The organism is Mycolicibacterium tusciae, from assembly GCF_002086795.1.
Classification (GTDB): Bacteria; Actinomycetota; Actinomycetes; order Mycobacteriales; family Mycobacteriaceae; genus Mycobacterium; species Mycobacterium tusciae.
In genome coordinates this window covers 1-50700 of sequence record NZ_MVIM01000024.1, presented here as the reverse complement: position 1 = coordinate 50700, position 50700 = coordinate 1, and the positions used below count along the sequence as shown (strand labels likewise).

Annotated in this window: 49 protein-coding genes; all 49 read right to left on the bottom strand. The window is 62.2% G+C overall.

Translation table 11 applies throughout. The annotated features are described in order from the left end of the window. Positions 1-87: 87 nt before the first annotated feature. Positions 88-939, bottom strand: coding sequence for a 3-(cis-5,6-dihydroxycyclohexa-1,3-dien-1-yl)propanoate dehydrogenase (gene hcaB, locus BST47_RS27970; protein WP_083129081.1), 852 nt, complete (start codon positions 937-939; stop codon positions 88-90). Between the two features lie 293 nt (positions 940-1232). Continuing rightward, the gene (phtC, locus tag BST47_RS27965; RefSeq protein WP_014211492.1) at positions 1233-2012 is read right to left on the bottom strand and encodes a 3,4-dihydroxyphthalate decarboxylase; all 780 of its coding nucleotides are present in this window, start codon (positions 2010-2012) and stop codon (positions 1233-1235) included. A gap of 335 nt (positions 2013-2347) precedes the next feature. Then, on the bottom strand, positions 2348-3304 hold the full coding sequence (locus tag BST47_RS27960; protein WP_083129080.1) for a DODA-type extradiol aromatic ring-opening family dioxygenase: 957 nt from the start codon (positions 3302-3304) through the stop codon (positions 2348-2350). Between the two features lie 19 nt (positions 3305-3323). Then, positions 3324-4553, bottom strand: a complete 1230-nt coding sequence (locus tag BST47_RS27955; RefSeq protein WP_083129079.1) for a Gfo/Idh/MocA family protein — start codon at positions 4551-4553, stop codon at positions 3324-3326. 31 nt (positions 4554-4584) lie between these two features. Beyond that, a complete protein-coding gene (locus BST47_RS27950; protein WP_083129078.1) occupies positions 4585-5097 on the bottom strand; it encodes an aromatic-ring-hydroxylating dioxygenase subunit beta in 513 nt (170 codons plus the stop codon). A 2-nt stretch (positions 5098-5099) separates the two neighbouring features. After that, positions 5100-6416, bottom strand: a complete 1317-nt coding sequence (locus tag BST47_RS27945; RefSeq protein WP_083129077.1) for an aromatic ring-hydroxylating oxygenase subunit alpha — start codon at positions 6414-6416, stop codon at positions 5100-5102. Continuing rightward, entirely contained in the window at positions 6416-7315 is a 900-nt protein-coding gene (locus BST47_RS27940) for an alpha/beta fold hydrolase (protein WP_083129076.1), read from the bottom strand. The genes BST47_RS27945 and BST47_RS27940 overlap by 1 nt, the downstream gene beginning before the upstream one ends. Before the next feature lie 501 nt (positions 7316-7816). Beyond that, on the bottom strand, positions 7817-8335 hold the full coding sequence (locus BST47_RS27935) for a MarR family winged helix-turn-helix transcriptional regulator (RefSeq protein ID WP_014211485.1): 519 nt from the start codon (positions 8333-8335) through the stop codon (positions 7817-7819). Between the two features lie 150 nt (positions 8336-8485). Further along, positions 8486-9379, bottom strand: a complete 894-nt coding sequence (locus BST47_RS27930; RefSeq protein WP_083129075.1) for an NAD(P)-dependent oxidoreductase — start codon at positions 9377-9379, stop codon at positions 8486-8488. Positions 9380-9465: 86 nt separating this feature from the next. After that, the gene (locus tag BST47_RS27925; protein ID WP_014211483.1) at positions 9466-9909 is read right to left on the bottom strand and encodes a cupin domain-containing protein; all 444 of its coding nucleotides are present in this window, start codon (positions 9907-9909) and stop codon (positions 9466-9468) included. A 100-nt stretch (positions 9910-10009) separates the two neighbouring features. Beyond that, positions 10010-10558 (bottom strand): 3-phenylpropionate/cinnamic acid dioxygenase subunit beta, encoded by a 549-nt coding sequence (locus BST47_RS27920; protein WP_083129074.1) that lies wholly within the window; start codon positions 10556-10558, stop codon positions 10010-10012. 5 nt (positions 10559-10563) lie between these two features. Beyond that, positions 10564-11979 (bottom strand): aromatic ring-hydroxylating oxygenase subunit alpha, encoded by a 1416-nt coding sequence (locus BST47_RS27915; protein WP_014211481.1) that lies wholly within the window; start codon positions 11977-11979, stop codon positions 10564-10566. 250 nt (positions 11980-12229) lie between these two features. After that, positions 12230-12427, bottom strand: a complete 198-nt coding sequence (locus BST47_RS27910) for a ferredoxin (RefSeq protein WP_083129073.1) — start codon at positions 12425-12427, stop codon at positions 12230-12232. Beyond that, positions 12424-13497 (bottom strand): FAS1-like dehydratase domain-containing protein, encoded by a 1074-nt coding sequence (locus BST47_RS27905; protein WP_083129072.1) that lies wholly within the window; start codon positions 13495-13497, stop codon positions 12424-12426. Before BST47_RS27905 ends, BST47_RS27910 begins: the two co-directional genes overlap by 4 nt. Beyond that, positions 13484-13933: a Zn-ribbon domain-containing OB-fold protein gene (locus tag BST47_RS31500; RefSeq protein ID WP_272937652.1), complete on the bottom strand. Its 450-nt coding sequence runs from the start codon at positions 13931-13933 to the stop codon at positions 13484-13486. Before BST47_RS31500 ends, BST47_RS27905 begins: the two co-directional genes overlap by 14 nt. A gap of 45 nt (positions 13934-13978) precedes the next feature. Further along, complete coding sequence (locus tag BST47_RS27895) at positions 13979-15145, bottom strand: thiolase C-terminal domain-containing protein (protein WP_083129070.1); 1167 nt, start codon at positions 15143-15145, stop codon at positions 13979-13981. After that, positions 15142-16395 (bottom strand): CaiB/BaiF CoA transferase family protein, encoded by a 1254-nt coding sequence (locus tag BST47_RS27890; RefSeq protein ID WP_014211476.1) that lies wholly within the window; start codon positions 16393-16395, stop codon positions 15142-15144. Before BST47_RS27890 ends, BST47_RS27895 begins: the two co-directional genes overlap by 4 nt. Before the next feature lie 51 nt (positions 16396-16446). Beyond that, positions 16447-17478, bottom strand: a complete 1032-nt coding sequence (locus BST47_RS27885) for a 2,3-butanediol dehydrogenase (RefSeq protein ID WP_083129069.1) — start codon at positions 17476-17478, stop codon at positions 16447-16449. Between the two features lie 109 nt (positions 17479-17587). Next, positions 17588-18130 carry an aromatic-ring-hydroxylating dioxygenase subunit beta gene (locus BST47_RS27880; RefSeq protein WP_083129068.1) on the bottom strand — a complete coding sequence of 181 codons (543 nt, stop codon included), beginning with the start codon at positions 18128-18130 and terminating at the stop codon, positions 17588-17590. Next, positions 18127-19509 carry a Rieske 2Fe-2S domain-containing protein gene (locus BST47_RS27875; RefSeq protein WP_083129084.1) on the bottom strand — a complete coding sequence of 461 codons (1383 nt, stop codon included), beginning with the start codon at positions 19507-19509 and terminating at the stop codon, positions 18127-18129. The genes BST47_RS27880 and BST47_RS27875 overlap by 4 nt, the downstream gene beginning before the upstream one ends. Before the next feature lie 268 nt (positions 19510-19777). Continuing rightward, positions 19778-20254: a MarR family winged helix-turn-helix transcriptional regulator gene (locus BST47_RS27870; RefSeq protein WP_083129067.1), complete on the bottom strand. Its 477-nt coding sequence runs from the start codon at positions 20252-20254 to the stop codon at positions 19778-19780. After that, on the bottom strand, positions 20244-21704 hold the full coding sequence (locus tag BST47_RS27865; RefSeq protein ID WP_083129066.1) for an MFS transporter: 1461 nt from the start codon (positions 21702-21704) through the stop codon (positions 20244-20246). The genes BST47_RS27870 and BST47_RS27865 overlap by 11 nt, the downstream gene beginning before the upstream one ends. Before the next feature lie 197 nt (positions 21705-21901). Further along, positions 21902-23335, bottom strand: coding sequence for an aldehyde dehydrogenase family protein (locus tag BST47_RS27860; RefSeq protein ID WP_083129083.1), 1434 nt, complete (start codon positions 23333-23335; stop codon positions 21902-21904). A 166-nt stretch (positions 23336-23501) separates the two neighbouring features. Beyond that, the gene (locus tag BST47_RS27855) at positions 23502-24626 is read right to left on the bottom strand and encodes an epoxide hydrolase family protein (RefSeq protein ID WP_165799856.1); all 1125 of its coding nucleotides are present in this window, start codon (positions 24624-24626) and stop codon (positions 23502-23504) included. Positions 24627-24717: 91 nt separating this feature from the next. Next, complete coding sequence (locus BST47_RS27850) at positions 24718-25185, bottom strand: Rv1363c family protein (protein WP_014211468.1); 468 nt, start codon at positions 25183-25185, stop codon at positions 24718-24720. Between the two features lie 182 nt (positions 25186-25367). Then, positions 25368-26015 (bottom strand): Rv1363c family protein, encoded by a 648-nt coding sequence (locus BST47_RS27845; protein WP_083129063.1) that lies wholly within the window; start codon positions 26013-26015, stop codon positions 25368-25370. Next, positions 26012-27472, bottom strand: coding sequence for an MCE family protein (locus BST47_RS27840; protein ID WP_083129062.1), 1461 nt, complete (start codon positions 27470-27472; stop codon positions 26012-26014). Before BST47_RS27840 ends, BST47_RS27845 begins: the two co-directional genes overlap by 4 nt. Next, the gene (locus BST47_RS27835) at positions 27472-28611 is read right to left on the bottom strand and encodes an MCE family protein (RefSeq protein ID WP_083129061.1); all 1140 of its coding nucleotides are present in this window, start codon (positions 28609-28611) and stop codon (positions 27472-27474) included. The genes BST47_RS27840 and BST47_RS27835 overlap by 1 nt, the downstream gene beginning before the upstream one ends. Next, positions 28608-29957: an MCE family protein gene (locus BST47_RS27830; RefSeq protein ID WP_083129060.1), complete on the bottom strand. Its 1350-nt coding sequence runs from the start codon at positions 29955-29957 to the stop codon at positions 28608-28610. The genes BST47_RS27835 and BST47_RS27830 overlap by 4 nt, the downstream gene beginning before the upstream one ends. Beyond that, positions 29954-31282, bottom strand: coding sequence for an MCE family protein (locus tag BST47_RS27825; protein ID WP_083129059.1), 1329 nt, complete (start codon positions 31280-31282; stop codon positions 29954-29956). Before BST47_RS27825 ends, BST47_RS27830 begins: the two co-directional genes overlap by 4 nt. Beyond that, entirely contained in the window at positions 31279-32307 is a 1029-nt protein-coding gene (locus tag BST47_RS27820) for an MCE family protein (protein WP_083129058.1), read from the bottom strand. The genes BST47_RS27825 and BST47_RS27820 overlap by 4 nt, the downstream gene beginning before the upstream one ends. Positions 32308-32365: 58 nt before the next feature. Then, entirely contained in the window at positions 32366-33709 is a 1344-nt protein-coding gene (locus BST47_RS27815; RefSeq protein WP_083129057.1) for an MCE family protein, read from the bottom strand. A gap of 5 nt (positions 33710-33714) precedes the next feature. After that, complete coding sequence (locus tag BST47_RS27810; protein WP_083129056.1) at positions 33715-34572, bottom strand: ABC transporter permease; 858 nt, start codon at positions 34570-34572, stop codon at positions 33715-33717. Then, the gene (locus tag BST47_RS27805) at positions 34569-35378 is read right to left on the bottom strand and encodes an MlaE family ABC transporter permease (RefSeq protein ID WP_083129055.1); all 810 of its coding nucleotides are present in this window, start codon (positions 35376-35378) and stop codon (positions 34569-34571) included. The genes BST47_RS27810 and BST47_RS27805 overlap by 4 nt, the downstream gene beginning before the upstream one ends. A gap of 133 nt (positions 35379-35511) precedes the next feature. After that, the gene (locus tag BST47_RS27800; RefSeq protein WP_232076033.1) at positions 35512-35961 is read right to left on the bottom strand and encodes a peptidase associated/transthyretin-like domain-containing protein; all 450 of its coding nucleotides are present in this window, start codon (positions 35959-35961) and stop codon (positions 35512-35514) included. Between the two features lie 71 nt (positions 35962-36032). Beyond that, positions 36033-36431, bottom strand: coding sequence for an SCP2 sterol-binding domain-containing protein (locus tag BST47_RS27795; protein WP_083129053.1), 399 nt, complete (start codon positions 36429-36431; stop codon positions 36033-36035). A 28-nt stretch (positions 36432-36459) separates the two neighbouring features. Continuing rightward, complete coding sequence (locus BST47_RS27790) at positions 36460-36957, bottom strand: aromatic-ring-hydroxylating dioxygenase subunit beta (protein WP_083129052.1); 498 nt, start codon at positions 36955-36957, stop codon at positions 36460-36462. Beyond that, the gene (locus BST47_RS27785) at positions 36951-38132 is read right to left on the bottom strand and encodes an aromatic ring-hydroxylating oxygenase subunit alpha (protein ID WP_083129051.1); all 1182 of its coding nucleotides are present in this window, start codon (positions 38130-38132) and stop codon (positions 36951-36953) included. Before BST47_RS27785 ends, BST47_RS27790 begins: the two co-directional genes overlap by 7 nt. Then, positions 38129-39232, bottom strand: a complete 1104-nt coding sequence (locus BST47_RS27780; RefSeq protein WP_234809897.1) for a WD40/YVTN/BNR-like repeat-containing protein — start codon at positions 39230-39232, stop codon at positions 38129-38131. The genes BST47_RS27785 and BST47_RS27780 overlap by 4 nt, the downstream gene beginning before the upstream one ends. Continuing rightward, complete coding sequence (locus BST47_RS27775) at positions 39229-40254, bottom strand: 2,3-butanediol dehydrogenase (RefSeq protein ID WP_083129049.1); 1026 nt, start codon at positions 40252-40254, stop codon at positions 39229-39231. The genes BST47_RS27780 and BST47_RS27775 overlap by 4 nt, the downstream gene beginning before the upstream one ends. Positions 40255-40311: 57 nt before the next feature. Beyond that, on the bottom strand, positions 40312-41094 hold the full coding sequence (locus BST47_RS27770; protein ID WP_179964942.1) for an SDR family NAD(P)-dependent oxidoreductase: 783 nt from the start codon (positions 41092-41094) through the stop codon (positions 40312-40314). Between the two features lie 64 nt (positions 41095-41158). Beyond that, a complete protein-coding gene (locus tag BST47_RS27765; protein WP_083129047.1) occupies positions 41159-42526 on the bottom strand; it encodes an aromatic ring-hydroxylating dioxygenase subunit alpha in 1368 nt (455 codons plus the stop codon). Positions 42527-42586: 60 nt separating this feature from the next. Further along, a complete protein-coding gene (locus BST47_RS27760) occupies positions 42587-43096 on the bottom strand; it encodes an aromatic-ring-hydroxylating dioxygenase subunit beta (protein ID WP_083129082.1) in 510 nt (169 codons plus the stop codon). Between the two features lie 555 nt (positions 43097-43651). Beyond that, complete coding sequence (locus tag BST47_RS27750; RefSeq protein WP_083129045.1) at positions 43652-45112, bottom strand: aldehyde dehydrogenase family protein; 1461 nt, start codon at positions 45110-45112, stop codon at positions 43652-43654. Positions 45113-45308: 196 nt separating this feature from the next. Beyond that, a complete protein-coding gene (locus BST47_RS27745) occupies positions 45309-45599 on the bottom strand; it encodes a 4Fe-4S dicluster domain-containing protein (RefSeq protein ID WP_083129044.1) in 291 nt (96 codons plus the stop codon). Then, the gene (locus BST47_RS27740; protein WP_083129043.1) at positions 45596-47371 is read right to left on the bottom strand and encodes an FAD-binding protein; all 1776 of its coding nucleotides are present in this window, start codon (positions 47369-47371) and stop codon (positions 45596-45598) included. The genes BST47_RS27745 and BST47_RS27740 overlap by 4 nt, the downstream gene beginning before the upstream one ends. A 122-nt stretch (positions 47372-47493) precedes the next feature. After that, positions 47494-48003, bottom strand: a complete 510-nt coding sequence (locus BST47_RS27735; protein ID WP_083129082.1) for an aromatic-ring-hydroxylating dioxygenase subunit beta — start codon at positions 48001-48003, stop codon at positions 47494-47496. A gap of 946 nt (positions 48004-48949) precedes the next feature. Further along, entirely contained in the window at positions 48950-50026 is a 1077-nt protein-coding gene (locus tag BST47_RS27730; protein ID WP_083129042.1) for a dihydrodipicolinate synthase family protein, read from the bottom strand. 166 nt (positions 50027-50192) lie between these two features. Then, positions 50193-50579, bottom strand: coding sequence for an SCP2 sterol-binding domain-containing protein (locus BST47_RS27725; protein ID WP_014211444.1), 387 nt, complete (start codon positions 50577-50579; stop codon positions 50193-50195). Positions 50580-50700: the final 121 nt, after the last annotated feature.

Sequence of the window (50700 nt, the reverse complement as noted above, 5' to 3'; positions counted from 1 at the left end):
TCCGGACCGAACTCCAACCACTCCTTCGCATCCGGAGACTCCACACCCACATAACCCAACGCCTTCACCAACATGTGTAAAACCTTTCTAAGGCGACCGAAGGTCATTGCGCATCGCGCCGGTGGCGAGTTCCAGCCCTCCCGACGGCTGGTTCAGACCCCGCACGCCCAAGCCGCCGTCACTGTTGATGACGACGCCCGTCACCGCTCGCGAGTTTTCTGCAGACGCGAGTAGCAAGTACAGGCCGGCATGATCGGCAGGCTGCTGGGCGTACTGCAGAGGGTTCGTGACACTCATCATGTCGGCGATGCCGGGCACCGATGACAACACGTTTCCACCCTGGCCGAGGTCTTCGATACCACGTAGGCCCGTTATCGTGCCGCCTGGAGCCACGCCATTCACCCGGATCTTCGGCGCCAACTCGTACGCCAGTTCACGCACTACGCCAACGACTGCGTGCTTGGAAGCGGTGTATAGCGGGCCGCCACTAGAGGCATAGAAACCAGAGTTGGAGACGGTGAAAATGATGCTAGGCCCATCGCTTTTGAGGAGTTCAGGAACGGCGGCCCTAGCACCAAGGAGGTACCCCTTGACATTGACCGCGAAGATCTCATCGAAGGCGCTGCTGAGGTCGGCGCCGTCGAAACCTATTAAGGGGGCGAAGTAGTCAAAGATCCCAGCGTTACCGACGAACACGTCGAGCTTTCCGAACGCATCGACCGTTTCGCGCACCGCCCTGACATTGTCGTCATACGCAGTAACGTCACCTGTTACCGCGATGAGCCTGCCGTCGGCGCTGCCAATGGTAGCCAGGTCGCCTTCCGAGCGATCCAAGACACCCACGCATGCACCCTCGGCCAAGAACCGCTCGACCACGGCCAAACCGATTCCGGCTGCCCCGCCGGTCACAAGTGCGACTTGTCCGGTCAACCAACTCAAACTATTGCCCTCCGGTGATGTCGCCGTTGCAGCAGCGCTTCATTTGCTGATTAGCTTCCTCGTCGCAGAATGGGGGGTCTATCCGCACAGCGCGGTCGAAGCTCCGATTCACGCGGGTCTCACGACCAGGGTTGGAAATTGCGAACGACTGCGTGCGGTCCGCACGCTGAGCAATGCTCGGGCGAGGACGGTGCAGGATGTGTACGCCAGCGATTCGACGGGATTGGAAGCGGCGTCCCAGACCGCCCGCGGGCGATGGCCGTGAGCTCGTGGCCGCATGGCCCGCCAGTGGCCTATGAGGATCGTTTTTTGGAAGTGTGACGCGACGAACGATGGGTTTGGAGGCGTGCCAACTCGTGACGCCACGCGATGGTCTCGTTAAACGCATTCCCTAGGTCAGGCAGCTCTGCTGCATCATCGTCGGGCAAATCAGCCAGAGTGCCACCAGCAGAAGCGATCTGAAGCGACAAACGCGATATCGTGTCGACGCTGATGGCCTGTAGTACGGCCCGCTCAACGGATTCCGCAGCACTAGTGAGGCCGTGGGCCCGCAGAACGACAACCGGCCGGTCCGCCATAGCAGCAACCATTTCCTGGGCGAGTTGCCGATTGCGCACCAAGACCCCTCGCCGATAGACCGGCACGCCATCCGCGGCGAGCCTAAAACCGGGGATGTCAAACGCTCCGACGATCGGCCGGACGCCTAGACCGGCGAGATCGGCGGCAACTACCGCCTCGGGGTGCGCATGGACCACGGCATTGACATCGCGGCGGGTGCGGAGCACTTCGCTGTGCAGTGGCAACTCGTTCGGCGGCTGGTAACCGTCGTCGAGTTCTCCTGGGGCGCCCTCTTCACCGTCCAACGTGACCAGCCGGATGTCTTTTGCACGGGTGAACGCGAGTCCTCGCTCGTGCGGACCACGACATCGGATCAGCAGTCGATCTTTATCGACGCGCAGGCTGATGTGGCCGAGGATGCCTGGCGCCAAGCCGCGCGCCGCCAGGACGCGACAGGCCAGCGCGATGGCGTGTCGTTCAGTGTCTAGCCCTTTTGCCGAAGGGGTGGAGCTCATCGCGAACCTCGGCTGTCGGTGTCGACGCCGCCCTTGGCGGCGATGCCCAAGTTCGCGGGCGCCTGGTACGAACTGCGATGGGCGCTGCTGGCAGTGCAAATGGCCATCCGTATCGCCTCCTTCTTATCGGTCTCTGTGTGATTGGCCTCTGGAGGCCCCAGGCTGAAGCTGCACCTCCGCCACGGGCCAATTACTTCCGTTCCGTGACTAGATTCGATTCATCGACCGATAGATCCACTGGAGGATAGAAATCTTTTCTGTAAGACAGAGAGTATGGTGGCGACGCAGTCGGGTCAACCGGCAAAACCGTGCGCCCGCGTGCCTGACGCGATGCCCTAATTAGGGATCTCGGGGTGCGTCCAAGCGACGGCCATTCCCATTAGCGCGCGGGGGATCGGCTCGTAGACGCTGGCCCATGGAGTGTTGCCGCCGACGGCACCGACAGCACATATCCAAGATCTCAGCTCGATGTTGCCAGAGTTGAGCAAGTCTTCACTGGTCAGCTTGCTCAGCTCGTAGCCGTTTCCGGCGGCGAGGACCTTCAGAGTGCGGCGATCGAACTCGTCGTCGATTGAGCCGTGGACACGCGGCCCGTGGTAGGCAGCCCACGGAAAGCCGGCCGTGAAGTGTGAGAGCCCACCGGACGCGTAGACACCTATCCTCTCGCCTGCGGGGCGCCGTGACCGCACGGCGTCGCCAATCGCACATCCGAGCGCGAAGCACCGCTTAGGCGACAACGACGGCACATGAACGGCATTGAGGAAGACCAACACCACTGGGACTTCGTGGTCTCCGAGAATGTTGGCCACAATCTCGCCATGGGCGTGTGAGTGCAAGGTTGTCTCACGGAAATCGACGACGGTGGCGACGTCGAACCCCGCCTCGACGGTGTGCTCACTCAAGTCCTTACTGAGCTCGGGCGAGCTTTTCCAGAACCGCGCGGCGGGCAAGAAGCGGTCGGACACTTCGAACCCCGCTCCTGTGTGGATGGCTATCTGGGGCAGTGCAGAACCGTCGAAGTTCTCGTTTTGGTCATCGCCGATGATGATCAGGCAATCGAGTCGGTCGCGTCTAATGCTGTCCCGCAGCCGTTGAAGCCCGTTTTCAATATGCGTGTAGCGCGCCGCGGCGGCGTCGAATGGTTCTTCGTCTGTCTTTGGCGGGCAAGGTGCGTTCTTACCGCGTCGCAATGTGTAGTTCTTCCTGTTCTTTGTGCGGAAGAGTTCCCACCTGCTCGGCGGGATGAAAGTGAAGGCATGGGACGACGCGTAGCCCGCTACAATCTCACCCACGATTCCTCCTCCTCTGGAGTCACAGCGCTACCTGGTGGGAGAGAACGACTTCACGTTCTTCGTAGGCCGATTGCAGGATGGCGAAACATACTTCGAGCGTGGCGCGCCCCCAGCGACCGTCGTGCTGAACAGGGCGGTCCTGAGTGATCGCACGATGTAGTTCAGCCAACTCCGCGGCCCTGCCCCGCATCGTGCGCGCGACCGGTATTTCCTGCAGTCCGTCTTGCCCGTACACCACCAGGCCGTCGGGCGACTGCCTGATCGCGCCGCGTTCGCAGGACACCACGGTCAGGCCGAAGTAGGGGTGGTGGACGATCTCTCCCGGGGCGGAGTAACCCCAAAGTTCCTGAGATTCTTCGGTCGTCGTCGCAGCACCGTAGCGGCCCTGTTCCTTTTGAGCTTCCAGTGCGACTTCGAGTCGGTCGGGGTCCTGACTGAGCTGAGCGAAGTTGCTGGCCACCAGCTGGTTCGCTTGGGGGCTGCGGCGGCCGCCGTCTTCTGCCACCCACGAGTGCAACTCCGCGACATCGAAGAAGGCTCGGCCGTCATAGACGAGCGTGGCCGAAGCTCCTGATTTGAATCCAAGGTGACAGGTGTATCCCCCGACGCATTCCCGGACGTCGTCCCATATTGTCGACGCGCGTACTGTTCTGGCCAGACCGCCGACTATTTGCCGCACGATATCGACCTGGTGGGGTCCCTGGTTGAGAACTGGCCCGCTGGTCGAGCGCAATTCCGAAGTCGGCCACGGTCGCCGGTTGAAGTCATTGAAGTTCCAGGTGTTGACCATGAGCAACTCGCCGAGATCGCCACTGCCTACGAGTTCGGCCATCGCTCGCACCGGCGCGTCAAAGCTGTGTGTGTGGCCGGCCATCAGCTGTACGCCCGCCGCGTGGGCCGCCTCAACCATTGCGGTGCAATCGTCGATCGACATGGCCAACGGCTTTTCGACGATCATGTGTTTTCTGTAATGTGCAGCCATTAGCGCATGCTCCCGGTGCAGCTCGGGAGGGGTAGCGATGTAGACGACGTCCACGCTTGGATCCGCGCACAGCTGCTCTGCGTTCGTGTAGGTCTGGCCCGAGAACTCGCTCGCGAAGCGGGCGAGCGAGTGTGGCCGGGTATCTGCTGCCGCCACAACCCGATACGGCAGTGTCGACATGTCCGGGTACTGCTGGAAAATTCTGGCGACAGCCTGACCGATTCCGAGAAATCCGAGGCCGAGTTCGCGTGAAGCGACATCTGTCATGTGCGACCTATCTGAGGGCTATTGCTGGGCTTTAGAAGAAGATCGAAATCGCTCGTGGAAGAACGCTATGAGCCAGAGTGATGGCCCGGGCGGCCAGAAGCAGGCCCGAGTCTTCGTCCCGGCGTAGCACGTCTTGTCGTTTGCCGATAAAGAAGTTCTCGTGGCGTTCATGGCGTACGAGGAACACCAATACGCTGGATCGGACGCTGAGCTCTTGATCGGACACATCGGTGACCAGGATGTCGCTGACTATGCGCTGGGTGATCGTACGCGGAGTTTCTCCCGGGGCGAGCCCGGTAGCCAGACGGGCAATTCTGAGCTTCAACGATTCATAGTCGTCGTTGAACAGCAGAAACGGCGGTAGGTCGTCATCATCGCCGAGCGGATGCGTGCTGGACTCTGGGAATGGCATCGTGTATCTGACATCCGGTGCCAATAAGCGCAGCCACTCGTCCAGCCGCCCATCGTCGAGAAGCATGGTCTCCCGGGCATAGAATTCATGTATTCGCAGCCGCAGTTCCACGTCCAACTGGCTGGTCTCCATGGCTACGCCGGCTCCGTCATGGTTTGGTTCCAGTGCCGGTAGAACTCACGCTGGTAGGTTTCGCTGACCTGTGGCCTGACATTGCCGGGTAACTCCGCGATCAGCGACTCCACCGGTTCGACGTCCTCGCCAAGTGAGTAGTTGAACGGCACCTCCCGGGCGATTCCCGTCTCAAGGGCGTCGGACAGCCGTTCGAAGTTTTCGTGATCATCGGGCGTCACGAGGCCGGCCGCCGACTGCCGCTGGCTCAAGACGAAGACCATGCGTTCCTTGACCGAGCGGGGCGCGGAGCTTTCCACCAAACACCACTCCCAAACCTCGGTCAACCGCGGTCCCCGAGGCTGCCACATGATGAAACCCCGGCCATAGAAGGCCGTGCCCATGCCAATCATGCTGAAGTTCGGGAAGATATTGGCCACATGAAAGCTGTAGGGCTGCACGGAGTATGCCGCCAACCGCTCGTCTTGCAGACGCTGCCGCTCGGTTAGCCAGTCGACCGCTTCGGCACCGAGCGTCTCGGCCTGGGCGAGATCGTCTTGATAAAAATTCTTGCCGACTGCGAGTTGTAGCAACCCATGGGGTGCGCCGCCATCGAGAACCACGCTGTAGTGCTGACCCTCGTCAATCGAGAAGTCAATGCGGGCAGTCCGCCCCGCTTTCGACAGTGCGGCGACCGATCCATGAGTGGCCGCAAAATGGTACTGGTCGCCGCCGAAGTTCTCGGCCAACAACTTCCAGTTGACGGGCATGAGATAGCGGTGCAGGCCGGGAACGACCTGCAGGCCGTTGGGGTCGCTGTCGAGTAGGAAGTTGTCGAGGTACCACAGCAGGCCCTCACCCAGATATTCGGTCAGCGGCGGCGCCGACTGATCCCAGCACGCAAAGATAAGTCCTTTGTAGGTAGCCACCCGCGGCGAAACCAGACCCATACTGGACTTGTCGAACTGCGGTCCATAGGCGCTTTCGGCCAGCGGAACACCGCGCAACTGCCCGGCGGTGTCGTAACTCCAGCCGTGGTAGCTACAGCGAAAGATGTTGGCATTTCCCTTGTCGAACTGACAGACTTTATTGCCCCGGTGCCGACACTTGTTCAGCAGCACACGAACACCGGATTCCTTATCCCTGCAGACGATCACCGCATCGTCGCCCATATAGGTCGTGCGGAAATCACCGGGCCTGGGGATCATGGACTCATGGCCGACGAACAGCCACGAACGCTTGAAGATGACTTCGAGTTCCCGCTGGTACACCGCCTCGTCGTAGAAGGCCGAGGAGTCGACGAGCCCCGCCGAGCCTGTTATGGAAGAGATCGTCTCCATCAACCTTGCCCTCGGGATGCGCGATCACCGTTGAGGTAGTCGGTGATGATCTGGTTGAACTCCTCCGGCCGTTCCCATTGCGGCCAATGGCCACAGTCCTCCATCAATGCGAATTCGGCATCGGGAATCAGCTCGGCTGCGCGCCGGCCGAAATCCACAGTCGCCGAGGGATTGTGACTCGTCCACAGAACTAGCGTGGGCGTGCTCAAGCTAGCCAGCCGCTCAGCCGTGAGATTGTCCTGCGCAGTGGCCGCTGATGGCGGCGCCGTCGCATTGGTCATCGCCGACCGCGATTCTTCGGTCTCGTAGAGCGCCCACCGCAGCGCCACCAGTTCATCGGTCAGATCGCGGTCCGGCTGGTGGAAAAGCCAGGCCATTCTCTCCCGTACATTCGCCGGACTGGGGTCAGCCAGGAATTGCTGGGTGAGTCGGGCAAGCTCTGCGCGCCCGGCAGCGGTGCGAGCCTCGGCATCGGCGCCGACCTGCAGTGTCAACCGCGCGCCGCACACGTAGATCAACCGGTCGACACGGTCGCGATGTTCCAGCGCAGTCCACGCTGCGATCCAACCTCCCAACGACTCGCCCAACAAGTGGGCTCGATCGATACCTTCCTGGTCCATGTATCCGAGAAGGTGACTGACATAGTCCTTTCGCCCCGGGGCGACATCGCAAGGACCGGTGAGACCGTGACCCAACAGATCCAGCGCATGCACCCGGAAATGACGCGACAGCGTCGACACGTTGCGTGCGAAGGCTTCGGCGTGACCACCTCCCCCGTGCAAGAGAATCAGGTCCGGACCTTCGCCCGCCTGAATTGTCCTAGTTCGGATGCCATCGACATACACGAAGCGTGTCTCCGCCCCAAGCAAGCTCACACAAATCGAAGTGTCTTTGAGCAACCTCGGACGTCCTCTCAGCAAGTTCGGTAACAACGTTTTACCACAGCTTCCGAATATCTGCAAGATAGAAATTTAGGCTTCTGTGTAAATGGGCTTGTCAGAGAAGCCGGCGCAGCGGTGCGGCTTCGCTGCGGTCGTGCCGCGGTCGTGTCAACAATTCCCCTGTGTCACAATGTCATTCGACACGTTGCGACCAACGCTGAACGCCACACTGGAACTCCCACGTGACACGTAGGAGGACGCAACCTAGCCGCCGAGCGAATCTTCTTCTCGGGAGTGCTCATTACCTGAGTGCAGCCGATCTGACGGGCCATTTCGAGCCGTAGGTATGCGAGGCGAGGACTGCCAAGCGGGCGTCAGAGCGCGCTCCGAAACTCCATAGCTAAGTACCGAGGTAGTTGTGAAGGCGCTCAACGTTGTAGAAGTCGTAGCATCGCCCGGTCAGTTCGAGGATGGGGCCCAATCCATATCGGCGGTCACAATCTTTTATCCGGCTACCGATCAGGAGGTGCGCTGGCCGGTCGGATAACTCTCCAAGCAATCTATAAGTTCGTTCAGTCGTGCGAGGAGCTGCTGCCTGTGTCGCGGGTTGATACCGGCAAAGAGTCCCTCGAGGAAGTCGTAATGACCGGGCAGAAACTCGGTCATGAACTGATCCCCCTTCTTCGAAATCGCGACCACTACCGAGCGCCGATCGCGGGGATTCATCTTGCGCGTGACCAACCCAGCCTTGGTCAGGCTGTCCACCACGCTCGTCAGGCTGGCTTGGCGTACAGAAATCGAATCGGCCAGTGCGCCCATCGTAATCGGCCCGTCGGCCCGCTTGAGGACGGTGAGAACATTGAATTGGCTCATCGAAAGGTCAACAGGCGCAAGCTCATCGACGGCTACCCGGCCGAACGCCGTCACGGCACGGTAGAGCGCAAGCGGGAGCGCCAATGACGAAGGATCGTGATCGGGTCCCGCTTCGCGGGTCTTGGCCGCGACCTGTTGGGCCATCGTCAACTTCTCGGTAGTCATGACGTCCCTCGCAACGTTGATCAGCGGTTTGGCACATCTCCGGCGTATTGATCATGATCATACCGGCAAACGGCCAGTGGTCTTTCTATACGTTCGCCGATATTCGGCGATTTGCAATTCAGCTAGCTATACAGCGTGAGCGCCTTTATGTCACGGCGTGGAGGTCGACTTCGGAGGCATCGACCGGATTCGTTTAAGAAGTTTTGTGCTCTCGGGGTAGGCACGGTCGCGAAACTCCGAGGCCGCAACGCTTTGGAAGAAGTCGACGACGACCGCAAGCGTTCTACTGCGGATACCGGCGTTCGTCGCCATTCTCTCCACCAGCGCGGAGTCTTTTTCGATGGTGCTAGCGGGTGCGCGGCTACGAACGAACTCAGTGTCGTGACGGAAATACGCTGCCGCCGTAGTGAGACCCGAGTCCCCCCCGCTGCACTCCGCGATCGCTTCGGCAACCTCGCTGGCCTTCAACCCCATCGCCTCAGCAATTAAAAGCGCTTCCGCAGAGGCGAGGTACCAACTGTACTTGACATGCTGGTTGAGGAGCTTGGTGGCGTAGCCCGCACCTCGTTGGCCGCAGTACACCAAGGTGCGGGCCACGGCGGCAAGGACATCGGCATCAGGGCCGAGCACCCCGCGCGGCCCTCCGACCAGAACGGTCAGGTCCGGCGCCTTTCGGCTAACGGGGCAATCGACGAAGCGCCTCCCAACCGCGTCGTAGGCCTGCCCGATGACCGCTGCAACCTCGGGGTTACACGTCGACATATCCAGCAGGGCGGCCCCTTCGGGAAGGCCGGCCAGCACACCTCGCTCCGACCCGAGCGCGACCTCCAGCACCTGAGTCGGCCCCGGCAGGACCGTCAAAACGACGTCACATGCGCCGGCCAGCTCACGCGCGTCCCCAGCTGACTGGGCGCCTAGCTCTACAACTGGGCGTAACACGTCGGGCCGAATGTCGAAACAAACTACCGAATGGTCCGTCGCGAGAAGTGACGCTGCCAGGGCGGAGCCCATACCGCCCAAACCGACCACGCCGACCCGCCTCATGACACCGACCCCCGAATGTCGGGTTGTAAATTGACTACCGACACAGTCGGCAAATGGCAACTGCGGCCCGATGATTCAACCGACGGCTATCCCAGCGCAGGATCGGCGAATTTGACATTGTTTCGCTTGGCCGCCTCAATAAGGGCCTTCACGTCGCCGGGGCCGTTCGAGGTTTCATCCACATCTGAGAAGAAATCCAGCGCGCCCCCCGGGAAAGACGAGGTCGTAAGCCACCGGGCGCCCTCAGAGAGAACGCGATAGGCGTGCACGACGCCAGCCGGCACCCGAATCGCCTCACCCACCTGCAGGGTCGTTTCTTCGCCGCCGCGGCTCACCCACAGTTCGCCCTCGAGCACCACATAGCTTTCATCCCAAGGGTGTTGGTGCGGTGGAGGTCCAGATGATTGCGGAGCGCGCACATCGAACATCTGATACCCGTCGCCGACGAGAAGCGGGCGCATTTCCTCTGTCATCACTCGCAGGGCGGTCACATCATCGGCACGCCGCTTCGGTTGGAGCGAAGTAGACATTCCAGCTGCCCCCTCGTTGGTCGCGCACCATTGCATAATGTTTAGAGAACAATATATTTTCGCGTACTGAAGGTCAAGAGTTCAAGGATAGAGTCCCGCTTCATAAGATGATCGAGAGGTTCTTGGCGAGCAACACCGATTGATCGAGGAGTAGCCGGCGACGGCACAGTTGCCAGTCACCAGCGACACGGCGCAACCGGTCCTTACGCCGACCGACGAGCAGATCAGTCTCATCGGCGACCCGGTTTCGATACACCAGGAACCGGCAACTCACATCGACTTCCGCGCCGTCGATCCCCTCGATGCGCACGTTGGTGACCAGGTGTGACACTCGCGAGACGGGTTCTTCGGCCCAGTGCAGTCCTGTCATCAGCTGCTTCACCCGCAAAGCGACGGTCTCCTTCGTCTCGTCGAACCAGCAGATGTCGTTACCTTCCTGAGTCTGCTCCAGCTCCGCGAGGTCGTCGTAGGCGACGTTCGCCCGCAGTGGAACGGAGTACTCGTAGTCGTCGGTGAGCAGACCAAGCCACTCGGAGTAACGCCTTTCGTCGAGCAGGTCGGCTTCCCGATTGAGGAAATCGGCGATTTCGGCCTGGAGCAGCAACTTCTCGACCGCATCCTGCCTCGTGGCAATTTCATCGCCCGTCACTCGGCTCACGACTGTGCGGCTCTCTCGTCGGATTTGGCGAGCTCGGTCAGTTGAGGCCACGAGAGGTTGTCAATGAACTCGGCCCATCGCCGGTAAAAGGCGCGTGCATTCACCTCTCCGGCGATGGGCTGGTGGGAATGAACAGCCTTGTCGAGCGCACTGGGAGTTTCCTTACCCAGTCCCTGCTGATAGTTGTAGGGATAGCGTCGGGCTATCACGCCCTGGCTGGCCTGCGTCGCGTAATTCCAGTTCTCCATATCGTCTTGCTCCGTCATCCCTCCGGGACCGGAGTAGCGCATGTAATAACGTCGCAGCCAATCACGTACATAATCGGGTGCGCTCTTGTCGATGAGGTACCAGCGCCACACCTCGGTTTCGGTCGGGCTGATCGGGTGTGACACCAGAATCGTCCTCGGAAAACCGGCGGAAAACGACATGTTGGGGAACATCGTCGCTGGTCCACGACCACCGAGCTGTCTGCCCTGCGCCTCCAACCGCTCTTTACGGAGTGCCCAGGCCTGGGAGAAGTACTCACTCAAGGCCGGTTCTTCGGCGAACTCAGGATAGGCGATCTCATACGCCAGGTTGTCCGACGCACCGTGACCCGTACGAAACGACGTCTTCACTCGGCCTTTCGAAAAACCACCCTGATCCTGTCGTTCACCGTGGCGCCGCGAATTCCTGCCGCCCGGGCCAATACCCACCTGCTCAACCGAGGCATGAGTCGTCGCCCCGTGATAGGTATCGCCGAGAAAATTCTCTGAAACGAACTTCCAATTCGACCTGATGCGCCACTTCTGCACTCCGCGGAACACCTCCGTAGCGCCCTCGGTGCCATCGAAAGCATCGGCCAGGTTGTCCAGCCAATAATGAAAGTCACCGACATACTCGTCGAAGTCCGGGGCAGCGGGATCCCAGCACGCGAAGATCAGGCCCTTGTAATTGTGGACCTTGGCAGCGCTGACAAGCCCCCAACTCGCTTTGTCAAGGTCATTACCGTAGGCCATGCTCTGCTGCGGCACACCGTGCAAATCTCCTGGAGTGGACACCAGCGAACCGTCCATCGAGTACGACCAGCCGTGGTAAGGGCAGGTGAACTGAAGCGCACGGCCCTCGTCATAGCGACACACCGCCATACCCCGATGTCGACACGAGTTCAGCAGGACATTCACGCCACCCTGCGCGTCACGGGTCAACAGCACCGGATCCGAACCCATCCTCGACGAGAAGAACTGACCCGGCGCAGACACCTGCGAGGCATGACCCACAAACAACCAGGTCCGCGGAAACAAACACTCCAGCTCAAGGTTGAAAATCGAAGCATCGACGAAGATTTCCCGACTGATCTCCCCGCGATCGACATCGACGAGACTACGAGCGGTCCGATCCGCACCGCCTGAAGTACTCATTTCTAACGTCATCGGTACCTTTCCTTTGCTGTAATGCCCGAGCCACCCGTAGACAGCCGTAACTCAGATCGCCACAAACCGTCACGCCGTCTGCCAAGTGTCGATTTCACGTCGTACCTCGTAGGTAAACTATATTCTGATCGGTCTGTAATACATGAGAGCTCATATCGGTTGAGCGGCAAGCACATTCGGGCAACGACTCGTCTCCTCCATAAATTGACGCATTGACCCCTGGTATTTGCGCCGTTCACGGCCGTCTCGCTCACGCCGTTTCGAGACGTAGAGCCGAGACGGGGCAACTGCGAATTGCAGTGACAATCCGGGCCTCATCGCTCTCGGCTACCGTGTCATCAAGAATGACAACGGTTCCCGCATCACCGATGTCAAAAATGTCGGCCGCTGCGACGACACAGTTCGCGTAGCCCTGGCAGACTTCCTCGTCCGCCTTGATGACACTCAAAGGGACTCTCCTTCTCCTACAGAACTCTGATTAGCATTGCTTTTCCCATCGAGCGTGATAATTGCAATCCCTTGCACCGCTTGCCGATCCCCAGCGAAGACGCCGAATTGGAGATCTACGGCTTCTGCCCCGGCCTGCGCATGCTTGCCGGTCACAGTCCATCGCGCCTGCACCATATCGCCCGGGTGAATCGAGGCACTCATCTTGAATGGACCGAGGTGCACCAACCTGCCGCGAAGGCCCATCCAGCGACGAAGCCCGATCTCGAAAAGGGTTTCCAGGCCACGAGTATTGAAGATGATGTCGGGCAGCCCCGCGGCATGCGCGGCCGCGGCGCTGTGGTGTATCCCGGAAAACATGCGATCCGCGGCAATGTTCATCACAATGCGTTGGTAGGTCAGGGCCAAAGCCGGTCCGCGCACTTCAGCACCGACCTCAACGTCGTCGAACTCAAGTGGCGTGGTCCAATCGACACGGATATCGGCATCGTGCACTTGAGGTGGGCGGGGACGGACGCCCTGCTGGGTGCGTGCGGAAGTGCCGGGCTCATGCCGGGGCCTCGAGGCGTCGTAGTTGAAGACGGTATTTCGGTTGAGCGCGACCAGTTCTCCAGAATCCTTCAAATACTCTGACTCGTATTGCAGGAAGATTCCGGTACCGACCCGGGTTCGCTTCTGCTCTACCGAGATTATCGTCGTAGTCCCATTCAGCCTGTCCCCGAGGTATAGCGGTGTGTGGTACTGCCACTCGCTACTGACGTTGACCGATCGGCTGAACGGCAGAGCCAACGTGTCGGTGATATTCCCTGTCATTTCCTGCCCGTCGGCCAGATAAGGACTGGGCTGGCCGGGTGCCCAATACGGCGGTAGTCCCCACAGCGGAGTCATTGTCACCGGAGCCACGACGCCGAGATAGCCGTGTGACTTCGCTGCCGCCTCGTCGTCATGCAGCGGGCAGGAAAAGGTGAAAACCTCTAATTTGCGGCGGATATCATTTTGCGTCACCGAGTCGGCGCCGCGGAAGCGGATCTTCTCACCGACACGATCGCGTAACTCGTCAGCGGCGGTCATTGCCCCGCGCTTCCGCGGTAGACAGCCGAAATGCCGGTAGCACAACATCATCGGCGACGTGCACGTAGACAACCTCGACGGCCGCATCCGCCAGCGTCGCTGTCCGGTCGGCAACTTCGTCCACTATCCGTGCCACCATCCGCACACCCTCATCCATTTCGACGACGGCACACACGAACGGGACGTCCTCGTCGAAACCGGGATGCAGCGCGCGGTGAATAACCGTGAAGCTGAATACCACTCCCCTACCCGACGACCTCTGCCAAGACCATGCGTTACTGCCGCACCCGACGCACGCCAGGCGAGGAACATGACGCCAACGACCGCAGCTTGAGCATCGCTGAAACGACAGCTCTTGACGTCGGCAGTGGCCGTAAAACTCCGCCGTGAGACCTTCCAGGGATGGCAGTGGCGGTGTTGCGACATCCGCTCCCATTCGCGTCACACCGGGCCTCTCGTGAACACGCCGGTCACGACGCTGTCACCGACGCAATATGGCGAGAGCACCTGAACCCCATCCGCCGCCCATACCGGTCACTACCGCTAATTCCGCATTGTGGACCTGCCGCTGGGCTAAACCCCCGCGCAGCTGCCGCACCGCCTCCACCAGATTGTTCATGCCCTGCACGTGCGCTTCGGACAGCAAACCGCCGTTGAGATTCGTCGGCAACGAGCCGTCGGCGGCGATATGGCCGTCGAGCACGAAATCCGCTGCTTCGCCGGCCTTACAGAACCCGGTCGCTTCGATCTGACGCAACACGTTGATCGTGAAACTGTCGTAAACCTCAAACAGATCGATATCAGACGGGGCGACACCAGCGTCGGCAAATGCGCGCGGCGCCGCTTCGGCAAGCCCGATCTCCAACGGGTCTGCCCTGTTGGCGAATTCATCGACGGGAAATGGGCGCCCTTCCGCCACACTCATCACAAACACCGGCCGGTGCGGACCGTCCGCCGCACAATCGGCCCCTGATACCACCACCGCAGCTGCCCCGTCGGTCTCCAAACTGCAATCGAACAAACGAAACGGCGTACTGATCGGTGGAGAGTCGAGATATTCCTTCATCGTCAACTCACGGCCGCACATCACCGCATTCGAGTTGAGCTGCGCGTTAGCGCGAAACGCAACTGCCACGGCCCCCAACGCTTCAGGCGGCACGTCGTACTTCCGGACGTATCGGTCGGCCACGAGCGCATACTGGTGCACAGCCGACACCGCGCCCTGTGGGGCGTAATAGTCCCGAACAACCTTGCCTATCGCCATCTCCGCGCTCGACGCCATCCCGCGGGCACGCGGACCGGAGTACCCACACCAGCCCGCGGCAATGAGGACACTACGCGCGACGCCCGACCACACCGCCATCGCCGCAGTGGCCAGACCCGCCACACTTGCCGCCCCTCCGGTATGGGATGTCACCGCGTAACGAAGTTGTGTCAGGCCGAGATTCGCTACGAAGTCTTCGGCCGTGCCACCGTTGATAGGGCAGATGAGGCCATCGATCTCACCAGGCGACATCCCGGCATCCACAATCGCGGCACGGGCTGCATCAAGTTGCAGGCCAAGGTCTGTTGCCGACTCAGTACCACCACGACGGTAGACCGTATGACCAACGCCGACGATACAGGCCTTGTCGCGCAGCGCAGTCAATGCCCGGGATCCTCTCCGTCGACGTCGACCGCTCCGACGACACCCCTAGATACCAGGGCCTCGTACTGCGAGTCGGCCAAGCCGAGCCACTCAGTCAGCACCCTTTTGCCGTGGATCCCGAGACGGGGCCCGGTGCTGCGTACGGATCCGGGAAAGTTCGTCAGCCTCGGCACCACCCCGGTGACACGGACCGGACCCAATTCCTGATCAGCGACCTCGACGAGGCTCTGGCGAGCCGCGAACGTGGGACTTGAGAACATCTCTGCCGGCGTGAATATGCGCGCAGCAACGACGCCCGCACTCGCGCAGGCCTTTTCGACAATATCGGAGTTGTTTTCGGCGAACCACTTCCGAACCATCTCGCCGAGCTCTTCGCGGTGCAACATCTGCAGCTCCTGAGTCGCGTACCTCGGATCGTTGCGCAGAGTCGTGCCGCCCAACAGGTCGAGAAGGCTCTGCACTGACCGCACGGTGCCGGTCGCCACGGTGTACCACACCCCATCGCAACTGAGATAAGTATCTGACACCGGTGACGGGCTGACCTGGAACTGGTTGCCCTGACGCTCGGCAACAAAGTTCAACTGGTCGTAGAGGATGACCTGCCAGTCGATGCCACGAAACAGTGATTCGTAGAGAGCCAGATCGATACATTCCCCATCGAAGCGAGTCCCGATCACTTCACGTTTGAACAGTGCTCCGGCAACAGCGAATGCACCCATGATTCCTGTCGTCACATCGCCCAGGGAGAAACCGAAATGTGTCGGTGGTCGGTCAGGGTGGCCGGTGATGTGTACCGCTCCGCTCATCGCCTCCCCGACCCGTCCGTATCCCGGCTTCGCACTCTCCGGGCCGATCTGGCCATACCCAGAAATCCGCAACATGATCAGCCGCGGGTTGGCTGCGTGCAGTTCCTCCCATCCCAGTCCCCAACGCTCGAGCGTTCCCGGACGGAAGTTTTCGATCACCACGTCTGCGCGTTCGACCATTTTGCGCACCAGCGCTTGCCCCTCGGGGAGGCGCAGATCGATAGCCACGCTTGACTTGTTCCGGGCCGCGGACTTCCACCAAAGGTGCACTCCGTCTTTCGTGGGACCGGACCCGCGCAACATGTCGCCCGAGCCGGGGTCTTCGATCTTGATGACCTGTGCTCCGAAGTCGCCGATCAACGACGCAGCGAAAGGCGCCGCGATCACGTGCCCCAGCTCGAGGACCGTGAGACCGTCGAAAAGGCTCTCCATATTCGCGGACACTTAACTCCTTTGGTGCGGCGGCGTGATATCCACTGCGGGTAGCGATCGCAGCTATGCCGATGGGTCGATCAGTATTTTTATGTGTGCATCGCGGTTGATGCGCAACTCCTCGAAACCCTGACTGACCACGGCGTCCAACGGGATCTCATCGGTGATCAGTTCACTTAGGCTGAGGGCCCCAACAGAAAGTAAGGTGAGAATTGCCGGAACCTGACTTTGGGCTTCGTAACAAAACGAGAAGCCGATATTGGCTTCGCGCATGATGCTTCGATTGATGTCGATACCAGCCGCGGCCTCCCATATCGCCACGACCATCAATCGACCGCGGGGGCGGAGAACGCTCAACGCCGCGTCAAGCGCGGGTTGTACGCCCGCGGCGTCGAAGGAGACATCGACGCCGTTTCCGTGTGTCAACGTCTGAACCACCTCGACTGGATCCTCGACCAGAGGATCGATTACGCGAGTAGCCCCGACCCGGTGGGCGGCGACGCGGCGCGATGCCGAAACCTCACTGACGATGATCTGAGTCGCACCTTGAGCAAGGCAGAACTGCACAAGCGCAAGGCCGATCGCGCCGGCACCGGCGATGAAGACGGTCTCACCCGCTGCCAGCCGGCTACGGCGAACAGCGTGGTACGCCGACGCGATCGGTTCGACGACGGCAGCCTCGACGAGACTGATGTCATCCGGGATGCGAAACAACGCCTTCGCCGACACCGATGCGTAGCGGGCAAGTGCCCCATTGAGAGCGAAGCCGATGAAACCGACTGTCCCGCAGAGTGCTTCAGCGCCCTGTTTGCAGGAGCCGCATTCACCGCAGCCGAAAACGCCGACGCCGCAAACCCGGTCACCTTCGGTGAACTCGTGCACGCCGGGCCCGACGCCGACCACCGTCCCGGAATATTCGTGCCCCATGACGACCCCTGGTGCAGCATGCATCGGACCGGCGATGTACTCGTGCAGGTCTGTGCCGCAGATCCCCGCTCGGGCCACCTCGATGACCACTTCTCCCGCACGTGGACTCGGATCGGGAAGTTCTTCGATCCGCACGTCTTCGCGACCGTGATAAACAGCTGCGCGCACCTACCGGCCTACCTTCAGGACGGACCCGGATTCTTTCGGCAGCACCGACTTTCGTTGGCCGGAGTCTCGGCGGAGGTGCCGCCAGGTTGATGTCAAGCTCACCGGCACCTTAGATCCAGAATGACAGGTTGTGCGTGGGCAACGTGGTGTGATCCAGCAGGATCTCGCGCTGGACCAGTTTCCAACCCCCCTCGTCGCGACGAATAATGTCTCGGCGCTCGGCAGAGACTGTCTCCGCCTTGGCCTCGTCCGCGCGCGTGCGCACCAGCAATGCATTCGAGGTGACTCGGTACCGACCGTCGCCGTCACCAGACCTGACCCTGACGTTGGTTATGAAGTGCCGGATCCGCGAGGGAGGATCCTCAGCCCAATCCGACGACGTTCGGTGCCGCTGAATACGCATCTTCAGGCTCGTGTAGTTATCGTTCAAATGCATGGAGCGCTCAGAAAACCCCCGTCCCCCTGCTCTTCGAAGCGTCTGACGGACGCGCGCGAAATAGTGCACATCCGGTGCCAGCAATCCCAGCCACTCCTCGAACTCATCGCGATCCAACAGATCAGCCTCGTCGAAAAGGAAGTCTTCGATTTCCTCACGCACCTCCCGCGAAACCCTCGCAGCTTGAGGTGGATCCTGCGGCAGCGTTGTCGTCATACGTTCTCATCCCTTCTCGGGGTGGCCAGATAGTCGAAGTACTGCTTCCAGTACTCGCGCTGATTTTGTTCGGCGTAGCCACTGGCCAACGGTCGTCCCGGACCCAGCCACGTTGGATCAGGGGCCAAGTTGTCCAGTCCCATCTCCACGTTCAACTCCACACCACCAGCCAACTCGCCGCGGGTTCCCTTGGTAATAGCCTGGAATATCTCGGCGTCATCCTGCTCGAAGACGCCCCCAACCCCGAACGTCCGAACATAAGTCTCAAACGATTGCTGCTTGAATTCTTCGGGCGCATTGCGCTCCACGAAGAACCACGACCACACCTCCATGCGCGCCGCGTCCAGAGGACGCCATTGCCGCAAGGTCAGAATGGGCACCGGCATAGACTCGCCGTCCTTGGCGATGAAGGCGTTCAAGAAGGACAAGTTCGGGAACACATTGCCATGAATGAACATTGTCCGTTTCAGCATCTCGCCATGGACGTCATCGCCGTAACCTTCGCTGAGACCGGAGACGATTTCCTCGGGATAGCCCATATACGGTGGTGCGGGTATGCCGGGGGGTGCGCCTAAAACGCCCGCCCCGTGCCCCCCCGATAGGCTGACGTGCGCCGGCGAAACGGCCACATTATCGGGCGGTAACAACCCCAACTCGCACATGGAGCGGTGCGTCATGACCGTGTGATAGCCGTCCCCAACAAAATTGTCAGCGCCTGTCTTCCAGTTCGCGTCAATCACCCAACGCTGCGGAGCCCCCCACACCTGAATGCCGGCCGCGCTCTTACTCATCATCAAGTCGAGATACCACCGCATATCCCCGAGGTACTCATCCAGCCCTGGGGCCTCATCTGACACACACCCGAAAACGAGGCCCGCGTACGAGTCGAGCATCGGCAGAGCGCGCAACCCTAGCCGACTCTTGTCGAACGCAGCACCGTAGACGGCCTGCTGCGCAGGTATCGCGATGAGATCACCGTTGTTTCGATAGGTCCAACCGTGGTACGGGCACTGGAATGCCGACTCATTCCCCACCTCGGTTCGGCAAAGCAGCGTGCCGCGGTGCCGGCACGAGTTCGACATCGCCCGAATCGTCATATCCTGCTGCCGCGCAACAATAATAGAGTTATCAGCGATGTAGCGGACAACATAATCGCCTGGATTAGGGATCTCGTCTTCGTGGCAGAGAAACTGCCATGTCCTGCCGAACACTCGCTTTATTTCAAGCTGGTAGAGCGCCGCATTAGCAATGAGAGACGCAGGGAGGCGGCCCTTCAGGATGGAGCCGCGCGCATTCTCTAATAGTCGCATTGTCGTCGCATCAGGCGCCATCGAATTCACCAGGCGCACCTTCCTGTCGATTCCTGCCTGCAGAAACATGAGCACTTACGTGAGCTACACCACTGCGAGTTTACATAGGATAGCAACTGTTTGCAAGCTATTATTTAGGCTACCGTGGTACCTGCAGTGCTAGGTGGCATCCCTGCAGACCCACGCCGGGGCACGCCAGGATTAACTGGGTATTCCTGTATTTCATTTGGCCCCCTGGAAACTCGGCGACGAACAACGCGCAAACTTCGAGGATGATCGGTGGGCTCGATGGCCGAAGTCCATCACCACCACGAGGCGCGCGCCTAGTTCAAGCCGTCTATGCGCCGACTGGTGGACTGACAGCCGTTCGTTCAGCGTTCACGCCGCGGTGTTTGGCGGGAGCGCTGATTTTGGCTATCGCGTCTCGCAAAGCCTTTAGCTCGTTACTATCAAGTGCCGCAAGCGCTTCGGGAGCCGGGTCGTCGATCCCATGGATCGCGGCCACCATCGACCAGCCGCGGTCGGTCAGTGAAACCACTTTGCATCGCCGGTTGGTGGGAATAGTCTGACGCATGACTAGCCCGCGGTCCTCCAGATCGTTGACCGCCACCGTGGCCGCCGGGGCATCGATTGTCACGGCTTGCGCGACCTCTTTGACGGTCATCGAACCACGGGCCAGCCGGAGCAGGATTCGGATGCGACTGAATGGCAGCCCCGTTTGGTCGGCGGTCGCTCGCCTCCAGCTGTCGCGGTTGTCGGTGACCAGTGTGGTCATCACGCGCCAGACCTCGTCCGCTTCTGGATTATGCGACACCGGCAGCCTCCCGTCGCGGATCGGTTCCTGCGATCAGCGGCGCCAGGTGCTCTGCTGAGCGCAGCGCACGCTTCGACGTCGAATAGACACCGAGCGCGATAATTAGCACACCAACTCCGGCGAACACCAGCCAAAGCGGCCGGGCGGAGACCGCGAAATCGACGTTGGTGTCGCCCAGTGCCGTACCAGCGACCGAACCGCAAAGGGCCACACCGATTCCCACGCCCACCTGGCGGCTGGTGGACGTGATGGCCGCCGCCGCACCGGCACGGTCGATCGGCATACCGCTGACGGCCGCGTTGGTGATCGGTGCGTTCACCATCGAAGTACCGATGCCGAAGACCGCGAAGGCGACCAGCATCTGCCATTGCGGGGTAGCGTCGCTCAACTGCGCGAACATTAGAGTCGCGGCGGCAATCAACGCCCCGGCGATCATCAGCGACGGTCTGGCACCGAATCGCCCCACCAGCCGGCCAGACAGAGGTGAGAAAATGAGTGCGCCGACGGCGACGGGCAGAAACATCAGGCCCGTGTGCATCGCGGAGAGCCCCCGCTCCCCTTGCAAATACATCGACATCATGAATACGAACGCGCCCCATGCAGCGAATGCGCACACCGCGATGGCCGTCGCCGAAGCGAACGGGATGCTGCGGAAGAATCGCAGCTCGACGAACGGGTCGGGGCGGCGTGACTCGTAGCGCAGGAAAATCGCGAACGCAATGGCTGAGAGTCCGCACGTGACGACGACACGCGTGTCGGTCCAGCCCATTCCTGGCCCCTCGATGAGCACGAAAACCAGTCCGAACAGGAAGGCCATGCCCAGGCCCAAGCCGATCAAGTCGACGTCGCGCATGGTGACCGACTTGGATTCGGGAACGAAGACAGCGGTCAATAGTACGGCTACTGCGCAGATCGGCACGTTGACCCAGAACACTGCTCGCCAGTCGACGTACTCGATAAGTATTCCGCCCGCGATCGGACCCAACGCCATCGAGATGCCTACGACGCCCCCCCATATGCCGATCACACGCGCGCGCTCCACTCTGCCGGTGAACACCTGCGTGACGATCGACAATCCAGCAGGGGTGAGCATCGAGCCGCCGATAGCTTGCAGGAAGCGGGCGCCGATCAGCGTTTCGACGTTGGGAGCCACGCTGCAGAGTAGGGAGGCCGATGCGAAGACCATCAACCCGATCTGCAATGTGCGCCGCCGGCCGAATCGGTCGGCGGTGGCACCCGACAGCAGCAACAGCGAGGCCACCATCAAGGTGTAAATGTCGACGAGCCATTGCATTTGCGAAGGCGACGCCGAAAACTCGGCGCGGATGCTCGGGATTGCAACGTTGACGATCGTCACGTCAGTCGACACAATCAGCACGCTCATGCAGCAGGACGCCAAGACGAAGGCCTTACGTCGGCGGCTTAGCTGTCCGACAGCACTTTCATTCACAGAACTACGACCCCTTCGCTGCGGTGTCCGGCGGTCACCGCTGCCCGACTTCGGTGCGGTGGACCTCGAACGCGTCGCGTCACATTGAAGCTTCGGTCACCTACTTACTAGGTCTGGGAGGCGACTAGACGGTGCTCCGAATCCACTGCTACGCATTGACATTCGCCGATCCGTGTCCGACCGGGGATGGACGCGCCTTATTCCATGGTGACGGTTACCGCCTTGACTTGTGTGTAGGACAGCAATTCCTCCGTAGATTCTTCCGATCCAACGCCTGATGACTTCCAGCCTCCGAATGGCAACCCCCAGTAGTGGCGTGCGCTGCCATTAATCCAGACGTAGCCGGCATCAAGTCCCGCAGCCATGCGGTGACCCTGGCTTAAGTCGTTGGTCCACACCGCGGCGGTCAATCCGAACTCGACGCTGTTGGCGACTTGAACAGCCTCGGCTTCGTCGCGAACGGTTAGCACCGAAAGAACGGGCCCGAAGATCTCGTCGCGGGCGACGGCGGCTTGTGGTGCCACGTCGGCCAATACGGTCGGTGCGACATACCAGCCTTCGGGCCCAACACCCTGCGCGCGTCCCCCACCGGTAAGCACGCTGGCGCCGGCCGCCCGTCCTGATTCGATGGCCTGCAGCGACTTTGAGTATTGCGCTTGGTCGATGACGGGTCCCATGTCTGTGCCGTCAACGAGCGGGTCGCCTACCTTGATGGCAGCGACTTGATCGACGACCAAATTAATAACCTCGTCAGCGATCGCTTCGTGCAGCAGCAGTCTGCTTGTTGATCCGCATGATTGGCCGGCTGTGGTGGTGAAGTTCATCCCTATGACGGCGCTTTTGGCAGCCGCCTCCAGGTCGGCGTTGGGCATGACGATCATGGGGTTCTTGCCGCCGAGTTCCAGCGTGACGTATTTGACGCCGTGCTCGGCGGCCAAGCGCTGAATATGGCGGCCCGTGCCCGGGGAGCCGATAAAGCCGATTCGCCGGACTAGTGGATGAGCGACCAACGCGGCGCCGGCAGTCGCCCCATGTCCGGTTACCACCCCAAATAGGCCTTCGGGCAGGACCTCCCCGGCGAGCTCGGCGAGCCGGATGGCCGACAACGGTGTCTGATCGGGCGCTTTGAGCACCACGGCGTTTCCCGCCATCAGCGGAGCGGCGATCTTGGCTCCTGCAAATAGGACAGGATGATTGAAGGGCACGATTCGAGCAACCACGCCGTACGGTTGCTGCAGCGTGTAGTGCAGGTTCGCCGAGAGAGGGATAGTCCGCCCGCCGAGGTTGAGCGCGCCGTCTGCCATCAGCTCCAACACGTCGGCCGCCCAAGTGACATCGTCGCGCATCGCAGGCAATGGAAAGCCGCCGTCAACGGCGTCGAGCAGCGCGAGTTCTTCGGAGTGATCGCGCATGAGTGTCGCCAAAGCCCGCAGCGCGGTGGCGCGCTGGCGAGGCGTCCGCAGCGCCCACTCGCGTTGAGCGGCATGTGCAGTTGTCACCACCCTGTCGACATCTTCGCCGCTGCAGTCGGGCACCTGGGTCAGCACGTTGCCGGTGCACGGGTCCTCGACGTCGTAGACGCTCTGGCTCTGCAAAGTCGCGGCACCTAGGGGTAGCGTCCACGTTCTCATGACTGCACTGCGTGCGTCGTCTACCACTCGTAGCCTCCTTGACAGTTGACACGTGCCCCTATGTTCGTACGTGTCCTCTTGCTAGCAGATCGGATCTCCGCAATGCAGAGAGTTTAGCTCATCGCAGGTGTGCTACCAAGGCTTCGTGGCCTGCCAACTGGCCGTATCACCGCACGGTTTCGAAGAATTCGCGGACGTCGTCGACAAAGAGACCCGGTTGTTCCAAAGCGGCGAAGTGCCCGCCGCGCGGCATGGTCGTCCAGTGGGTGATGTTGTAGATCGGTTCGCACCAACTTCGTGGTGAGCGCAGGACCTCCTTGGGAAAGGCAGCAATACCGGTGGGCAATTCCACACGAGTTGTCGCGTCCAGGGTCTTGAAGCTCTCCCAGTACAACCGGGCCGACGAGGAGCCACTGTTGGTAGCCCAGTAGATCATGACGTTGTCGAGGAGCTCATCGCGGCTGAGCACGTTCTCGGGATGCCCGTCGCAGTCCATCCACGCTGCGAATTTCTCGACGATCCACGCCATCTGGCCGACTGGCGAATCGGCCAGTCCGTAGCCTATGGTCTGTGGCCGGGTGGATTGCTGCTCGGAATAGCCTGTCCCCCAACGCTGATGAGCCGTCAGGGCGGCCAGGGCCAGCTGTTCTTCCTCGGTCGGATCGGCGATGCCGCCCGCGGGAGGGTAAGCGATCGGCATGTTCAGATGGATGGCGGCGCAGTGGCCGCGGTTGCGGCCCATTTGTGTGGTGATAGCTGCTCCCCAGTCGCCGCCTTGGGCACCGTAGCGCTCGTAGCCAAGTCGCAGCATGAGCGCCTCCCACGCCTGCGCGATTCTTTCAACACCCCACCCGGAGTGGGTGGGCTTGCCGGAGAAGCCGTAGCCGGGAAGCGCCGGGCAGACCACGTGGAAGGCGTCCTCGGCGCGTCCGCCGTGGGCAGTCGGATTGGTCAGTGGCTCAATCACGTTGCGGAACTCCACGATCGAGCCAGGCCAACCGTGGGTGATGACCAGCGGGAAAGCCTCTTCGTGCGGAGATCGCTGGTGAATGAAATGGATGTCCACGCCGTCGATTTCGACGATGAACTGATCGAATCGGTTGAGGGCGGCTTCACGGGACCGCCAGTCGTATACGTCGGCCCAATACGCGGTCAGGTCGCGGGTGTACCCGAGTGGGATGCCCTGGGTCCAGTCCTGTACACACTCGGCTTCGGGCCAACGGGTCCGCGACAGACGCGTTCGTAGATCATCGAGAACGTCATCAGCGACGTCGATGCAAAACGGTCTCACCGCCGGCAGACCACTCAAAATCCCACCTCCTCACACGCTGCCATCGGGCTGACGAGGGAGACACCAGCAGACCTTGAGGTTGGGATGGTGCTCATTTCGGCTCGAAACCCGATATCAGCCAGCGGGATCCGACTTTGTCGAGGCTGACCTGAACGACGGAGTCGGTGTCTGTCGGCGCGTCGTTGCCCACGGTGGTGGTTTGGTCGACAAACACCAAGACGATGGCACGGTTCTTACCGGCGGACACGGAGGCAGCGGCTGACACCCTGGCGGTGGCCGAGATTCGCTTCTGCTGTGCTCCCGGAATTACGACATCGTCGGTCAACGATGTATATGAGTCGCGAAGCGGTCCCGTCAGTCGATCGCGCGCATCCTTCAGTTTCTCGGCTGCCGTTTCAGGCGTGTAGGACAGCATCGCGACCGTCGCTTCGGTGGCGACCTGAACGGTTTCCGCGCGGGCGCGGTCCGTGCCAGCGGCGGTCCCCGCTTGATACTTGAAGTAGGCCGCACCCAGCGCCAACAACAACGCGATAAAGGGCAAGAGCCAGAATGCGAGCATCCGCACAAAGGTGCCGCGACGATCGTCTGTCGAGTCGACATCGCCAGGGTCCTGGCATTCTGGCGCGTCGCCGGACTCACATCCCGACGAGTTGCTCGATGCGTTCCCGGGTGATGGCGGTGGATCGTCGACTTCGGCGGAGTGGACGGCATCATCCTGTTCATCTTTCGCTGGTGAAGTCCTCACGATACGAACTCCACGTCGGCGACCTTCACATCGTTGCCAACCTTCTGCACCGTGACGCGCATTCGCCATGCTCGGGGCTCCTGTTCGGGCCCATCGCCGACAGTGGTCTTCACGCTGACCGCGACCAGCACTTGGGCCGTGTCATGAGACTGGGACTCCAAGCCCGCCTCAGTAATGGTGCCGACCGATTTGGACTTCACTTTGTTGACCACGTCGATGAATGGTTGTGACCGCTGGGAGAACTCGTCGTAGAACGTGCCAGTCGCCGAGTCGAGAATGCGCTTAGTGTCGGCATCGGCGTGCTGCCAGTCGATCGTGGTTAGATCCAGTGCTCCTTGACGTCCGACCTGAACAAACAGCTGCCGTTGTTCGGAGGACTCATGCGTTTGGCGGGCCTGGTAGCCCAGCCAACTGGCTAGTGCGGCCATCGTCACGGCCGCCAGCAACCCCATCACAAGCGCTAGTCGCTGCGGCGGCATCGGGGTTCGCGAGGGGGGCGCGGTGTCCCCATGTTGTTTTTCGTTGGCGACTTCGGGGTCCCCGCCGTCGGCGCCTTCGGCCGAACCGACATCGACGGTGTCATCAGGGGCCGTCCCACTCGCTGTGGGATCGTCGGCCGGGTCGTCGGCGGTGTGGATGGTCACCGTTCACCGTCCTTTGGCGGAAGCAGCATGTCCTGCCAGGTCTGATCCCCGGCAGCATTCCGGCCCAAATCCGCCTGCCTGTACTGTTTTCCATCCGGTCCGATGTAGCTGCCTGTGCTCGGGTCGTACTCGGCGACCGGAATCGGGGCGGTCGCCGGCACCGGGGTGGGCGGTGGCGTTCCTGGCGGCAGCTGCGGAACCGCCTGACCGGACAGCGTCGCATTCGGATCGCCTTTCCAGTTGGTGCCGTCGTTGAGTGGTACGTAGTTTTCGTCGCTTTCGCACATCTTCACCGTGGGCGCACGCTTTCCCGGCCGAGTCACACAGGGCAGGTTGCGCGCTCCGCGGACGTTCGTGAGGCCGGATTCCTGCGGTATCCGGCAGTAGAAGTCACCGGCGGGCTTCGGTGGGTAATCCACTTCAGACGGTACGCGTTGCTGTTGGGCGGGTAGGTATCCCGTTCTGCACGGCGGGGGCACATTGAGGTTCAGGTTGAAGGACAAGAACACACCTTTGTAGTCCTGTTTGGTGTTTCGGTTGGCCAGTGCGGCACCTTGGAGGCCGGCGATCTCAATCGGGTAGAGGGCGAGGATCTGCTCGAGATTAGGTTGATAGGTCAGGGCCACTTGCCCGAGGCTGACCATATTGGCCAGCAGGATGGGCAGAGTGGGCCGTACGCGGTCAAACAGCTGACGTACCTGGTCAGCGGCGGGGGGTCCGTTGACCAGTAGGCCTTTCACCGATTCGTCGTGCAGCTGCAACTGATTGGTGATTTGAGCGAGATTGGCTGCCCAGGTCTGGATGGAGTCGGAGGTTTCGGTCTGGGTATCAAGGACGGGCTTGGATTCGTCGATCAGGGTGGTCAGTGCAGGCAGGTTGTTGCGCGCATCGATCGCGAGCGTGGTGGCACCCCGGGTCAGCCGGGAAAGTTCAGGCCCCAGACCACCGAAAGCCGTGTAGGACTCGTCGATCACCGTTTTGAGGTTGTTGCGCGGGATCGCTTGGACACCGGTGTTGACACCCCGCAGCAGTGCGTTGATGTCGGCAGGGACCGAGGTGCGGTCGGCCGATATCACGTCGCCGTTCTCCAACGGCGCGCCGTCACCGCTTCGCGGGACGAGGTCGACGAACAATTCGCCTACCGCGGTCTGGCTGCCCACGTGAGCGTCGAGGTCGGCCGGGATCTTGATGTCTGACTGCAGCGACAGCACGGCGTCGACGCCCGTGTCACTGAGGCGGACATCTGAGACCCGGCCTACCGTCGCGCCGCGGTAGGTCACGTTGGCGTTGTCGTACAGGCTTGCTGAGTCCTGAAGCTTCATGGTGACCTGATAGCGGCCGACACCGAAGAGCAGGCTCGGCAGCCGAAGGTAGTAGAAGCCCATGGTTCCACCGGCCAACAGCGTCACCGCTCCGAACACGGCCAGCTGCACCCGAACTCGTTTACTCAGGTACATTACGGTCCTTGGTCCAACCGGTAGGGGACAATTAGCGGATTTCGCGCGGTGTAGGGGCTTGGCAGTTGCCCGATCGTGCGGCCCCACTGCAATTCGAGTTCGGTGAGGTTGCCTTCGAACCGGGTACCGGTGAATAGCGCCGCGTCGATGCGACTTAATGTCAAGTCGACGATGGTGGTGATATTGGCGTAATCACCCCGCCACCACTTGGTCAGGTTGTCTTTCACAAACGGAATCGTGGTGAACAGGTTCAGTGAACGGGTCAACGCGGGACCGGCGTTCGCCAGTGATTCCAGTACCGGTCCCAGGTCGTTCAAGATCTGGATCAATGACTCCTGCGACTGGTTGACTGTGTCGGCGGCCAGTGCGCCGAATTTGCCGAGCTGGTCGACCGCCTCCACGAGCTGGTCGCGTTCGGCGTTAATCACCGCCAGCGCGTCGGGAATCGTTTCTAGCGCCTTGTCGATGACCGGTTTTTGTGCGGCGAACTGGGCGGCCAGATTGTTGAGGCTCTCGGTGGCCGCGATGATGTCGTCGATTTGACCGTTGACGTTGGCGGTGAAGGTGTCCAGTTGTGTGAGCAGGCTGCGGAATTCGTTTTCGCGGCCTCCCAGCGCGGACGTGAGTGCTGTGGTGATGTCCTGTACCTGCCCCACTCCGCCGCCGTTGAGCAGGAGGGAGACCGACGCCAGGGTCTGTTCGGTGGACGGGTAGGCCCCAGCCGAGGACAACGGAATCAGCGAACCGGCCCGGAGTTTTCCCGCCGGGCGAACATCGGTGGGGGGCGCCAACTCGATGTGTAGCGAGCCCAGCAGGCTGGTTTGACCCAGCGACACGGTCGAGTTGGCGGGAAGGTCGACGCCACCATCGAGTGCGAGGGTAAGCAGCGCATGCCACCCTCGACGCTCGATCTTCGTGACCGTACCCACATTGACGTCACCCACTCGGACACGCGAGTTCGGCTGAAGGTTTTCGACATCGGGCATTTCGGCTTGGATCGTGTAAGAGCCCTGCCCGTGGCCTTGCGTCCCGGGCAGCCGAAAGGAGTTCAAGCCGCGAAAACCGCATCCCGGCAGCGCGGCGATGGTCAGCGCGATCACGAGCACCGCGGCGGCACGAAAGCAGCGCTTCCCCGTCATGAGCCGCCCCCGGGTGGAATCATCATGCCGGGCAGCCCGGCGGCCGGATCGGTGGGCTGACCCGACGGGCCAGAAACCGGCACCGGGGCTTCAGCAGGCAGCGCTGGCCCGGCAAGCGGTGGCGGCGCATTCGGGTCGGAGGCGGTTGCATCGGGTGGCGAAATCGGTTGCGGCGGAACGTAGTCCGGCCGCATCCAGTCCTCACTGTACGTCACTTCATTCGGCCGGGCGCTGGCCTGGACGAACGGGTTCACCCCGATCGGGGGGAAGTTATATTGGCGGTTCTTGATGATCGGCGCCAAGTACTGCACGCATAATTTCGCCGATTGTTCGCTGTTCAGTCGCGAGGCGGCCTGTACTGCGCCGCACAAAAAAGTAATTGGATCCGAAAAGTTGGCGACGTTGAGCACTCCGGTGAGTGTGCCCTGGGCGGGCTTGTAGAGGTTGGCGGCGTTTGACAACGTCGTCGGCGCGATATGCAGCAGCTGTTTGATGTCGTCGATGCTGCCCGTCAGTGCATCGGAGACCGACGTCAACTTGTCCGACGTGGCGCCGATCGTCTCGCGGTTTGCGGCGACGAAGGCCGTCAGGTCGCCCACCACGTCATTGAGGTTCTTCACAGCGTCCCCGACTTCGGTCGGGTTGTTGGTCAGGAGCCCGGTTACCGCCGCCAGGTTCTGATTCAGCTGACGTACCAGCACAGTGCTGTCCTGCAGCGCAGACACGAGTGTCGAAAGATTCTTGACGCTGCTAAAGATGTCCGGGCTGTGATCGGCTAGCGCGGACACCGACTGTGACAACTTGATGATGGCGTCGCGTATTGCCGGGCCTTGGCCACGCAAGTTGTCGGCGGCGGTGTTTACCAGGGCGCCCAGCGTGCTGACTCCGCCGGGCTCGGTTGGCTGCAGCAGTGTCGTCAACCGTTCGAGCTGTTGCCGGAACTCGTCGAACTCCACTGGAACAGCGGTGCGTTCTCTGGGGATGACGGCGTTGTCCTGCAGCATCGGGCCACCGGTGTAGCCGGGGGTCAATTGGATGGCGCGAGAGGTCACCAGCGTCGGCGACAGGATCACCGCTTTGGCCTCGGCGGGCACCGTGTATTTGGCGTCGAACCAGAACGCGATTTTGACTAGTGTGGGCTGCGGTTCGATGGCCTCGATCCCGCCTACGCGAACGCCCTTTATACGCACATCATCGCCGACGAACACTCCGTTGCTGTTGTCGAAGTAGGCGACGACGTGCACACGATCGACCTGGTGTGCCGCACGCGTCACCGCAATCGCGCCGCCCACAATGAGGCTGACCAAAACGATTGCCAATGCGAGTTTGGTCCGAGAGTTTGTCATGGTCTGCCTTGGGGGATCGAGGAGTCTGTTGGTCCGGGCGCGACTTCGTCGGGCGCCGGCACGAAGACCGGGCTTGGCGTCGGCGGCTGTGGGAACTGCTGATCGGGTGGCGGGGGTGCCGGCGGACCTGGCGGCGGGCCGCCTGGCGGCGGGGCCGGTACGGGTTCGCGGTACGGGTAGCGGGGATCGCCCGGGTTTCCAGTGATCGCATCCGGCAGAGTCAATTTGGGGTCGCCGCCCTGGCCGGTCCTCGGATATGGAATCGGTAGCGCCGGGGTGCCGGGCTGGCCCACCTGGGGGTCGGTGCGCTCGGAGGGCAGCAGCACGTTGGGATCCAGACCGAGATCGGAGAATGCCGCATCGACGAACGGTTGAATGAACTGTCCAGGCACTAGGTTGGCGAGGTAAGCGTTGAAGAAGGGACCGGCAGCGACGGTCTCGCCGAACTGCATTGCATAGGCCGCCAGTCCTTTGATGGACTCTTGGATCTGAACTTTCCGGTTGTCGAGGATCGCGAGAACCTCGTTGAGTTTGTCGAGTGCAGGTTTGAGCGTCGTCTTGTTTTCCGCAATGAACCCGGCGATCTGCCGACTGAGCTGAGTGATGTTCGTCGAGATCTCATCCAGCGCAGCGCTTTGCGAACGCAGCTGCGCCAGCAACGCATTGGTGTCGGAGATCAGACGCACTATGTCGGTAGTGCGTTCGCCCAGGACGGTGGTCGCCTTGGCGGCGTTCGCGAGCAGTTCGCGCAGCCGGGCATCGCGCTGGTTGAGAGTTTCCGAGAAACGTGCGACACCTGCGACGGCGAGGCGCAGGTCATCGGGGGTGTCTTGGAGCGTCTGGGACAGCACTGTTAACGACGTTGACAGCTGCTCGGTGTCGAGCCCGCTGATGGTAGTCGTAAGGTCTCCGAGGGCGTCCGGCAATTGATACGGTGAGGTCGTCCGCTCGACAGGGATGGCGCCGGAGAGTGTCCCCGCGCCGCGGGTGGTGAGATCAAGGACCTTATTGCCAAGCACACTGGTCGTCTTGATCGACGCCTCGCTGCGGTCCCCCAGCCGGATACCGTCGGCCACCGTGAACTTGACCAGTACCCACTGCCCGTCGAGCGTGATGCTCTCGACTTGGCCGGCGGGAGCGCCCGACACCCGCACCGGGGCTCCGGTGGTCAGTCCACCAGCCTCGTCGAAATATGCCGAATAGGTCTTGCCGGAGGAGACGAACGGCAGCTTGCTGTAGTTGAGCGCGCCGACTACGAGCACGGCGGTGGCCAATACACCGATGGTTCCCATGAGAACGAAGTTGCGCTCCGCGAACGGCTTCATTGGGGTGTGCACCTGCCGCTACTTTGTCCGACCAGCTTGATGTACACGGGTTGTCCGCCCTTTCCATTCACTTTCAGCAGCAGATCGCACAGGTAAAAGGCGAAGTAGTTGCCGTAGAGCCCTTGCCGCAGCAGTACTCGGTAGGCGTCGGGCAATGTATTGAGGAGGTTGTCGAAGTAGTCACGATCTGCGAGCACAGCGGTCGCGGTGCGATCGGTCTCGTGCACAGTTTTCTGCAGCGGTGGTCGGGCTTGTGCGAGAAGGTCGGCGATCGAGCGGGCAGCCTCGTTGGCGTAGGCCACTCCGTTGCTGATGTCCTGCTTGCGGGCTTGCAGCCCGTGTACGAGCTCCGACAGCGAGTCGATAGCCTTGCCGAATTGCTCGCTGTGCTCGCCCAGCGATCCCAGCACCGCGTTCAAGTTGACGATGGTCTGCCCGATCAGCTCGTCTCGGTCGGCCAGAGTGTTCGTCAGCGCTGCGGTCTGAGCCAGTATGGAACCGATTGTGGCGCCTTGACCCTGAAAAGCTGCGATGAGTTGGCTGGTGAGAGTGTTGACCTGTGTGGGGTCCAGGGCGCGGAACAGCGGCCGGAACCCACCGATCACCGCGTCCAGATCCAGTGCGGGCGCGGTGCGATTCAACGGAATTGTGTCGCCGGGCCGCAGTTTCTTGGTCCCGCCCGCGCCTTCCTCGATCGCCAGGTAGCGGTCTCCGATCAGGTTGTCGTATTTGATGACAGCGCGGCTGCCGTCGGTGAGTACCACCGAGTCGTCGGCCCCGAACTCGACCTGGACCGTGGAGTCATCGCGGACTGTGATTGTTTGGACCTTGCCGACCTCCACACCGGCGATGCGGACGAAATCCTCGCTCTCCAGTCCGCTGACGTTGGTGAAGACAGCGGTATAGGTCTGTTCGCGCTCGAAGCGCAGCTGCGCGAAGACGGCAAAGAGGGCAAATGCACCCAGAGCGCACACGAGCACGAAGATGCCGAGGCGCCACAAGACAGCCGACACTCTATTGGTCACGGCTATGCTCCCCTCCGACATTTGCGGGTATGTTTCGAACCATTTGCGTGGCGGGCGGTCACGGTGGTGTGGGTCCCCGTGACGGCGGTGGCGGGACCCCGGGATATAGGGGCGTTCCGTCGGGGCCGTACTGGGGTGCGCCGTAGGGCGGCGCACCGGGGTAGGGCATGGGACCGGGCGCCGGGCCGCCCGGGTAGCGGATACTCGGCGGTTCGGGGACCGCCCGAGTCACCGGGAAGTAGTTGGCGTACCCGGGGAATCCGATGCCGGGATTGGGCCGCCAATCCAATCCGGTGCCGAAGCCGGTGTTGGCGATCAGCTGTCTCACCGGGAAGTTCTGGGCGACGTCGGGGAGCGAGCCGCACCCGGGCTTGCCTCCTTCCCCGCCCTTAGCAGCGTTGATGGGCAAGTTTTTCGGATACCGGTACGGGTCGTATCCCGGCAACAGCTCAGCGTCCATGATGAGAGACTTGCCGTTTCCGCCAAGCATGTCGGCATAGCCGGAGTCCAGAGTGGTCTTGGCGCCGACGATCAAGCAGGTGAGCTCGGGGTTGTACTTCATAAGCAAGTTCGTCGTGGGTTCCAGCAGGTTGACCGCAGTCACCAGGTTGTCTTTGCTGGCCCCTAGCAGGTCCACTCCGCTGCGCGACAGCCCCACTACGTTGAGCAGCAGCGCATCGAGTTGCTGGGCATGGCTGGTGACTGTCGCGCTGGTGGTGGTCGCGGCGGCCAGGGTGTCGATGATGTTCTTTGCCGCGGCGCTGTAGGTGTCGCTGACACCTTTAAGCGCGCGGAAGTCCTCGCGCAGAGTGTCTGTGCGCGGATTCAGCTGCAGCAGAACCTGATTGCTCGCGGTGATCGCTTCGCCGATCCTGTCGCCCTGTCCTCTCACGCCCTCGGCAAGCGCGCTGAGTACAGCATTCAGCTTGAACGGGTCGATCGCCTTGATCAGCTGCACCGCGTTTTGAAACACGGTGTTGACCTCGGTGGCGACGTTCAATGATCTCAGCACCGCTCCCGCGGACAGCCGCTGTGGGCTTGGGTTGGGTGGGTAGACGAGGTCGACGTACTTCGCCCCGAACAGGGATATCGATTGGATTCGCGCCTCGACGTTGGCCGGGATGTATTGAATCTGGGCAGGGTCAATGTCCAGCTGGATGCGGGTCGAGTCTCCGCCGCCGACAGAACTGACGCGGCCGACCTGCACCCCGCGCATCTTCACGCGGGAGTTGGGCTCCAGCACCAGACCGGAGCGGTCCGCTGTCAGAGTCACCGTCACGCTTGGGGTGAACGTCCTGTTGAACATGGTCAGACTTAGCACCACCGCCGCGACGATGCCCACGACGAGCAACATCGCCCACCATTCAGGGGAGATCCGACGAGCGCCCATACCGTCTGCCATATGCGTCACCCCGCGTAGTTGAAGTTGCCGGTCTGGCCGTAGAGAGCCAGGGTGACTAACAGAATCACCATTTGAGACGCGATCAGTGAGGTCCGGGTCGCGCGCCCGACCGCTTCGCCCACGCCCGCGGGCCCGCCGGTGGCGTTAAGTCCGTAGTACGTGTGGATCAACATGATCACCAGCACTTCGGCGACCGTGACGGCGAAGGAGAAGAACACAGCCTGCGGACTGAGAAAGGTGTCGAAGTAGTGGTCGAATACTCCGGGCCCTTGCCCGTAAAAAGCGGTGGTGATGACCCGTACCGAGAAGAACGACATCAACAAGGCCACGCAATACAGTGGAATGACCACGATCATGCCGGCGAGCAAACGGGTGGAGGCCAGATAGGCGATGGGCCGGATGCCCATCACCGCTAGCGCGTCGACCTCCTCGTTGATTTTCATTGCGCCCAGCTGCGCGGTGGTACCAGCACCGATCGTCGCGGCGAACGCGAAGGCGGAGCTGGCCGGGGTTACCAGCCGAACGTTGACGAAGGCAGAGGTGAAGCCCGCCAACGCTTCCACGCCGACTTGAGACATCTGGTTGTAGGCCTGACTTGCGAGGGCGCCGCTGGTCGATATGTTCAAGAAGGCAACGACCGCCACGGTGCCACCAACCACCGCTAAGGATCCCGCTCCGAGACCGATCGCGGCGATCTGGCGCAGCAATTCAGCCCGATAAATACCCACCGCCTGCACTATCGAGGCGACCGACTGCCCGTAGAAGTGAGCCTGATCGCCGAGATCTCTCCACTTGGCCCTCCACTGACTCAAAGAGCGGGCGGTGCCGGGAAACCGCTGCCGAAAGACAACGCCGGCGCTCATTTCGTGACCTCGAACCCGACCGCAGTGACGATGGCATTGACGACGAACAGCAACAAGAAGGCAATGACAACGGTTTCGTTGACCGCGTTACCCACACCGGCCGCGCCTTTTTGCACCCGCAAGCCTTGGTAGCAGGCGATCAGACCTGCCACGAAACCGAACAGCGTGGCCTTGACGAGAGACACGAGGACATCGCTGAGACCGGTGAGCAGCGTCATACTGGCAACGAATGACCCGGGAGTCACGTGCTGGAAGTACACCGAGAACAAGAAAGCGCCCAAGAGACCAGTCACGGTCACGACAGATGACAGGAGCACCGCGACCGTCGTCGTCGCCAGCACCCTGGGGACGACAAGGGAATGGATCGGGTCAAGCCCCAGGACCCGCATCGCATCGACTTCCTCGCGGATGGTGCGCGACCCGAGATCGGCGCACATCGCCGAAGCGCCCGCACCCGCCACGACGAGAACGGTGACGAAGGGGCCGATCTGGTTGACCGCGCCCAAGGCTGCGCCGGTTCCTGAGAAGTCGGCGGCGCCGAATTCGCTGAGCAACGTGTTGAAGGTGAATGACGTGAGGACAACGAGGGGAATCGACAACGTCAGCGCGGGAACCACAGAAACCCGCGCCACGAACCATGTTTGGAAGAGGAACTCGCGCCATTGGAACGGTGGCTTGACCATCGCGACGAGCATGTCCAGCGTCATCGCGTAGAGCCCGCCAATAATGCTGAGTGGTTTCAGCGCTTTGACGTCAGCCGCTGTCGGGAAGGCTGCGACCGTGTTACGGAGGGAAAAGCGCTTCACTCGAAGACCCCATTACCGTGCTGAGGTGCGCCTCCGGGACCGTCGGCGTCGCCGCGGCCACGCCGACGCCAACAGCATCGCCAGAATGCGTCCATGACAGCCGGTACGGCGAGGCCGCATCGCCCCAAAACGTTCACGTCACTGCTCCCTGGCGCGACTCATCAGAGGTTTCAGCCGTCACGCAAATTGCTGGCCGCAGTGTGATGTCGAAACGAAGTCCGATGTCGTCGCGGGTCGTGATAAGGGCTTGCCGCTGCTCGGCGGGCAAGCGGCGCAGCAGGGAGTCTTTGGCGAGATGGCACCCCGGAAGGTAGGCGCGGGTGATCAGCCGATCGAGACCCCCCCGGGCTTCTACTGATACCGCTATGAACGGTGCTGATCCGTGCTCAGGTGCTTGAGGCGGCACCATTTTCACGCTGTATCGACCCTGCTGGTCGGTGATGACGCACGTCGGTCGAGCATTAATCCAGCCGTCGCTCCGAAGCAGTCCGGTCTTTTCCACCGCGTTGTTGTCGTCGCCCGCGGAAAGCCAGGTCTCGATCAAGGCGTCAGGAACTGGTCGACCATCTTCACCGGTGATCACCCCGTGAAACTGAATGGCCCCGGAGGCGCCGGCCCTCCGGTCCCAACGCCACCGCGAAGCAGCTGCCATCCTCAGTCTCCCCAGACGAGTCCGTCGACCTGGCCTACGAGGCGGAGTCCGGCGCCGAGCACCGCCATGTTCGCCATCGCCACCTTGATCGGGCCCACGAATTTGATCTTGCGCGTTGCGATGGCGTTCGCTATGCCTAGCTCGCCATCCGCGACCCGGTGCCAGACGCTCGCGGTTGCAGTCAGAACAAAGTCCGGCTTTCGCCCTTCGATCTGCACCCCGCCGTAGACGGCCTCACCATCGGTGATCTCCAACTGTGAGACCTGATCGTCGGCGTCCTGAACTCGCCATTCGATCAGCATGCTCAACTCTTTGGCACCCTGCCGGATTTCGGCCGAGTCGTTCCACAGGTCGCGGTACGCGCGTGCCCACGCGGGCGACATCAACGCAACGGCAGTCATTTTCGAATCCTTTCCTTCGGTCGACGAGTCAAACGGGGTACACCAGATAGCGCGGCGGAGTGTTGTCCACCACCACGAATTTCTGCTGAAACAGCGCGGTTTCGTCGTCAAGGACCACGACATCTTCGCTGTAGCCACTGACCAAGATCCCGGGCTCGCCGGAGGAGCCGGTGTAGGCGACGAGGACGTTGGACCGTACCGCCCAGCGGTCTTCGCCGAGCTCACGCATCGCCGTACGCTGCTGAACGTGGCGGGTGTCGTAAGGTTCGACCGTGCCCGCCCAGACCTCCTGGATCATCTTCACGCGGTCGGTCAGCCGTTCTCGGCAATCGTCCATCATGTACGCCAGCGGCAGCCCCTCACGGACGTTCTCCATCGCGCGCACCTCGTAGGCACATTCCGGCGCGAACAGCGCCAGCCACGCGGTGAAGTCTCGCTCGTCGACTGCGCGCGCGTAGGCTCCCAGCAGTTCGTCCACCAGGTAAGCGGCACGTGCCCGCCGATCTTCGATGCTCGATGTCAACAAAACTCCATCACCTCCTGGTAGTGCGCCCACCAGCCGGTGTTGGCGACCTCATCGTTCTGCGACGACTCCGACAATGGTCGGCCGACGCCGGCGACAAACCGCTGATAGCCGCCGTCACGCGCGGTCGCCTGCACGCGGTTGTAGACGGCGGCGTCCTCGATACTGATGAAGCCGCTCGGCCCGAGGAGGTTCGACGACTGGCGTACTCGGTGGCGTGCGAAATCCTCGCTGTCACTGGCGTGGCCAAAGAACGTGTATCGCACCTCGGTTCGATCAACCCCGAGTGGGCGGGCGTACCGGATGTTGATCGTGTCAACGTGACGCACGATCCCCGTGACCGGCCGTAACGCGATCACGCGGGCTCGGCTGTCGTCGCCCTTCCGCGTGACCACACTCGGGTCTGCCAGGAAGCCGTTGTCCACGTAGGGTTGCGCATCGTACAGAATCGACATGTGCCCGTAGGGCTCGCTGACCAGCACGTTTCCGCTGCCGCCCTGCCAGTTGAGCAGTTTGAACGCGCTGTGCAGCAGCGGCGCATGGTAGGGATCGTTGTCGATGTAGGTCTTCCAATTACTCTGAAACACCACCGTCTGGTAGCCCAGCAGCGTCAAGTCCCCGTCATCGAGCATGCAGTCGCGCAACGGATTAGCGCTATCGCCGAGGTAATCGTCGAACGGCGGCGGCTCATCGGCCATGCTGACGAAGATCAACCCCCACGACTCGACTACGTGCAGCTCTCGTAGGCCGTAGTCCTCCTCGCGGAAGTCGGGGCGAAACTGCATGCGGCGTGGCGCGCCTGCGAACCGGCCGTCATTGTTGAAGAGCCACCGGTGGTACGGACACTCGAATCGCTCCGCCACCCCGCACCGGCGCTGCTCCAGCAGCGTTCCCCGATGGGCGCAGGAGTTGACGAACACGCGGATGCGGTCATCGCCGTCCCGCACCATCAGCAGCGGCACGTCGGCTAGCCATCTCGTCCGGAAGGCGTTGCGCTCGGCCAGCTCGGCCCGGTGCGCGATCGGATGCCAGTAGGGGCCATAGAAGATGCGGGTGAGCTCTTCCCGGTAGACGTCGGGGTCGCTGAACACCTCCTTGGGAATGTCCGCGGCAGAGGTGAACCGTTTCCGGATCGCCGGCTGTACATGGTCGAACTCCAGCGTCGGTCCAAGCTTCACTGCGCTGTTCCTTTCTTCGGCGTCGCGATGTGGGTGATCGCGCCGAGCCCGTCGGCGAGGCACTTCCAGGTGTGGCCCTCGTCTTCCGACACGTAAAGTCCACCCGCCGTGGTGCCGTGGTACAGCAGCAGCTCGCCGCCATCAGTGAGCTCGCCCTCCAGCGCCCAGACCATGTCGAACAAGCCGCGGTCGTCCGCGCTATCCAGCCGTACCCAGGAGGCGCCACCGTCGTTGCTGCGGAAGAATCCCACGTCGGCGCCGCGGCGTCGGCGCAGTTTGGACGGCGACAGGAAATAGACGTTGCCGTTGAGCACGCCCATCACCAGCCGGCGCACTGCGGCCCACTTCGGTGGGATGCCGTCGGCCGCGGCGAGGAACACCACGTCGGGGTCGGCGGGATGCACCACGATCGCGTCTTCGGTGTAGTTGCGCTCGCCAAGTCCGGTGTTGGACTGCACCCAGCTCGATCCGCGGTCGGTGCTGCGGTAAATGCCCTTGCCGCCGCGGTAAGGCTTCGTGTCCTGGCCGGTGGTGACGATGAGCCGGTCGGGAGCATCCGGGTGCAGGACCACGCGGTGGATGTCGTGACCGAGGCCATCGATCTCCTCCCACGTCTGTCCCCGGTCCCGGGTGACCAGGAGGGAGCCGACTTCAATGCCGGCGTAGACGACGTCGGCTTCGCGTGGGTGCACGGCGATGGTACGGACGTGCGCGATTCCCGGGCGGATGGGAAAACTCCACCTTTTCGCTTCCGGTACGCCGAGTAGGTCTCCGCACTCGGCCCAGGTCCCGTCTTGCCACCGCAGCAAGTGCGCTGGTTCAGTTCCGGCGTAGAGCGCGTTGGGTGTGTGCGGGTCGAACGCCAGGGCGCGCACGTCGCGGTGGGCGAGGCCATCGCCGAGGTCAGTCCAGTGGTCTGCGCCCGCGGTGGCCAGAAACACGCCGTGCTTGTGGACGGCGACGGCGACGCGCTCGTCCTGGACAGCCATGGCCATGACCTGCCCTGGCAACTCGGGCCAAGCCCGGGCCTTGGCGTCGCTGGACACAGTGAACACACCGCGGCTTGTCGCGGCGACGACCATCAAGCCTCCCTCACTCACGGCTTCACCAGCACCTTGACCAAACCCTCCCGGCCCTCTAATAGCCCACCCAATCCATCCTTGACGGCGCGGTCCAGCGGGATTCGAGCGGTGATCTGCGGCGTTAACGCGAGTTTTCCGTCAGCGATCAGGGCGAGAACAGCCGGGAAATCGTCGAACATGTCGTAACCGAAAACCATCCGGAGCTCTATCTCCTTGAGCAGATGGCGGTTGACATCCAGCGTGGCCGCACCGGCCCATGACGACATCTCCATGAAGCGGCCTTGTTTGCGAAGGCAGTCCAGGCCTTGTGTGAATGCCTCCGCGCTGCCCGCCACATGGAAGACGACGTCCACCCCGACGCCCCGTGTCTCCTCCAAAATTCGCGCGGTGGTCCCGGGGTCATTCGGATCGAGCACCAACGTCGCACCGAGGTCGCGCGCCAGGCTGCCGCGTACGCCGCTTGGCTCTGTGACGTAGATTCGCGCAGCTCCGGCTGCGCGTGCGCACTGGATCACGGTGAGCCCGAGTGCCCCGGCGCCGAGGACCATCACCGTTTCGCCGAGGAGCAGTTTCGCTCGCCGCACCGCGTGGAACGCCACCGCCGTCGGCTCGGTCAGCGCCGCCACCTCGAGGTCCACCACGTCCGGCACTCGGACCGCGAGCCGAGATGGCACTGCGACGTAGTTCGCCAAGCCCCCGTTTCGGGTGAAGCCGATCCACCCTGGGCGCTGGCACAAGTGATAGAGCGCCCGGTGGCAATAGTGGCAGCTCCCGCAGAAGTCCATCGGAATCACCGCGGCGCCCTCGCCAATGCGGGATTGGTCGATGCCCGCTCCAACCTCAACGATCCGGCCCGAGATTTCGTGGCCGAGCACCACTGGCGGCTGCGAGAAGGTAGGCCCCGCGACAAACTCGTGGAGGTCAGTTCCACACAGTCCGGTCGCCGCCACCTCGATGATGACCTCACCGGCCTGCGGCGCCGGGTCTGGCACCGATGTCAGCCCGACGTCGTTGTTGCCGTTCAGAACGATCGCTTCCATCTCAGCCCGCGGCGCTTTCGTGGGTCCGGCGACGATTCCAATGGTTAGGGACCATGCTCATACCGCCTCGAACGCCCGGAAAGTGACGCCGGCGGTCATGCCTCCGTCGACCGGCAGCACGGCACCAGTGATGTAGGACGCCTCGGGCGAGGCAAGAAACACAGCCGGTGCAGCGATCTCGTCTGGTCCTGCGAAACGCTGCATCGCGCAGAGGTCAACCATCATCGAGGCGTGTTCGGGGTGCTCGGCCAGGAACCGTTCGATCCTCGGCGTACGGGTGCCCCCAGGGGCGATCGCGTTCACGCGGATGTTGTCGCGAGCGAAGTCGAGGGCCATGTTTTTCGTGAGCAGCACGACCCCGCCTTTGCTCGCGCTGTAGGCGGAGCACCTGTTCTCGGCCAGAATCCCGGCCGTCGATGCGACGTTAACGATCGATCCGCCGCCACGCTGGCGTAGCAAGGGGATTACGGGTTTGGACATCTGAAAGACACTGCCGAGGTTCATGTCGATCTGGCTGCGCCACTGCTCCTCGCTGATCTCCTCAACATTGCGGGCCAGGCTCCCGCCGACGACGTTGAACAGTGAGTCGAGCCGCCCGAACTCGGTCATTGTCCGTTCGACGACACCGTTGGCGACCTCGCGGAGGCAAACGTCGCCGGCGACGCCGCAAACTGCCGCGCCGGACTCGGCCAATTCGGCCACGGCGGCATCGAGACCCTCGCCGTCGGTGTCGGCCATGACACAGCACCCACCTTCGCGGCACCACCGCATGGCGATCGCCTTACCGATCCCCGCCGCGGCGGCGGTGACGATCGCGACCCGGCGGTCCCCCGCCGTCACGGCACTCACGCGGCGCCGATCGTTGGACGGGCGCATTTCGCGCACAGCCTGGGTAACAGGTTCATCAAGCACGCCCACCGAATGCGGCAGGTTGGCCCATGTATTCCAGCCATCTCCCCCAAAACCGCCGCTGGTTCTGCTCTGCGTACCCGCTCGGGAGAGCCTCTCCCGGCCCTGGCCAGTCGGTGAGCGGAGTCAAGTCCATGCCCATCTCGTAGTTCAGCAGGCCTGCACCGGCGAACGGACCCTGGACAGATTCGGTGATGGCCTTCCATGCCTCGGCGTCGTCCTGTTCGAAAACACCGCCCGGGCCGAAGTTGTTGACGTAGGACGCCTGGGACGCATCGCGCAGCCATTCCGGAGCGTCGCGTTCGACCAGGAACCAGGAGAGGATCTCCATCCGATCATGAGAGAGCGGATGCCACACCCGGAACGTGATGAAGGGGGTTGGGGGCGACATATGGTCCGGCGCGATGGTCACGTTGATGAACGACAAATTCGGGAACACGGTGCCGTGAATAAAGGCCGAGCGTCGCATCATGTCCTTGTGTGCCGGCGACGGATAGGACGCCGCCATCTGGTCGACGACTTCGTCGGGGTATCCCTCGTACTCGGGAAAATCGGCGAGCGTGGGCGGAAAGCCGAGTACGCCGACGCCGTGGCCGTTCTGCAGCGAGATCTCCGCTGGTGCGCTCGCGAAGTTCGGGTCACCGGGCGCCATTCCCAGCTCGACCATGGAGCGGTGAGCAAAGAGGGTGTGGTAGGAGTCGCCGACAAAATTGTCGGCGGCTGTCTTCCAGTTCGCCGACATCACCCATCGATGCGGTGCCCCTATCACCTCCAAACCGCCCGCCGTCTTCTTCGCAATGAGGTCGAGGTAGAACGTCGTGTCGCCGAGGTAGTCGGTCAGACTGGGCGCTTTAGGATCGACGCTGCCGAAGATGAATCCGGCGTACGAGTCGACATGGGGGATGTGACGTAATCCCCACTGCGACTTGTCGAAGCCGCCGGGATAGGCCTCCCTCATCGCCGGCACACCGACGAGCTCGCCGGTGTTGCTGTACACCCAGCCGTGGTACGGGCACTGGAAATGCGCGGTGTTTCCCATCTCCGCCCGGCACACGAGCGCACCACGGTGTCGACAAGAATTGGACAGCGCCTGGATCCGGCCGGAGCTGTCCCGGCAAACGATCACCGAATCGGCCCCGATGTGCCGCACGACGAAGTCGCCGGACTTGGTCAACTCCGACTCATGTCCGAGGAACACCCACGCTCGTCCGAAGATCCGCTCCATCTCGATCGTGTGCAGCGCAGGATCGCTGACGACGCGGGCCGGTAAGCGCCCGACCTTGAGCCCGTCCGCTACGTCGCGCAACGCGAGCCGCAGGTAGGGATCGGTCGCGTCAGCTGTTCCGGTTGTTTCGGTGGTCATATGGTCGGGCCCTTTCTGGAATTGGCGATATCCACGAGGAGGTGGTGAGGGGAGCTGGCCCTACAGGAATACCGACAGGTTGTCGATGGGCAACGTCGAGTGGTCGAGCAACACCTCGCGCCGAGCCAGCCGCAGCGAATCGTCGGTCCGGCGCAACACGTCGACGCGTTCGGCCGAGAGCAACTCCCAGCGGCCGCTATCTCCGCGGCTGCGAAAGAACAACAGGTTCGAGCGCACGGTCAACTCATCAGTCCCCGGTCCGGCAGTCGTGCGGATGTTGGACACGAAGTGCCGGGTCCGCGACCGAGGTGACTCGGCCCACGAGAAGTCCGTCTCGCCGCGAAGAACCCGCATCTCCAAACCCGTGTAGTCGTCGTTCCAGTGCGCGATCGCGCCCACCCAACCCGCGGAGTCCTCCCTCGTGGTGCGCACCGGAACCACATACCGGATGTCGGGGTCGAGCAGACCCAACCATTCCCGGAACTGCCCCCCATCGAGTAGCTCCGCCTCCCGGAACATGAACGCCTCGACAGCCTCACGGGTATCCCGATCGACCCCGACCGCATTCATCACACCGAACTCCTCGATCAACCCGTCAACACTCACTCTCTATTCTGCTGAACAGATGCGTCCTCCGCTGTAGAGAATGCTAGATACGTCACACCGGCCCGTCAAGACGCCATGTCGGAATGAACCACGACCAAAACGGCTCCCACAGCAAGCCCCACGGCGCTCCCCGAACCAGCCCCACGGCACACGTCATTGACGGCCAGCGAACCTGCAGACGACAACCGGATGTATCGCCCGGTCGTCGCCTTGCCCGGCGGCTTGACAGCGGCGGCGGCCCTTGCAATGTGCGCACTGTCGGTGAGAGCGCTGCCGGCGTTTTCCTCGTCAACGCGCGGCAGCACACGCACGTCTATTGGCCGGTCCCTACGTTATGAGGGTCGAATCGCCGCGATTAGAGGGCTGGAATGGATCATTAATGGCGGCAGCCTGCTAAAGCACGCGCCGCTCATGCCTCCGCACCTTCGGCGGAGTTATCCCTATGCATCGATACCGCCGCGTCGTCGTCGCGGATCTACGCCCGTGACGTTTATGTGTCGGTCAGGCTCCCGGCCGGACTCAGGACAGCGGAGGGCCTGGCGGCCCGATGCGACGGCTGATTGTTTGTAATTCGGTGTAGGAATCCAGGCTGGCTGGAGAGAATTCGCGTCCCAAGCCGCTTGCTTTCGCCCCACCGAAGGGTGCGCGGGGGTCGAGGGAGGTGAAGGTGTGGCTGTTGATGAAGACGGAGCCGGTGTCGAACCGACGGCCAAGCAGGAACGCCCGCTCTTCATCTGACGTCCAGATCGAGGCGGCAAGCCCGTATTGCGATTGATTCACGAGCCGGATCACGTCGTCCAGTTCGTCGTATTTCAGCACGGGCACTACCGGGCCGAACTGTTCCTCTTCGACGATTGCGAGGCGGGGATCAGCCGCAGTGACCACGCTGGGCATCATGAAGTGGCCGTGGTCCCAGGCCGCCGAATCGAGCCGCTGCCCGAGGGTGGTGACGGTCGCGCCGCTCGAGCGCGCGTCGTCCACGATCTTCTCGACGAGGTTCTTCTGCTGAGCGTTGTTCAGCGGCCCCATGGTGACTCGGGGGTCGTCGCCGGGCCCGCCGACGATTTCATACACGGCGGCTGAGAACGCTTCCACGAAGCGGTCGTGGATGCGGGTCGGCACGTAGATACGTTTGAGACCGAAGCACACCTGGCCGGTGGTCGCGAACGCGCCTTTTACGATCTGCCGCATAGTCTCGGGCGAGAGGTCGACGTCGTCGAGGAGGATCGCAGGGTCGTTTCCGCCCAGCTCGAGCGTCACCCGCTTGATGTCGCGCGCGGCCGCGGCCATAACTTTGCGCCCGGTATCGATGCCGCCGGTGAAACCAATCTTGCGAATTCTCGGGTGAGCGACGAGTGCTTCTCCGACCGCGTCGCCTCCGGTGACCATGTTGAGCACGCCCGGAGGAAAGTGCTGTTGAAGGGCTCGGATGACTTCAGCGAGAACCAACGGGGAGTTTGCCGCCGGCTTTAACACGACTGTGTTGCCGGCGACGAGCGCGGGCGCCAGCTTCATGAATGCCAGGACCACCGGGAAGTTCCACGGCGTGATGGCGGCCACCGGCCCGATTGGGCGGCGGCGGATGAGGGTCGTGCCCCCGGTGTCGCGAATCTGTTGGTCTGCCAGGATTTCAGCCGAAATGCCTGCGGTGTAGCCGCAAATGCCCGACGCGAATTCGAGGTCGACGTGCGACTCTTCGAGGATCTTTCCGTTCTCCCGGCTCAGGATCGGCGCATATTCCTCGATCATGTCGTGGATCGTGCCTGCGGCGGCAAGTAGTGCTCCCTGGCGTTCTTCCAGGGGCCGCGACGACCATTCTGGGAACGCCATTGAGGCCGCTGCAACCGCTTCGTCGACCTGCCCGGGTGCGGCGTCTGGGACCGAACCGAGCAGTACTCGGATATCAGCCGGGCTGACGACGTCGATCGTCCGGTCGGATGTTTCCTCACGTCCGTTGATGATGAGGTTTGCGTTGATCATGCCGAAGTCCTAACTTTCCTGCGGGGAACGGTTGATTTGTGGGAGCCATGTCTGGGTCATCGGAGGATCGCCCGGCGACCGCCAGATAAGTGCCGAATCCGGCGCCGGCCGCATCGGGCGACCATCATCGCCTGACCCCGCAGCCTGGACCTTGCCGAAGCCGAACACGTCCCGGCTTGCGCTACTCCGAAGGACATCAAGTTTTATTTTCGTCGGGCGGAGAGTCGCCGCTGCCGTCGAGGGGCTCTACGCCCGGGAGGAAGGGGTCCGGGATCACTAGTGCGTGGCTGACAACGATCGCGTCCACGTGGCAATCGATTGCGCACAACCGACAGGAATGACAGTCGTTGGGGTAGATGATCTTGGCTCGCCACTTGGTCGTGGCCCACGGTTCGTCGCCCTCCACCAGCCGGATCACCCCGGTTGGGCAGCTGTCGATGCAGACGTTGCACCCGTCGCACGTTGTCTCGTCGATGCTTTCGATCACTGAACCGCCGCCTCCTCGCGGTAGCCTTGCGGCACGGTATATGGACTTGGATGGCGGCCGGGCGGGGCCTGCACCGGCCACGACTGGATCGGCAGGTCGCGTTCGCTGAACTGCAGGTCGAACTCACCGCCGCTGCCCCGGCGCACGAGCAGCCACTTCAGCCACTCATCGTTGTCGGCGTAGGGGTAGTCGATACGAAACAGCTCCCCGCGACTTTCGGTGCGCCGCTTCATCGCCTCACAGGTGATGATCGCCAACGTCAGGTATGCGCGCACCTCGTGCGCTTTCTTAAGTTCTTGATAGTCCGGCGCGAAAACGTAACGCAGTACCCGATCCCGGATCCGGTACAGCTCAGCGAGCGCTGAATCAATCCGTGCCTCCGACTTGAACAATGCGAATGCCGGATTGGCCGTCGCCTCGCCGATGGCTTTCCACACATCAACCGGCCGGACCTGCCGCAGCCGACGCATCGGCGCGAAATACTCCGCGAAGCTCTCCTTAGCCTGGTTCTCCCAGACACTGCGCGCTACCGCGTGACCGCCGCGCGCCGCCGCCGCAGTGCCCGCCCGGTACCCCGCAACCGCGGAGAAGCTCGAGATCCCGCTGCCAGAAATTCCCGACATCAAATGCGGACACGCCGTGCCATACCCGGCCGCGTACAGGCCGGGCACTGTGGTGGCTCCGTCCAAGTCGATCGTGGGACCGCTGGTGCTGCTCGTGCCGAGCACGATGAACGGGGTCACCTCCAGCAGGTCAGTGGAGGGATCGACCTCAAACTCGGTAAAGGCGCGCCGCACCGTCGGAGACACTTCATACAGCACCTCTAGATCCGCCTGTGGTACGTGACGCAAGTCGAGATAGCACGGCCCTCGGCCCTCCACCATCTCGGTCATGATCGCGCGCGCGATGGTGAACAGCCCGCCCTTATCCCCCCAGATCGGGTCATAGCGGTCCATGAAGTACTCGCCCGCCACGTTGCAGAACTTGCCACCGATCCCCTGAATCTTGGCTTGACCCGGTGTGAAGAATGAACGATTGAAGTAACTCCAGGCGGCGAACTGGCCGAACTCCATGCCGGCGAACTCGGCACCCACTCGCCACGCCGCCACATGCCCCTCGCCGCTGCAATGGTCGGCGAACGCGTAATGCAGCTTGGGATACCAGGGGCCGGTGTTGAGGATGACGCTGCCCGCCGTAAAGACATGACACTGGCCAGTGACAACGTTTACCCCCACCGCACCACACACCGCACCAGCGGTGGGCCGGCACCCGTCGGTGGTCAGCAGATCGATCACATCGACTCGCTCGAACAGACGCACCCCCGCCGCCTTCATCCTCTCCTTGAGGATTTCCATACACACGCGACCATCCACACCCAGCGTGGTGCCAAGGTTATGGCCGCGGACCGTCACATACTTCAGCGACCCATCCTTATGGGTGGAATAGGGCACACCCCACCCGATCTGCTCGTTAACCCTGTCATAGGCCTCGGCTATGTACTGCTGCACCCAATCCTGATCGGCCAAATAATTGCTGCCCACTACGAACTCGCGCGCCCACTCCGTCATCTCCTCACCCTGCACCCGGTGATCAGGGGCGTATTGGCTGTGGACATACGTCATCGGCCCTGCCCGAGACACCACCGCCTTCTCCACCAGAATCACCGACGACCCCAACTCGGCGGCCCGTAGTGCTGCCCGCACTCCGCCAATTCCCCCACCCACCACCAAGACGTCGCATTCTTGGACCGACACATCCAGGTCACTGCCCATAACGTCAGTCACGCCTTCACCAACATCTCGATCACGTCCGTCTCGGTTGTTTCGGTGGTCATATGGTCGGGCCCTTTCTGGAATTGGCGATATCCACGAGGAGGTGGTGAGGGGAGCTGGCCCTACAGGAATACCGACAGGTTGTCGATGGGCAACGTCGAGTGGTCGAGCAACACCTCGCGCCGAGCCAGCCGCAGCGAATCGTCGGTCCGGCGCAACACGTCGACGCGTTCGGCCGAGAGCAACTCCCAGCGGCCGCTATCTCCGCGGCTGCGAAAGAACAACAGGTTCGAGCGCACGGTCAACTCATCAGTCCCCGGTCCGGCAGTCGTGCGGATGTTGGACACGAAGTGCCGGGTCCGCGACCGAGGTGACTCGGCCCACGAGAAGTCCGTCTCGCCGCGAAGAACCCGCATCTCCAAACCCGTGTAGTCGTCGTTCCAGTGCGCGATCGCGCCCACCCAACCCGCGGAGTCCTCCCTCGTGGTGCGCACCGGAACCACATACCGGATGTCGGGGTCGAGCAGACCCAACCATTCCCGGAACTGCCCCCCATCGAGTAGCTCCGCCTCCCGGAACATGAACGCCTCGACAGCCTCACGGGTATCCCGATCGACCCCGACCGCATTCATCACACCGAACTCCTCGATCAACCCGTCAACACTCACTCTCTATTCTGCTGAACAGATGCGTCCTCCGCTGTAGAGAATGCTAGATACGTCACACCGGCCCGTCAAGACGCCATGTCGGAATGAACCACGACCAAAACGGCGCGGAGCTAACGACGATGCTGCACAACCGATCTGGACGCGAGCTCACGTGGCGGCTCCAGCCGATGCGCGATACCCGGGCGCCTGACGCGTCACCTTATGTCGGCGAGATCACGCTAAATCCTGACGAATCAGGCATTTACGACGCGCTCGGCAGGCTGCGGCAGTTCAAGCAAGATCGAGACCGGGACGTGTTGATCTCGTTGACCGACTTGCCTTTGCGCCGGGGCCGCCAGCCGGTCACGGCGGAGGTTTTGGCGATGTCGTCGTGCTGCCGGTGCCCTGCTGGGAGCTTTCGGCCGCGGGGCTCGGGAACAGAAAGCGCTCGCGGCGGTCGCTGCCGCTACTGTCCGCGGCGAAGCCGACAAACACCCCGGTTGCGGGCGTTAGCCGGCTTCTCTCCCCGGATCGCCCGGGTCGGCAGGCGATGATGATTGTCGCACCTATGGGTTCGGACATCTCCGAGTGATCGCCGGCGTGGTCCCTGGCAGACCGCCCGTGGCGCTTGTGACTTGTGACATGCTCGCTGCGGCCACGGCGGCGAAAACGCTTGTTACGCCGAACATCTGGGTGCTCGGCGACGCGTTGGGTCGGGTGCGACTTCCTATCCTGACGCTGCTCTCGATCACAATCCTGACTGGCTGACCCATCATCGTGCACGGGCTCTCGGAGAAGCCCACCAGGTCGGTGGCCGCGAGCAGGCGGCATTGTTCAACCTCGCCACCGTCGCAGTGCTCGGCTTGGCAGTCCTTCCCGAAGTTCAGCCGGTGCTGAGTGGGCTGGCGACGTTGGCTACAGACCTAGACGCCTAGGTGGCGGGCGTGGTCAGCAGGTCGCCCTGAAGGTTCTTTCCCGGCGTCGACGACGAGGCGGGGGTGCCGTTCGCCGCGGCAGGCGGCAGCCCAGCGGCTTCCCTTGACCGGTGGTAGCGCTCCGCAAGTCCTGCCCAGCGTTCACCGTAGCGGTGCGCGGAGTCGACGACGGTCTGCGGTATGTGAACGAAGGGCGGCCGAGCAGCCCCAGCACGCCCATAGCCCGCAGTGTCGATTGCGATCTTCCACCAGGCGGACTGCATGGCTTGGAATTCCTCCATAGTCAAGCCCAGCGTTCGAAATGGCGCCTGCATCTGGTCGGCGATGGTCGCGGCCTCTGCCCAGTCGCCACGCTGGCATGCATCGCGCAGCGAAAGCGCGGGCCAGGGACCCATGCATACGTCGATGCTCCACGCTCCGGCAGCACCGAACATCATTGCGGGGTACATCAATTGGTCCAAGACGAGGACCGACATCTTGTCCTTGACCGCTTTGATGGCGCCGATCACATTGAAGATGTCCATCGAGGTCTGCTTGAGCGCAACGATATTGCGAATCTGGGCCAGCTCCCTGAATGCACCGGGCGGCAATGTGATGCGGAACGCGTGCGGGTTCTGGTAGATCATGATCGCCAGCTCCGGAACGGCCTCGGCGAGGTCTTTGTAGTACTGGACCGCGTTCTCGGCAGTCTGCGGCAAATACATCGGCGGTCCGCTCATGATGCCGTCCGCCCCGAGGTCGGCGATGACGCGGGCGCGTCGGATCGAGTCGCGCGTGTTGAGCGTGCTGGCACCAACGAACACCGGAACCCGGGCGTTTACCGTCTCCACGACCGCGGTGATGAGCGTGCGGTATTCGTCGTCGGAAAGGGTGTGCGACTCGCCGGCGCTGCCGGTCGTGACGATGCCGTCGACACCATCACGCACCAGTCGATCCACCAGAGACGCGAGCGCATCGGTGTCGATCGTGTCGACCGCGTTGACATCGGCGGCGTCCGGCGTCGAGCAGGCTGGCACGAATCCCCACAGCCCCTTCATGTCGCTGGGAACGAGTTCGCTGCTACGTGTTGTCATGAGCCGTGTCCAATCTGGTTTGAGGATCTTCGGAATGGGTTTTATTGGCGGTATGGTCGCGCGAGACCGCCCAGGGTGGGACTTGAGTCGATGGTCGGTGCCGATGCATACCCGTTCGTGGAATCCCGTCCCTCGGGCGAAGTCAACTTAGGCGCCGCGATCCGTGCTAGTAGTCGATGTCTAAGCCGCTCTCGAGTTCAGCGAGCCGATCCTGGGCTTTTCCGATCGACATCATCTTCATCATGTTGCCGACAGCTTTCATCTGCCCGGTCATGGCCGCAGTCTGGCCGTTGAGCGCTCCCCGAGACAGCTCGACGTTCGTTTCGTAGCTGAGCTCGGCCTCAACGTCGGGCGTGCGCGGTGGCGACCCGATACCCACGATGAGTGACCCGTCAGAGAAATGCATGTAGTAGTCATCGCTGGCCGGGCTCTGCGACACGGATACGCGGAGCACCACGTCATGTCCCTTCGCTGCAATGCGGAACCTCTCGTCGGCATTGGCAGCGTCGGTCACCGCAGTCGCCCAGTCGTCGGTCAGGAACTGGATCGCCATTTCACCTCCATATGATCGTTTTTCGCCGTCTCGTCTGTCGAGCCGTTCATGTTGTTGCGGCTTCGAGTGCTCCTGGTGGTGTTTGGGCGACCATCTGGTGGCCCCACACACTGGGTCGGTC

What these genes read in the sequence shown, in the direction of transcription:
- phtC (WP_014211492.1), bottom strand. Translation starts at nt 2,012, where the DNA reads ATGAGCTCCACCCCTTCGGCAAAAGGGCTAGACACTGAACGACACGCC.
- BST47_RS27955 (WP_083129079.1), bottom strand. Translation starts at nt 4,553, where the DNA reads ATGACAGATGTCGCTTCACGCGAACTCGGCCTCGGATTTCTCGGAATC.
- BST47_RS27950 (WP_083129078.1), bottom strand. Translation starts at nt 5,097, where the DNA reads ATGGAGACCAGCCAGTTGGACGTGGAACTGCGGCTGCGAATACATGAA.
- BST47_RS27945 (WP_083129077.1), bottom strand. Translation starts at nt 6,416, where the DNA reads ATGGAGACGATCTCTTCCATAACAGGCTCGGCGGGGCTCGTCGACTCC.
- BST47_RS27935 (WP_014211485.1), bottom strand. Translation starts at nt 8,335, where the DNA reads ATGACTACCGAGAAGTTGACGATGGCCCAACAGGTCGCGGCCAAGACC.
- BST47_RS27930 (WP_083129075.1), bottom strand. Translation starts at nt 9,379, where the DNA reads ATGAGGCGGGTCGGCGTGGTCGGTTTGGGCGGTATGGGCTCCGCCCTG.
- BST47_RS27925 (WP_014211483.1), bottom strand. Translation starts at nt 9,909, where the DNA reads ATGTCTACTTCGCTCCAACCGAAGCGGCGTGCCGATGATGTGACCGCC.
- BST47_RS27915 (WP_014211481.1), bottom strand. Translation starts at nt 11,979, where the DNA reads ATGACGTTAGAAATGAGTACTTCAGGCGGTGCGGATCGGACCGCTCGT.
- BST47_RS27905 (WP_083129072.1), bottom strand. Translation starts at nt 13,497, where the DNA reads ATGACCGCCGCTGACGAGTTACGCGATCGTGTCGGTGAGAAGATCCGC.
- BST47_RS31500 (WP_272937652.1), bottom strand. Translation starts at nt 13,933, where the DNA reads ATGGGAGCGGATGTCGCAACACCGCCACTGCCATCCCTGGAAGGTCTC.
- BST47_RS27880 (WP_083129068.1), bottom strand. Translation starts at nt 18,130, where the DNA reads ATGACGACAACGCTGCCGCAGGATCCACCTCAAGCTGCGAGGGTTTCG.
- BST47_RS27875 (WP_083129084.1), bottom strand. Translation starts at nt 19,509, where the DNA reads ATGTTTCTGCAGGCAGGAATCGACAGGAAGGTGCGCCTGGTGAATTCG.
- BST47_RS27860 (WP_083129083.1), bottom strand. Translation starts at nt 23,335, where the DNA reads ATGAGAACGTGGACGCTACCCCTAGGTGCCGCGACTTTGCAGAGCCAG.
- BST47_RS27850 (WP_014211468.1), bottom strand. Translation starts at nt 25,185, where the DNA reads ATGCTCGCATTCTGGCTCTTGCCCTTTATCGCGTTGTTGTTGGCGCTG.
- BST47_RS27840 (WP_083129062.1), bottom strand. Translation starts at nt 27,472, where the DNA reads ATGTACCTGAGTAAACGAGTTCGGGTGCAGCTGGCCGTGTTCGGAGCG.
- BST47_RS27835 (WP_083129061.1), bottom strand. Translation starts at nt 28,611, where the DNA reads ATGACGGGGAAGCGCTGCTTTCGTGCCGCCGCGGTGCTCGTGATCGCG.
- BST47_RS27830 (WP_083129060.1), bottom strand. Translation starts at nt 29,957, where the DNA reads ATGACAAACTCTCGGACCAAACTCGCATTGGCAATCGTTTTGGTCAGC.
- BST47_RS27825 (WP_083129059.1), bottom strand. Translation starts at nt 31,282, where the DNA reads ATGAAGCCGTTCGCGGAGCGCAACTTCGTTCTCATGGGAACCATCGGT.
- BST47_RS27815 (WP_083129057.1), bottom strand. Translation starts at nt 33,709, where the DNA reads ATGGCAGACGGTATGGGCGCTCGTCGGATCTCCCCTGAATGGTGGGCG.
- BST47_RS27810 (WP_083129056.1), bottom strand. Translation starts at nt 34,572, where the DNA reads ATGAGCGCCGGCGTTGTCTTTCGGCAGCGGTTTCCCGGCACCGCCCGC.
- BST47_RS27795 (WP_083129053.1), bottom strand. Translation starts at nt 36,431, where the DNA reads ATGACTGCCGTTGCGTTGATGTCGCCCGCGTGGGCACGCGCGTACCGC.
- BST47_RS27775 (WP_083129049.1), bottom strand. Translation starts at nt 40,254, where the DNA reads ATGGAAGCGATCGTTCTGAACGGCAACAACGACGTCGGGCTGACATCG.
- BST47_RS27765 (WP_083129047.1), bottom strand. Translation starts at nt 42,526, where the DNA reads ATGACCACCGAAACAACCGGAACAGCTGACGCGACCGATCCCTACCTG.
- BST47_RS27760 (WP_083129082.1), bottom strand. Translation starts at nt 43,096, where the DNA reads ATGAATGCGGTCGGGGTCGATCGGGATACCCGTGAGGCTGTCGAGGCG.
- BST47_RS27750 (WP_083129045.1), bottom strand. Translation starts at nt 45,112, where the DNA reads ATGATCAACGCAAACCTCATCATCAACGGACGTGAGGAAACATCCGAC.
- BST47_RS27740 (WP_083129043.1), bottom strand. Translation starts at nt 47,371, where the DNA reads ATGGGCAGTGACCTGGATGTGTCGGTCCAAGAATGCGACGTCTTGGTG.
- BST47_RS27735 (WP_083129082.1), bottom strand. Translation starts at nt 48,003, where the DNA reads ATGAATGCGGTCGGGGTCGATCGGGATACCCGTGAGGCTGTCGAGGCG.
- BST47_RS27730 (WP_083129042.1), bottom strand. Translation starts at nt 50,026, where the DNA reads ATGACAACACGTAGCAGCGAACTCGTTCCCAGCGACATGAAGGGGCTG.
- BST47_RS27725 (WP_014211444.1), bottom strand. Translation starts at nt 50,579, where the DNA reads ATGGCGATCCAGTTCCTGACCGACGACTGGGCGACTGCGGTGACCGAC.